Below are 57,671 nucleotides of genomic sequence, written 5' to 3' on the forward strand. Positions count from 1 at the left end.
TGTCCGGGGAATCTTACGCGATGATTTTGAGGAAATCAAAACCGATGTTTTTGGGGAAATCTACCCGATTTTTTTGAGGAATTAAATCCGATGTTGACAAGGATGAGTTGAACGTCGTTTTCGACTGCCGCCGCAACGACGTCCGGGGATGCCTCAAGGGCGACCCACACCCGTGTGACCGGCTTATCGAGACGGCCGACCTGGAGGCCAATCTTGTCGTTTGGCAACGCCAGTGCCGGTGGGGCAAGCTCGTCCAACAACCGAACCACATCGCCCGCAGTCAACGTTTCCTTCATGCGTAATCACCATTCCCTTCTCGCAACAGCATCTGCATATCTTCAATCTCCGCGCGCAACCGGGCGGCCCGCTCACCCGCAGCCTCGTTGTGGCTCTGGGCGACGTTGCCGAGTACCGCCTGTAATTTTTCAATTTCGCGCGTTAAGCGCAACTGATACAGGGGACTTTGCGCCTGCATCAGAAGTGGCCCATACGTGTATGCCTGGGCGAGGCGGTGCGGGTCGTGGCGGATGGCGGAATAAGCGGGATCCGGTGTTGATTGACCCGACGTCGGCTCCGCCACAATAATCTCGTACACGCGGTCATCTTCGAGCACCAGGCGCTCATCGACGAGTCGAAAGCCGAGCTGGTCAAGTGCCTGACGCAACCGATGTCCTGCGTTCATCGGCTGAAAAATGACGCGTGCGGCCCGCTGCACAACCGCGAGTCCGGAAGTCAACATCTCCGTGTGCACGTGACCGCCGATGCCGGCAGAGACGATGACGTCCGCCTCACCCGGCGCGAGCGGTGCGAGACCGTTGCCTAGCCGGAGATCGATCACGCCTGACAGCCCAAACTTCGCTACATTTTCCCGGGCCTTTTGGAGTGGGCCGGATCGCAAATCGGTCGCAATCGCCCGCTGTACGCGATTCAATTGCACGGCATGGATGGGGATAAAGGCATGATCTGTCCCAATATCAGCCAGCACCCCGGTCTTTGGTATGTATTCCACAATGGTGTGAAGGCGCTTGGACAGCGGAATTAACTGCATGACAAACCTCTTCTCAAAATAAGGGTTGGCGTCCCTTCAACGTGTATTGGATATGCGCAAACACTTCGCGGCGAGCCGCACGGCTTTCCTCGCCCGTAGAATATGCCGCAAAACCCGTCACATTCATCCCCAGTGTGCGAGCGACGGCCAAGGCGCGAGGCAAGTGATAATCACTGGTGACAATCACAGCCGTCGTGAACCCAAGTTGCTCCATCAAACGCTGACTGTTCTTTAAGTTCTCCCACGTATCCTTGGATTGTCTGTCCTCAAAAATGACATACGGCGGCACGCCGTTCATCATCAGAAACCGTTTCATCGATCTCGCCTCAGACACGGTCTCATCCTCCCCTTGCCCACCACTGACGATAAGGGTTTGGACGACGCCGTGTCGGTACAAGTGCAACGCCGCACGCAATCTCCCTTGCAGTGGCAGGCTTGGCCGAAATCCGTCCGTGTACGCGCCAAGGACGATACAAGTCTGACTGACGACAGGGCGCTCACGACGGCCACTTTCGCGAAGGTAAAGTGCGAATCTATGTACGAACATGGAGGTTCCTGTATAGGCGATGAACACGACAGCGGCCATCAGTAACAGACTGACAATCATACCCGGCACCACCCCACGTCGGCGCCAACCAGCACGCAGCGGGTTGGTCTATCCTACAATACGTGAGACCGGGCAAAAATAGACGCCAAATGCGGTGTCAAGCTTTCGCGATATAAAAACAGCCCACGTTTTTGCACGCAGGCTGTTTGAATCTATGCATATCCCGACGCCGCCGCGAGCAAAGCGAACCTTACTCGAGAAAGTCCTTCAAACGTTTGCTGCGACTCGGATGGCGAAGCTTGCGAAGCGCCTTGGCTTCGATTTGACGAATACGCTCACGCGTCACGCCAAACACCTTGCCGACTTCCTCCAGCGTACGCGTCCGTCCATCGTCCAGACCAAAGCGCAGACGCAGTACATTTTCCTCGCGCTCTGTCAGCGTGTCAAGCACGTCCTCGAGTTGTTCTTTCAACAGCTCGTATGCGGCTGCATCTGCCGGAGCAGGCGCCTCGTCGTCCGGAATGAAATCCCCGAGGTGCGAATCGTCCTCTTCGCCGATAGGCGTCTCGAGTGAAACTGGCTCCTGCGCAATCTTTTGGATTTCGCGAACCTTATCCGGCGTCAAGTCCATTTCCTGTGCAATTTCTTCAGCGGTCGGTTCGCGGCCGAGTTCCTGTAACAGCTGACGACTCACGCGAATCAGCTTGTTGATAGTTTCGACCATATGCACAGGGATTCGAATCGTGCGCGCTTGGTCGGCGATTGCCCGCGTAATGGCCTGGCGAATCCACCAAGTCGCGTACGTGCTGAATTTATAGCCCTTGCGGTAGTCAAACTTCTCAACCGCTTTAATCAGTCCGAGATTCCCCTCCTGAATAAGGTCGAGGAATAACATGCCGCGGCCGACATACCGCTTTGCAATACTGACGACCAAGCGCAAATTCGCTTCGGCGAGACGCCGTTTGGCTTCTTCATCGCCAGCTTCAATCCGTTTTGCCAGCTCAATTTCATCTTGCGCGGACAACAGTGGCACACGTCCGATTTCCTTCAGATACATCCGCACCGGGTCGCTAATCTTTACCCCTGGTGGCATGGACAAGTCGTTTAAATCGTACTCGTCATCGCTCGAATCGCTTTGCCCGCGGTTTTCGTCATCCCGCTCATTGACGACATCAATTCCTTGTTCCGCCAAGTGCTCAAAGAAGTCATCCAGCTGATCTGTGTCTTGGTCGAACGGGGCCAGGCGGTCTGTAATTTCTTCATACGTGAGTGAGCCTTGCTTCTTGCCCAACTCTACGAGTTGTTGTCTTGCTTGTTGTACTGTCAATCCTCGTTCTTCTTCGCGTACTTCGTCTTTTGCTTTAGACATTACATCCCCGCCTCCTTTACCCCTCCTGCATTTTGCTCTCGGGGTAGCTTCAATGTTGCAATCTGGTCCTGAAGTTGTTCCACTTGCAACTTTATCTCTCTAGCTCGTTCTGTATCGCCTGACGCTTCAACCTCAATCCAACGGCGAAGCAGCACTCGGTAGTCCTCCTCCAGATGATGGCGTTCCACCGTGCGGACATAGTCATCCAACAAGTCTTGGGAAAACTCAGGGATGTCGTCTCCAAAAAACAATGACGAAGCCAATTGCACTAGCGGCTCATCTTCCAATTCGTCGACAAATGTCGACGGATCACTCGTCGGATTGGCTAAGCGCCATGCGTACAACTGAGCCAACAACGCCGTCTGTAACGGCTCGGCGAGCTCAGTCAACCCCTTCTCCATTACATACGCCGCCGCTTGTTCGTCGAAAAGAACCGCTTTGAGTAACTCCGTGCTAGCACGCGATACGGCACGTTCCAACGGTTGCGCGGCAATCGCCTGTGCAGTGCGTTCAACCGATTGTTCGCGATGCCTCTTATTCTGTTTCGTGAAGACACGAAGTTCTTCCTTCAACGTTTCGACGGACAAGTTAAATTCCTGTGACAAATTTCGCAGCTCATATTCCTGTTCCACCGGTGTCGCGCGTTGCGCTAATAATTGTAGTGCTGAACGCACGAAATCGGTACGCCCAACCGAACTGACCAAATTTGCGGTCTGGCGCAAGTCATCTAACAGAAATTGAACGACGGACATTGTTTGCCGGCTCAAAAGGCGCGTAAATGCTTCACCACCATAGGTGCGAACGTACTCGTCGGGGTCAAGGCCATCTGGAATCGACAGCACGACAGGTTCTATCCCCGCCCCTTGCAAGATATCAATCGCCCGAATCGCGGCCTTCCTACCTGCAGCATCTCCGTCATAGGCAATAACGACCCTATCGGCGTCCGCTTTTAACAGCTTCGCCTGTTCCTCTGTCAGTGACGTGCCTAACGACGCGACACCCGACGAAATCCCCGCCTGTGTCAGCGAGATGACATCCATGTACCCTTCGAGCAGGATAGCCGTTCGCTGTTGACGAATAAATTTTCTTGCCACATGAAAGTTATACAACAGCCTGCTCTTGTGAAAGACATCATTCTCCGGCGAGTTCAGGTATTTAGGTTTCCCATCTGGCAACATCGTTCTTCCACCGAATGCGACAACTTCGCCTTTTTTGTCACAGATGGGAATCATAATTCGCCCACGAAACCGATCTACAATGCGGTTGCCCATCTCGACTGCCAACCCACAGGAGACCAGTTCCTCATCCTGAAACCCGCGCCGCCGTAACGCAGATACGAGAACATCCTGACTGTTAGGCGCAAACCCTAAGCGAAAATCCACGATGGTCTTCCGCGAGATTCCTCGCTTTTCTAAATAGGAAAGGGCTTGCACACCCGCAGACATATTCATTAAAATGTACCCATACAACTGTGCCGCAAGGTCATGTGCTTCTCGATGTCGCTGTTGCTTCGTGTTGGGTTGCGTCGCACCCGCACCAAGCCCTTCCGGAACTGTCAAACCTGCTCGCTCTGCGAGCACGATGACCGCTTCTTGGAATGACACCCCTTCTATGTCCATCACGAAATTAATCACTGTCCCACCTGCACCACAGCCAAAACAATGGTACATACCGCGGTCTTGGGACACTGAAAAGGACGGAGTGCGTTCATTGTGAAACGGACACAGTCCAGAGTACGAACGCCCGCTTCGGCGCAACTGAACGTAGTCAGATACGACGTCCACGATATCGACCTTTTGGCGCAGTTCCTGAAGAAACCACTCAGGTACTTTGCTCACAGGCCTCTCACCTCGTAGTCGAGGAGTTCCTCGTAGGTCGAATCGGCTTGCCATTCAACATATACACTGATATTCTACGAAGAAAGATACTTTCCTCCTTCTGAACGAAATTTGAGTCGAGGAACTTTGTCACGCATCGACATGTCGACACAGTTCACTGGCAATCGACGTCATCATTCGTCCACGTACATCAAGATACGACCTAGTATCGCCGCCTCAAGTTAAAATTATCCTCTTTTTATTCCTTCAATCCAGTGTATGGTTTGACAAACGTACATATGTGTGCTTTACGGTGAGAAACTTGTTACAAATTGAGTCTCAGGGTACATTCCTCTTATTCTAACATCTTCACGACTAACTTACAAAACGGTAAGTAGAGATAAAAGTTTACCAATTGAATGGCTTGAATGGCGCAGTTGAATGCAAACTACGACGGCGAATGCCCCGCTGTCCGGTCGGAGAAAATATCCAGAATGATACCTGCGGTCTCTTCCACAGCGCGGTCACTGACATCGACAACCGGACACCCCAGTGTATCCATGATTGTGCGAGCATATGCCAGTTCCTCGACAATTCTCGTTGAACTTGCGTACATGGACTCATCTTTCAGTCCCAGCGCACGCAAGCGCTCCTGGCGAATCAGGTTCAACTTATCTGGCCGAATGGTGAGCCCGATAATTTTATTTCTGACTTCTGGATCATCTAGTTGTTTTGGGGGGCGCGACTCAGGAACCAGTGGCACATTGGCGACTTTGATAGCTTTATGTGCCAAATACATACTTAGCGGTGTCTTTGACGTACGCGATACCCCGACTAAAATCACATCTGCCTGTAATAGCCCCCGCACGTCTTTGCCGTCATCATACTTGACAGCGAACTCTATGGCCTCCACACGGCGAAAATAATCCTCATCTAGCTGATGAACGAGGCCAGCCAGCAACCTTGGGCGTTCACCGACCACATCCTGAAGCATTTCTATCATCGGCCCCATAATATCGACATAGCGTACACCAAGTGCCCGGGCTCGGCGCACCAGTTGCGACTTTAGTTCTGGCACGATGAGGGTAAAGGCAATACACGCATCTTCCACGGCTGCCGCATTCACCGTTTCCTCAATGGTCTGTGTATCTTTGACATACGACACACGGCGCAAGATGACATGACCCCCGTCAAATTGACTCGCTGCTGCACGAACGACTGATTCGGCTGTCTCGCCAATCGAATCAGACACAACATAGATTACTGGAATTTGTCTCAACCGCTCTCGCCATCCTTTCGGTCAAACACATCCAACAACTGGTTTAAAACATCCCGGGATTTTAAATAGAGACCTCCGAAATCCGTTAGTTGATAGTATAGTGCTTGCGTGAGCGCGCGACTCGTCGCCGCAGAAATATCCAAACGCCCGAGTTTCTCAATGGACGTGCGCTCAAACAAGTAAAGTATCTTAGCGGTAGAACTAGGCACAGCATAGGACAAGTTGCCGTCACTTGTCGTCGTACAAGCGCTACAGACAAACCCGCCCTCGCCCATGTGGTAGCGATATCCGTTCACAAGCGGCGTGTGACAGCGAATACAAAAACGCCAATCGGGACTTACACCTAACCAATAACATATTTTCGTCTCAAACACACGAGCCAGCAGCGCACTATCTTTTGGACGTCCAATTAATGTGTCCAACAGCGCTGAAAACTGTCGATACATCGCGGGGTCGCCAACCGGTCGCTCAGGCGCCGCTGCAAACACGAGATCACAAAAATAGGCGGCATAAGCCGCCGACTCTAAATCTTCATGCAGGCGTCGGCGACTTGCTGTCACCTCTACCTGCTGAATATTACCAAGACCACTGCCCTGATAGATAAAATAAGTACCTTGTGCGCACAGACGTGCCCCGGCTGCCAGGCGACTCTGTGGTTTAAGGGCACTTTTAGCCATTGCCGACACCCGCCCTTCTGGCGTCAACAACGTCAGAATTGCGTGTGTCTCCCCATAGCGAACCGTTCGGATGACGATAGCGTCGGTGTTATACAGCACATTCCCACTCCCATGTGTGTCAGACAAGGCAAATCATCTACTGCGGCAAATTCCCCTCAACTTCCTCAGAACTCGCCTCATCAGGTGCATCTGTCTGTGACTCTGGACAATACCCGTCCGCTGCCCGATACAATAGATACGCGTCGATATCACCCGTCAGTTCGAACATTTGCCAAGTGTAGTCCCGCAACTCAAATCGTCTCCTTCAAGAGCGTATTGGTCGCACGTTGAGCTTGGCTATATTCTACCGCACCGGCCACCGACTATACGAAACGGGGCATGGTAACAATTTCAGGAATACAAAAGAATATTTCTAGTCATTCATCGCTCAAATCTATCATTCATTGTTAAAACCGAACTGCCGGAGAAGCGTGGGCCGATTGCGCCAATCCTTTTTGACCTTGACCCACAATTCCAAATAGATTTTCGAGCCCAACAGAGCCTCCAACTCCTTGCGCGCCAACTCACCCACACGTTTGAGCATTTGCCCTTGTTTGCCGATTAAGATGCCTTTTTGACTGTCGCGTTCTGTGTAAATCACCGCATGCACGTACAGCGTATCCTGATTGCGACGTTCCATCTGTTCGACCTCGACCATCACTGCGTGTGGCACTTCCTCTTGTGTCAACTGAAGCACCTTTTCACGCACGATTTCGGCGATGATAAACTGCTCAGGATAGTCGGTCACCATCTCGTCCGGATAAAACTTTGGTCCCTCTGGCAGCCTGTCCTCAATCAGTTTCGCAAGCGTCTCTGTCTGGTCATGCTTCAGTGCTGAAATAGGAACGTACTCGTCAAAGGCATGAATGTTTTGGTACGTCTCAATGTGCTCCAGCAAAATCGGCTTCTCGACTGCGTCCACCTTATTCAACACCAAAAAGATTGGCGTGCGGACCGCCTCAAACTGTTTGACTATCTCGCGCTCCGCAGGGTGCAAACCCGTCGTCGCGTCGACGACAAACAAAACGAGGTCTACCTCTTGTAAGGTCTGCGTCGCAATTTCCACCATGTACTCGCCCAATCGATGGTGCGGCGTATGAATGCCTGGCGTATCGATAAAAATGGTCTGTGACGAGTCAGTCGTGCGGACACCGCGAATGCGATTGCGCGTCGTTTGCGCACGCTTTGACATGATGGCGATTTTTTGCCCAATCATGGCGTTAAGCAACGTCGATTTTCCCACATTCGGGCGCCCTATAATAGCCACAAAGCCTGACTTATACCCCATCTTGTGTCTCCTTCTTCTCAGGATAACTGATTTCAATTGGCCGCACCGGCCAGAACCGGACGACCCACACGGCGACACAGGCGACTAACAACATCGCGGTCGCCAGCGGATGAATAGCGGTCAACAGACGAAAGCGCAGTGGAATCGTCCCCACAATAATCCACACGCCGACAAACAAACTGCCCAGTGCCAACATCGACGTGGCGCCAGCAGCGACGTCCTTGGCCAATCCGGCGATAGGGTGATGCCGCCAGCCAACCGCCAAGTCCACCACAAGTTCAATCGCGGTATTAAACAGCTCAGCGCAAAAGATACACATCGCGACGAACAGGCTCACCACGACGACGGTCAATGTCGGTCGCAATACCAACTCAAACGCCGTGAGCGCGTTGAACAGCCAGAAGTGCCGTCGCATGTTCGCCTCTTGGTGAAACGCGTATACAATGCCGTGAAAGGCATACTGAAGCGACTTGCGAAAAGACCTTGTTTTATATTTCGATGTGTAGTGCATAGATGGGTCGCCTCATTATCTCGGATTAGCGCGTGATCCCCAATGTGCCCAGGATTTCGTCCTGCAACCCAAACATTTCACGTTCACTCGCCTCATCCTGATGGTCATACCCGTTCAGATGCAAAAATCCGTGAACCAACAAGAAAGCCATCTCGCGCTCCAGCGAATGTCCGTAGTCCTCAGCCTGTTCGCGCGCTTTATCGACACTTACCACAATGTCCCCAAGCATCGCTGGCGCCTCAAAATCGGGGAAATCGTCCTCGCCTTCCAGCATGGCGAACGACAGTACATCCGTCGGGCGATCAACATTCCGATATGTGCGGTTCAACTCGTGAATCTCGGCGTCGTCCACGTATAACACGGATACTTCCCCAGCGACGTCAATCCGCTCCGCGCAGGCATTTAAAATCCTCTTGGTAAAAGATTCTATCTCAGTTCCTGGCAGTGGCCAATCAACGTGTGTATCAATCGCCACGTCCAAACGCTCGGCACTCATTTTGCGACTTCCTTCCGAAGTTTATCGATATCTGGATACTCAATACGCGAGTGGTAAACGCCCTTTAGTGTCTTCATAAAGGCGCCAATCATGACATCTAGATCTTGCAATGTCAAGTCACACTCGTCGAGCTGCCCATCCTGCAAACGGTCTCGAATAATTTTTCGAATGACGCCCTCGACACGGTTTGGCGTGGGCCGCGCCATACTGCGAACAGCCGCCTCAACCGCGTCGCAAATCATCAGAATAGCACACTCTCGCGTCTTTGGCTTTGGCCCTGGATAACGGAAATCGTCGACTTTGACGGTTCCGTTCTTATCCAACTCCTTGGCTTTGTTGTAGAAATACCACAAAATCGTTGTACCGTGATGCGTGGCGCAGATGTCTTGAATCGGCTTTGGTAAACCAGCGCGCTTTTGCATCTCCAAGCCATCGCTGACGTGCGAAGTGATAATCAAATGGCTCAAACTAGGCGCAATTTTATCATGCGGATTCTCCTTCGTCATTTGATTTTCCACGAAGAAAGCTGGCCGCTTAGTCTTGCCCACGTCGTGATAATACGCACCCACGCGACACAATAGCGGATCAGCCCCGACAATTTCAGCCGCAGCTTCCGCCAAGTTGCCGACAATCAAGCTGTGGTGATACGTGCCCGGCGCCTCCATGAGCACTTGGCGCAACAGTGGATTGTTTGGGTTTGATAACTCGAGTAACCGAATCGGTGTCAACAAGCCAAACGCCGTCTCGAAAAACGGCAAAACCCCCATCGCGAGGATAGCCGCGATAATTCCATTGAGGGCTCCGAGTCCAATATGTAATGAGAACGAATGAAAGTCTTCACTGCGGTTCGTCTGTAACAGGTGCAATACAATGACGGCCCCCATGTTCATCAACGACACGAAAAATCCGGCCCGCATGAACGTGCCGCGGCTGGTCACCTTTGCGACGCTATACGCCCCAACCAAGGAAGCGACAAATCCATAAAAGACAAAATCATAATTAAAACTCAGCGCAGCTCCCAGCAAAAATGAATAATAAAACGATGCCACCACCGCGAGCGAGCTGTCCATCATCACCGTAATCAACATCGCGCCAAGCGAAATCGGCAAAACATACGCTACCGACGAGGAACCGACCGTACTCGCTACCCATTTCGTCAAGACGATGAGCACCGACATGAGCACCGAGACGAGGCCCAGAATGCCCAACATCAAATTATCGAGACGCCGACCCGGGGGGCGCCGCTCGATATAGGCAGCGAGTAGACCCACCGACAGCGCGATAAATCCAGCAAACCCAACCGCCACGCTGTAGTTCGGATGTTTTGCATAGAGTCCGACATCCTGCAGTTTACTGAGCACACTGGATGTAATAATACCGTACTTTGAGACAATTAAATCGCCTTGGTGAATCATCACGTCAGGAACGGTCGCGGCCGCCTGTTGTTTGGCCCGCTCTGTCGCAGCCGCTTGATACACCATGTTCGGTTTGAGCACACTGACGACGACGTCGCGAACAATCAGTTGTGAGGTCTTGTCGAGATCGAAATTATTCAAGAGTTGCCGGTCGACCAATAAACCAGCTTGCTGCATCGACTCCTGATAAAACGGCGCACCGAGCAAATCGTTCACAATTCTATCCGCATCTTTTTGCAACGTACTAATTTGCGCCGGCGTCTGTGTCAGCAGCGCCTGCAACGTCGACTGCGACACCTTTTTAGGGGCCGCTGACGACAGCGTGTCGAGTTTTTGCGCAGACGAGAGCGACTTGTTGGAGACGACCTGCGCCGCTGTGGCGAACAGAGTATCGACCTGATTTACCGCATTCGTCTCGACTTGCGTCGATTGCTCATACTGTTTCGGCACCTTTTGCTCTGCGGCCTCTTTTGCCGCCTGCGTCGCGGCTGTGTCGACTGTCGTAATGGGTGACCGAATGGTGACTGGACTCGTCTGACCAATCGTCAGATGATATCTCGGCGGCAGGATGCTGCCGACGAGAATTGCATACATCACAACGCCGATGGCTAAGTAGATAATCAACCGAATTCGCCTGTTCCCGCGAAATCTGTCGTCATCTAAATATTCACGGATGGTTTGTCCCCATCGCGAAAAGACCATGATTCATTCTCCTTAAATTCCTGGCAACGAAAGCCACCTATATGGAAAGGCAGCCGCCCGCAGATTGTCAGACAATTGCGGACGGCTCTCCCTCGTCAGTTCGGTTATATGCGTCAATAATTTTTTGTACAAGATGGTGACGAACCACGTCAGATGCGGAAAACAGATGGAAGTGAATCCCTTCTACCTCTTTGAGCACCCTGTGCGCATGAACGAGACCAGATGTCTTGCCTGTCGGCAAGTCAATTTGAGTCACATCCCCTGTAATCACCATCTTCGAATGAAAGCCAAGGCGGGTCAAGAACATTTTCATCTGCTCCGCCGTCGTATTTTGAGCCTCGTCCAAAATCACGTAGCTGTCATCCAGCGTCCGCCCACGCATGTAAGCGAGTGGGGCTATCTCAATATTTCCGCGTTCCATCGCCCGCTGCACTTGCTCCAACCCATAGATGTCGTGCAACGCGTCATAGAGCGGCCGCAGATACGGGTCGACCTTTTCCTGCAAGTCCCCTGGCAAGAACCCCAACTTTTCGCCAGCTTCCACCGCCGGCCGCGTCAGGACAATGCGTTTGACTTCCCCGCGCTTGAGTGCCATAACCGCCATGGCCACCGCGAGATACGTTTTGCCGGTTCCAGCCGGCCCTACGCCAAAGACAATATCGTTTCGGCCAATTGCGTTGACGTAATGACGCTGGCCGAGCGTCTTGACGCGAATCGCCTTCCCTTTGTAGGTCGTTCCGATCTCCGTGGTGTAGATGTCAACAACGCTGTCTAAGTCGTCCGACTTGGACATTTGGATGACATAGCGATAATCGGCATCTCCGAGCTGAATGCCCTGCTTCGCGAGCGTCGTGAGCGTACTCACCACCGCGTACATCAGGTCAACTTCCGCCGCTTCGCCCGTGAATACGACCTCCGTGCCCCGCATCGTCACTTTCGCGGCAAACGACTGTTCCAGACGTGTGAGCAATGTATCATTTGGACCGAGGACGCGTACTGCCTCCTCGTTCGTCGCGAAAACCCACTTACGAACCGTTTGGTTATCCGTCAACCAGCAACCATCTCCCGAGTGATGTTGTCCATGATGCCTGAGCGTGACGCACCAGAAAGACGAGAGTCCTGCACGCCGAGAAACCTAGTGCGTTCCCTGAGGTTTCTTCGGTGTTTCCTTCGGTTCCTTTGGTGCGGGAATCGCGGCTGTGACACCGATGTTTTGTTCCACGCGCGTCAGCACTGTCTCGTATAGAGTACCATGTGAAACTTGCTGATGTAAAACAGATTGCCCGAGGACCTGAGCGGCTCCCTGAACTTTCGTCTGAACATCTGCTGACGCCAGTTCTTGCGCCTTTTGTTTTGCCGCAGCCACCGACAAGGCCTCTGCCCGCGAAGTCGCCTCGTACACTTGCACGTGTTGCATCTGAATCGGCAGGGCAAATTTGCCCACATGCCAATCGGTCGTCTTGTCCCGCTCATACGACGCGCGAAAATGGGGCTCTTTGAATCCCCAAACACGAATGCGCCAAGCACCAAATAAAAGATAATCCCGTGTAACAGATTCACCAGTCAAGCCATTCTTTATAACTTTTAACGGGACACTGACTTTAGATGTATACCAAACTTCCGCCAGGACGTCACCACTTGCAGGCACACTAGGACCGCCGTCGGTCAGCGCTCCAGATATCAAGACTTGACCAGGGGTTACATACTGGTTTTTCTTGACGACGACCCGTCCACGCGTCGCGGCCACCGTACGAATCACGGCAGGTACGCTTGCGACAATATTGTGCGGCTGGTTGGCCGTCTTCTCTGTGCCCTTCACCTTTTGCAGCGCTTGAATCGTCGCGACTGACCCGTTAGTACGCAATCCCACCCAAACAAAGTCGGAGGCTTTAGCCAAAATCTTTTGCTGCACCACAAAGGGATCCCCAAGCGTCGCGCGACGTTGCCCAACATAGAGCCCAGAGGCTTTGGCCGCTTCCCGAATCTGTGCGACACCATCCGGGTCTTCCACACCCAGAACGTCAATCCGCCAAATCATCGACGACATGCCATAAATGATGCAGACGAACAAGATAGCACCCAACGCGAACATTTTTCGTTTCCAAATGCGTTTTCGCAGAAACGGCAGCCCTTGTCGGTCAACGATTCGAAACCGCACGCGATGCGCGCGGCAGACGCGGTAGACGTCATCGAAATCCTTCAGACAAATAGTACACTGTCCAGCGTCGCCATAGACGCGCACCGAACGCAGTGGAATTCCCCGCTCGTGCAACTGCACGAGACAATCCCCCACGGCCCGTCCGCGCAAATGGAGTGTGACACTGCCATACATTGCATACATCCAGCGTGCGTACTTCATAGCGCACCCCGTCCATGTGCCGTATATTCCAGGCTCGCCACCTGCCCCGTGACGTGCACCTCTTTGTCCGTGACAAGAACGATTTCAAAGTCCTGGCCGTGAATGGTGAGGATTTGCTCCCCAAGGTCAAGGGTGACCTTTGTGTTTTCGACTTTGAGCAGTCGCCGAGCATTTTCCACCACCACGTTTTTGCCATCGACGCACGTGACGCGCGACACTTCCAGAAGTGCGTCGGGAGGCAACTTCAAGAATTCAGTCGCAGATTGTTTTAGGCGTGATTTCCATCCAGGCATGGCCACTCCTCCCCATAGTGTGATGCGTATGAGGATAATTGACAGGCTAGTACACCTATCCCACGCCAAAATAGAAAAACCGCCGCACAATAGCGACGGTTTGTCCATGGATTGATTCAGTTGAAATTATGACAGCAAAGACTGGACCATCTGCTGAACTGCCTTACCGTCTGCACGATTGCGCACCAGCGGTATGACTTGACCCATGACTTTTCCCATATCCGCCTTCGATGTTGCACCAACTTGCTCGATGACTTGGGTCACAATCTCGCGAAGTGCTTGCTCATCCAATTGCTGCGGCAAGTAGTCCTGCAAAATCCGAATTTCTTGCTCTGCGGTTTCAGCCAAATCCGTTCGATTCGCATCTTGGAACGCTTGGAGGGAATCTTTGCGTTGCTTCAACTCTTTCTGAATCACAGACTGAACGTCTTCATCAGAAAGAGGATGCCCGAGCTCAATCTCTCGGTTCTTCGTAGCGGATTTCACCATTCGGATAACGGACAAACGGACTTTGTCCTTATCCTTCATCGCCTGTTTCAAATCTTGATTCAGACGTTCCAGCAATTCCACGAAAGGTCCTCCTGCAAGTCGCGAAATCAGAAGCCGCGACGCTTATTTTTGCGAGCTGCCTCCGCTTTCTTCTTGCGCGCAACGCTTGGCTTTTCGTAGTGCGAACGCTTGCGAGCCTCGGCCAGCACCCCGTCCCTCGCGGTTTGCTTTTTAAACCGACGAAGTGCGCTGTCCAATGATTCGTTCTTACGTATCCGGATTTCCGACATCCTATTCCCTCCCTCCAATGATGCATCAAACGTATTATAGTACAGTCAAAAAAAACTAGTCAAACATCCCTGCGCACAAATGGGGCAAAATCCTTCGCAAATGACAGCCAATCCACGCCAAATCAACCTAAGTTCCCCATCATCGTCCACAACGAGCATGTTTTGCAGCTCGTCCGCATACCTTCAAAGCGGATAGGGGGGGCGGCACATGTGGGCAAACGTCGCAGCAGTGATACTGTCACTCGTGGCCTTCATCGGCGGACTCAAGGTCATGCGCCACGGACTCGAAGGCATGGCAGAAGGACGCTTGGCAATTTGGGTGCAGCGTTTGGCGAAGACGCCGACGCGCGGCATTCTCACGGGGACCGTCACGACAGCCATCCTTCAGAGCAGCGCGGCGCTCACCGCCATCACCGTAGGCTTGGTGGCCGGGAAGAGCCTCACCTTTCGCAGCGGGCTCGGTATTGTGCTCGGGGCAAACGTCGGATCAACCATCACGCCACAAGTACTCAACCTCAACTTATGGGGCATTGTCATCCCCAGTCTCGGCTTCGGCATTCTTGCAGTACTCACACGCAAGCCCGTACTCCGCCGGCCCGGCGAAGGGCTCATCGGCTTTGCCTGCATCTTTATCGCGCTGCAGGCACTCAAGGTGTCTCTGCACCCACTCACGACGAGCCACTGGTTCACCCACGCCCTGTCCGTAGCAGGTGGCCAGACGGTGCTCGCCATGGTCGCTGGCTGCCTCACGAGCGCCATCGTGCAGTCGTCGACAGCGGTGACGATTCTCACCATGACGCTCGGTAGTTCTGGCATCATTCCAATGACCGGCGCCGTGGCCATCGTGCTCGGAGCCAATGTGGGCACTTGCCTCACTTCCATCATCGCCGCCATCGGTGAATCTCGACAAGCGCAGCAAGTCGCGCTCGCGCACGTCATTCTCAACGTCATCGGCGCACTCGCGTTCTTGCCCATCATTGGCCCGTTTACCACAATGGTTGGCTGGCTCAGTCAAGACCCGGCGCAACTTATCGCCAACGCACACACCATCTTTAATATCGTCTGCACAGTTGTCGTGTGGCCATTCACGCGACAATTCGCAGCGCTCATCGAGCGGCTTTTACCGGACGAGTTGCACGCCTGAACTCGTACCGAGTCGGCTCGCGCCATACGCCAACAGATTATATGCTGCAGTGGGCGTGCGAACGCCACCGGCAGCTTTGACTTTGCTGACGGTGCCTGCAACCATCGCCATGGCGCTGACATCCGCCAACGTGGCGCCGCCCTTGTGGAAGCCAGTGGAAGTCTTGATATAATCCGCGCCTGCCGCGACGGTGAGAAAAGCACCTTTGATGACCTGGTCAAACGTCAGCGCGCTCGCCTCCAGAATCACCTTGATTGCCGGGCGCGGATGCAGATTTTGCGCCGTGCGAACCACGCGCGCCACATGGTGGTACACAGTCCACACATCGTCTTCTACAAGCGATCCGACCGGAATCACCATGTCAATTTCTCGCGCACCTTTCGCAGCGAGCTCGAGCACTTCCGCCGCCAGCGCATCCGGCGACGTGGCACCCAGCGGAAAGCCGACCACCGTACAGACCTCCGTCTCGCTCTCTGCCAAATGCAAAGCGGCGTGACTGACGTGCTGAGGATTCACACAGACGAGTGGAAAACGGTACTCCTTTGCCTCCCGGCAAAGATTTTCAATATCGACAACCGACGCTTCCGGTTTTAAGAGCGTGTGTTCAACCGCAAATCGAATATCATCGACGTCGAACGCAGCCCCCCGCGGCAGCGTCTCTGACGCGACCGGCGGCAATGTCAACTCAGGCATGACTGTCGTCAATTCGTCCCTACAGGCCGCAACCATCTGCTCGACAACTGGGCGTGCAGCCTTCCACGCCTCGTCGACGACAGCGCGCGCAGTATCGTTGGAAAGCTGCCGCCAGCGCCGTTCAAACTCTCCGTCTCGCCACGCCAAAAGCGCACGCGCCTTCGCAAAGACGAACGACCAGTTCGCATAGCCTTGTTCACGGTGTTTTGCCTCCGCCTCGGCCATCGGCAAGAAGTACGCCGCGCGCACTTCCTCGGCCTGGTGCGTCGGCGTCACGTCGGAATCGATTGCCTCCAGCAGATAAAAGCGCACTTGTTTGCGCACAGGCGCACCATCGCGCGTAATCGGGTATTCAACGCGACCAAGCGGCGCCAAAATGCGCGTCTCGATACCCGTCTCTTCGAGAATCTCGCGAATTGCGGCGTCTTCCCACGTCTCACCCGCTTCCAAATGCCCCTTGGGAAACGTGACACGTCCATACGCATCATCAATCAACAACACCTCGCGATGCGCGCCTTGCCCACGTACAACAATGCCGCCGGCAGCGCGTTCCACTCGCTTACTCATGATGTCATCCTCCTCGCACGCTCTGTGGTCACCTCTGGAATTGTCACCTGCGAGACGAACGACCCCATCTGCAACGTCGCACTCGTCTCTTCAATCCGAACCTTCGAGACCTCGCCGACCACCGACGTCAAGTCAATCCCTTCCGGTACCACGAACGCCACCTTCAAATAATTGTCCGCGTGACCGACCACAATTCGATTTGCCAACGGATGGTTTGCCACAAGCTCCTTCGTGCCATCGTCCGCCATCCGGCCCGGATGCTCGGCGATGACCTCAATCTCCTTGCCGACAAAAGATCTCGCGTACGCCGCAGTCAACTGTCTGGACAGTTCAAGCAAGCGTTCGACACGCCGGTGCTTGACGTTATCGGGAACCTGATCCGGGAATTTCGCCGCAGGTGTCCCCTTGCGCTGAGAGTATGGAAATACATGAAGTTCCGAAAAACGTTCACGCCGAATGAATTCGTACGTCTCTTCAAACTGCTCGTCAGTCTCGCCCGGAAAACCGACGATGACGTCGCTCGTTATCGCCAAGTTCGGCAACGCCTCACGCAACTTAGCCAGTTTTTCAGCGAACTGCGCAACCGTGTAGTGGCGGTTCATCTTCCTGAGTACCGCGTCACTCGCAGCCTGAATCGGCACGTGCAAGTGGTTCACCACTTGCGTGGAATGGCGCAAAACGTCGATTAACTCATCGTCGATTTCACTGGCCTCAATGGAACTGATGCGTACCCGGTAAAGCTCTGGCACCTGTTCGAGGTCTCGCAAGAGATGCGCTAATCGATAGCCATTGAGATCAGCTCCGTAGCCGCCTGTGTGAATGCCCGTCAGAACAATTTCACGATACCCTGCGCGCGCCAATTTCGTCGCTTGCGTGATAATTTTCTCCGGTGCGCGGCTGCGGATGAGCCCGCGCGCCCACGGGATAATGCAAAACGTACAAAAATTGTTACAGCCATCCTGGATTTTCAGATTGGCACGCGTGCGTTCCTCGAAAAATGGCACGTCAAGTTCCTCAAACTCGCGCGTCTTCAAAATGTTGTCGACGACTGTAAAGGGATGCTGCTCGCGCCGGACTTCCTCCACGTACTCGACAATCCGAGATTTTTTGTCGTTGCCGATGACGAGATCGACCCCTTCAATGCGGGCGATTTCCTCTGGCGCAATCTGCGCGTAGCAACCCGTGACGACGACCACTGATTCCGGGTTCGTGCGGATGGCGCGACGAATCATCTGTCGACTCTTTTTGTCGCCACTGTGCGTGACCGTACACGTATTGACGACGTACACGTCAGCGGGTTCCTCGAAAGGCACCTGCGTGTAGCCGTTGTGCTTAAATACTTGCCAAATACCTTCTGTATCATAAAAGTTAACCTTGCAGCCAAGCGTGTGAAACGCCACTGTAGGCACGAACCTTCAACCTCCCATATCGCCAAAATGCGCCAGTGCAATGGCGAGCGCGGCGACGCCAGCCGTCTCGGTGCGTAAAATGCGTGGGCCAAGCGTCACCAATACCGCCGCTTCGCACGCCTCAAAATAGGCACGTTCAGCGTCGCTCCAGCCACCTTCAGGACCAATAAAAATGGCCCGTTTGGGTCGAGTTGTCCCCTCGGACACACGATGGGACGCGTCGAAATGCGCCAGTGCGTTGACCAAACCCACGGCGCGCTCCGCCTCATCGAGTACGATAAACTGCTCAATCCCCGCCGCGAACAGTCCTTCGCACAACTGAGACAACCGCGTCTCGTAACGAACGGCCGGAATGGCATCCCGCTGTGACTGCATGGCCGCTTCTCGGGCGACCTTCTGCCAACGGGCGAGTTTGTTCTCCACTTTCCCGTCCAACTTTACAACAGACCGCTCGGCCTGGTACAGAACAAAAGAATGCGCACCAACCTCTGTACACTTTTGCACAATCGTCTCCATCTTATCACCTTTTGCCACACCTTGAACCATCACGATGTGGGCAGCCGGTTCACTCGAAGGATACTGTTCCAGTAGACGCGCTGTCACCGCGTCTTTCGACACTTGTACAATCTCAGCCAGCCAAGGGCCATGAAGGGTCACGACAACAAGTTGCTCTGCCGGTTTGACGCGCAACACGCGCGCAAAATGATGCGCATCGGCCTCGCCAAGCTGAATCTCGTGATGCCGCTGTGCCCCGGCATGAGGGACAAAGACACGCGGCAACATCAGTCTTTCACCGCCAAAATGGCCATCCAGTCGTCCTTTTGGTAGCGCTTGGCCACCTGAAAGCCTTCGGTCAAAAGCGCTGCTTCGACGGCTGGAGCCTGCGTGTCGATATATCCAGACGTGAGCAAGTAGCCACCCGGATTGAGTCGGCGCGCGACCTGTGGCAAGAGGAGAATGACGATATCGCGCAAGATGTTTGCCACCGCGACGTCGAATTTCGCATCCTGCGCATAACCAGAAAGCAAATTCCCCTCCTGCACCGTGATGACGTCTGACAGCGCGTTGTGTTCGACGTTTTGGTGTGCCGCGTCGACGGCTACCGGATCAATATCGATGGCCGTGACATGCGACGCACCTAACCGCGCGGCCGCAATTGCGAGAATGCCTGTCCCAGTTCCGACGTCAAGGACGTTGGCGCCGCTCAAATCCAGTTCGGCAAGCGCTTGCGTGCACAGGTGGGTGGTCTGGTGTGTCCCGGTGCCAAACGCCATGCCGGGTTCCACGATGATTGGCTTGCGGGACGCCAGATCCTCTGGCAAATCCGATAAATTCCAAATCGGCACAATCACCAGCTCATCGCCCACTGGAATCGGGTGATAATGCTCCTTCCACGCATTCAACCAGGTGCTGTCGTCGACCGAATCGATACGAATATCGCGCGCCTTTGCTCCGACGTCGAGACCCGATGCATGAACGCGCTCCACGACATCCAGCACACGGGCTCGAACGACTTGCGGCTCGTGTCCCTCTGGAAAATACACCGACACTTCGACCCCGTCAGTCGGAACAATCATTTCGTCGAACCACTCGCCGTACTCCGGGTGCGGAATGTGGACATTGCCAATCCCCTCCAATTGAACCCCTTGCAAGTCAGGAAATTCCTGCAACAATGCCGCAACTGCCTCCGCCGCCTCGTGCGTCACCTTGAATTGAACCTGCCACCAGTGCATAACCAACCTCCTCCGATTCGATGCGCACCTCAATTTCCGATGTGCACCCACCACTTGCAAAACAAAACGAAACGGCCCAGCGACCTGGACCGTACTCGTCGTCCGCCCCGACTCGTAATCAAGGGCGGCTCTTTCCCATTTTCCAATATCGCGTCATTAGGCGTTGCCGAGAAACGCGTCCTTCATCCGTTCCATAAACGATCTCGCCTGCTCGTGCGTCTGCACACCCAACTCCTTGCCGAGTTCGCGAAACAATTCCTTTTGCCGCTCAGTCAAATTGGTCGGCGTCAACACCTGCACGCGCACGTGCTGATCTCCTCGCACTGTCGACCCGAGTCGCGGAATCCCTTTTCCGCGCAACCGAAACATCGTTCCTGACTGCGTGCCTTCCGGAATCCGCAGTTTAACATCCCCGTCCAGCGTCGGCACGTCAATCTCGTCACCGAGCGCAGCTTGAACGAACGTCAGCGGCATATCGACATAGACGTTCGTGCCCTCACGCTCAAAGATCTCATGCGGGCGCACCCGGATGACAATATGCAAGTCGCCAGGCTGCCCACCGTTGGGGCTCGCCTCACCAGCGCCAGACACGCGCAAACGCGTGCCATTGTCGACGCCAGCTGGCACCTTGATTTGAACGGTTCGGCGCACGCGTTTGCGACCTTGCCCGCGACAATCAGGACAAGGCTGCTCAATTATCACGCCGCGCCCATGACAGTTCGAACAGATGCGGCGGTTGACCATCCTACCAAAGGGCGTCGACTGAACGGTTTGCTGCTCACCTGTACCGTTACACACCGTACACGTCCGCGGTTGCGTGCCTGGCTTGGCACCATTCCCGCCACAGGTCGAACAGGTCTCTGTGCGCGGAATCTGAATCTCTTCCTCGACGCCAAATGCGGCATCTTCAAAATCCACTTCCAGCTCGTACTCCAAGTCCTGTCCGCGTTGCGGCCCGCGCGAGCGCGCACCACTTCCGCCGAAGAACATATCAAAAATGTCGCCAAACCCGCCAAAGTCAAAATCGCCAAAGCCAGCGCCCTGGCCTCCGCCACCAAACCCACCTTGCGTCGGATCCTGATGGCCAAACTGGTCGTAGCGGGCGCGTTTCTGGCTATCCGAAAGCACGTCGTACGCCTCGGCAATCTCGGCAAACTTTTCCGGCGCGCTCGGATCATCCTTGTTGACGTCAGGGTGGTATTGACGAGCCAACTTGCGATAGGCTTTTTTGATTTCTTCCTGACTGGCTGACCGGCTGACACCGAGGACCTCATAATAATCTCGCTTGCTCACCGGCACACCTCCAGTTCCTTCATCATGACAACTTTGTATATCTTACAACGATGGGCAGGGATCCGTCATCCCTGCCTCATCCGAAAGCTTCATATTCAAAAGCTTACTTCTGATCTTTGTCAACTTCCGTAAACTCCGCATCGACGACGTTATCATCCGCCTTCGATCCGGCACCAGCATCACCAGCCTGACCCTGTTGCGCGGAAGCTGCCTGCTCATACAACTTGGTGGAAAGCTTGTGCAGGACCTCTGTCAGTTCGTCCTTGGCCTTCGTAATCGGCTCAGTTTCGGTACCGGCGAGCGCGTCGCGAAGCGCCTTTTGCTTCTCTTCAGCCTCTGCCTTCAGCGCCGAATCGAGTTTGTCGCCAAGGTCCTTCATGGTCTTCTCCGTCTGGTAGAGAAGTTGGTCGACTTCGTTGCGAATCTCGACCTGCTCGCGGCGCTTTTTATCCTCTTCCGCGTGCATCTGCGCCTCTTGCATCATGCGCTCAACTTCTTCCTTGGACAAGCCGCTCGACGCGGTGATGGTGATGCGCTGCGATTTGCCCGTACCGAGGTCTTTCGCCGCGACGTTAACGATACCGTTGGCATCGATGTCGAACGTCACTTCAATCTGCGGGACGCCACGCGGTGCCGGTGGAATGTCAGACAGCGTGAAGCGACCGAGCGTCTTGTTGTCGCGAGCCATCTCACGTTCCCCTTGCAGGACGTGAATTTCAACGGACGTCTGATTGTCCGCAGCCGTCGAGAAGACTTGGCTTTTCGACGTCGGAATCGTCGTGTTGCGGTCGATGAGGCGCGTGAATACGCCACCCATCGTCTCGATACCGAGCGACAACGGCGTCACGTCGAGCAATACCACGTCCTTGACTTCGCCCGTCAACACACCCGCCTGGATACCTGCGCCGATAGCGACGACTTCGTCCGGGTTGACGCCTTTCGATGGTTCACTGCCAATCAACCGCTTAATCGCTTCTTGCACAGCCGGGATACGCGTCGAACCACCGACGAGAATGACTTTGTGAATGTCGCTTGGCGACAAGCCCGCGTCTTGCAGCGCTTGGCGCGTCGGCGCCAGTGTCGCCTCAATCAAATCCGCCGAAATCTCTTCAAATTTCGCGCGCGTCAAGTTGACTTCAAGGTGCTTTGGCCCTGTTGCATCAGCCGAGATAAACGGCAACGAAATCGTCGTCGTCAGCGTCGAAGACAACTCTTTCTTCGCTTTTTCCGCTGCGTCTTTCAAACGCTGCATGGCCATTTTGTCTTGCCCTAAGTCAATGCCGGTATCCTTCTTAAACGTATCAATCAGATATTGCATGATACGGTTGTCAAAGTCGTCACCACCCAGGTGGTTGTTCCCGCTGGTCGCCTTCACCTCAAACACGCCATCGCCGAGTTCGAGAATGGATACGTCAAACGTACCGCCACCTAAGTCGAACACGAGAATCGTCTGGTCTTCGTCCTTCTCCAAACCGTAAGCAAGTGCCGCAGCGGTTGGCTCGTTGACGATACGCAAGACTTCGAGGCCAGCAATTTTCCCGGCGTCCTTCGTCGCCTGGCGTTGGCTGTCGCTGAAGTACGCCGGCACAGTAATGACCGCCTGCGTGACCGGTTCCCCAAGGTACGCTTCAGCGTCCGCTTTCAACTTTTGCAGAATCATTGCCGAAATTTCTGGAGGCGTGTAAGATTTGCCGTCAATCGTCACTTTGTGATCTGTACCCATGTGGCGCTTGATGGAGATAATCGTGCGGTCCGGGTTGGTGATAGCTTGCCGCTTCGCGACATCCCCTACCAGACGTTCGCCGTCTTTGGTGAATGCCACCACGGACGGGGTTGTGCGATTACCCTCTGCGTTTGGAATAACGACAGGCTCGCCGCCTTCCATCACAGCGACGCACGAGTTGGTTGTACCAAGGTCAATACCAATGACTTTTGCCACTGAAGGTTCCTCCTCCATCACACGATTTACAATTCAATTCTGGATGAGCGCAGACGGAACAACCCGTCACACGCTCACTTTCACCATGGCCGGGCGCAATACCTTGTCATGTAACAGATACCCACGTTGCAGCTCCTGCAGCACGACATTCGGCTCAACGCCCTCGGCTGCCTCCTGCATCACAGCTTCATGACGCGTCGGGTCAAACGTCTCACCTTCAGCGTTCATCGGCGTAACGCCGTATTGCGACAAGATGGCCTGAAACTGACGATGTACCATTTCGATGCCTGTCCGAATCTGCTCATCTGCGTCACTCACAGCTTGCATCGCGCGGTCAAAGTTATCGACCACCGGCAACAAGTCGGACAACAATTTCTTCGTGGCGAACTGGCTGAGTTCTTCCTTCTCGGCCCGCGTCCTCCGACGGAAGTTATCAAAATCAGCGCGCGTCCGAAGTAACTGCTGCTGCAGATCTGCAATTTCCTGATCTTTAGGATCCACTTGCGCCTCTTGCGCCTCGGACTGCGCCGCATCATCCGACGCAGTCTCCGTCTCCGCCTGCGCTTCCTTTGCTTCTACATCGGTTTCCGCTTCAGTTGCCGCCTCATTCTGTACTTGTTCATTTGCTTCTTCAGACAAGCGAAACACCCTTTCCTGAATCACAATGGTCGAAAGGCTACCGGCGCCTCGTGCAAATCAGTTTCCTTCCATCCGCTGCGTCAGCAGGTTTGTCATGGTTCTCGACGTGTACTCGAGAATTTTCATAATCCGACCGTAATCCATGCGAGTAGGTCCCAACACACCAATATGTCCCACAGGGCTGTCGGCCAAACTATAGGTCGCCGTAATGACCGCGCAATCCTGCAGCGGCCCCTCCGGATTTTCCTCACCAATGCGCACCTGAATCCCAAGTCCTTCAAGCGGCAGCCAACGCGTAACCGTATGTCCTGCCTCGAGAAGAGACAGAAGCGGTTGTGCCTTTTCGACATCGTGAAATTCCGGCTGCTTCAGCATATTGGCAGCACCGCCGATGTACACAGGCTCTTCTCGATGCCCCACTTGGCAGAGCTCCTCGACAATCGCAAGCACGTCTTCATATCGCTCGACGCGCTTTGTCAATTCCTCCGCCAACTGGCTGTACAAGCTGGAGCGCAACTTGGACACAGGGACGCCAACGAGCTTGTCGTTCAACACATTGACGATAAACTCCACGTCATCTACGCGGATGTCCTCCGAAAGATGAACCGTGCAATCCTCAACATGTCCCGTATCCGTTACGAGAATGGCGACTGCACGCCCCTTCGCCAGCGGAATGAGTTCAATCTTACGAACCTTATCTGTGTACATCTTTGGACCGAGAACTATCGCTGTCTGTTTCGTCAACGTCGACAGGACCGTCGACATCTCCCGAAACACCTGTTCCATTTCATCCATGCGCTGCGTGAAGAAAGCCCGCAATGCCTCGGCTGTCGAATCCAGTTCAACCGGGTCTTGAGGCATTAGGTGATCGACATAAAACCGATAGCCCTTTTGCGACGGAACACGTCCTGCAGACGTGTGTGGCTGTGCTAAATACCCCATTTCTTCGAGGTCAGCCATTTCATTTCGAATCGTTGCAGGGCTGAACTGTATCTGTTCATGTTTGGCGAGCGCCCGTGAGCCGACCGGTTCAGCCATGCGAACATAATCCTCTACAATTGCACTTAGAATTAGTTGCTGCCGATTTGTCAGCACTGTTCTCGCCTCCTTGTTAGCACTCTCGTTACATGAGTGCTAAACGCCCACGTCTTGACAATAGCAACGGTGGCGGCGGTTGTCAATCAGCACCACCAACCGACACGAACTTCTCAAAAATTGCATTGGCCACTGGCCAATACCGAGCCGGTATCCGTACCCGTGAGGCTGTCTCGACGAGCAAGCCTTGTTCCAGAAGCTGCGTGTAGACATCCCCATAGACGTCCTCGATAGTCACACCATAGCGCAAAACAAAATCTTCTTTTGACACGCCCTCGGCCAGTCGCAAACCGAGCATCATCGTATCTTCCGCAGCCTCAGCGTCAGTGACATCGTATGACGACAAAATCGGACGGTTACCTGCCTTCAACGTTCCAATATAGTCCGGCAGTTTCGGCATATTCTCATAGCGGACGCCTTTCACATAGCCGTGCGCCCCAGCGCCAGCCGCCAAGTAAGGCTGGTTGCGCCAATAGACGAGATTATGGCGCGCCTCGCCACCTGGCCTTGCGAAATTGCTGATTTCGTAATGAACAAAACCAGCCTGCTGCAGCCGGTCGCGGACTAAATCGTACATATCCGCCTCCAAATCTTCTCCCGGCAACGGCAATTGCCCGCTATCGCGCCACTTGGCAAACGGCGTGCCTTCTTCGACCTTCAGCCAATAAGCTGAAACATGGTCTATCGGCAAGGACAACACCTTGTCCAGCGCGTGCTCGACATCGGCCAAGGACTGTTCTGGCAGGCCAAACATCAAATCGACATTGATTTGCCGAAACCCAAGTTGATATGCGCGCTCTACACTATCGACGACCTTCTGCGCGTCGTGCGCGCGTCCGATGGTCATCAACAACCTATCCCGGAATGTCTGCGCGCCGAAACTCAGGCGGTTGACACCAAACGACCGCAGCAGCGCCAGTTTCTCTTCGTCCACCGAATCCGGATTCGATTCGAACGTAAACTCCGCGCCAGCCGCCAACGAAAAATGCGCATGCAATTGCTTCAGCATGCGCTCGAGCAACAGAGAACTCGGCAGCGTCGGCGTACCGCCGCCAAAAAACACCGTTTGCAGCGGCCCTGGTGCCGATTGTGAAAGCTTTTCAAACTCGGCGCCCAAGGCGTCCACGTAATCCACCATGACGGAATCAGGCGCGACATACGTGTTGAAATCACAGTAAAAGCAGCGACTCCTGCAAAATGGAATGTGTACATACAACGATGTGGGCGTCGCCAGCTTCTCCTCGTCTCTCACAGGTTGCGTCAATTGCCTCACTCCATTTTTAATACCGCCATAAACGCCTCCTGCGGTACCTCCACGTTGCCGACTTGCTTCATACGCTTTTTACCTTCTTTTTGCTTTTCGAGCAACTTGCGCTTACGCGAGATGTCGCCGCCGTAGCACTTGGCGAGGACGTTTTTGCGCATCGCGCGAATCGTCTCGCGCGCGACAACCCGGTTGCCAATGGCCGCTTGAATCGGCACCTCGAACATCTGCCGCGGAATCAGTTCCTTCAACTTCTCGCACAAGGCGCGCCCGCGCGGGTAAGCCTTGTCCCGGTGAACAATGAAGGACAGCGCGTCAACGACGTCGCCGTTGAGCAAGATATCCATCTTCACCAGCTTCGACTCGCGATAGCCAACCAGCTCGTAGTCAAACGAAGCATATCCCTTCGTCGATGACTTCAGCCTGTCGAAGAAGTCATAGACAATTTCCGATAGCGGCAAGTCGTAGATGATGGTCGTCCGAGCCTCATCGAGGTACTGCATATCGTGGAACTGGCCGCGCTTCTCCTGGCACAGTTCCATGACCGCGCCAACGTGATCCTTCGGCACGAAAATGGACGCCCGCACATATGGCTCTTCAATTCGCTCAATCCGATCCGGATCTGGCATCTCACTTGGGTTATCTATCGCCGACATGGTCCCGTCTGTACGATAGACGTTGTACACGACGCTCGGCGCCGTCGTGATGAGCGTCAGCCCGTACTCCCGCTCCAAGCGCTCTTGCACAATTTCCATGTGCAGCATGCCCAGGAAGCCGCAACGAAAACCAAAACCGAGCGCGCTCGACGTCTCTGGCTCATAGGTCAGTGCCGCGTCATTCAACTCCAGCTTCTCGAGCGCCTCGCGCAGATCCTGATAATCTGCGCTATCGACCGGATACAGTCCACAAAACACCATTGGGTTGGTCTTGCGATAACCAGGCAGCGGTTCAGCCGTGGGACGCTCTGCGTCGGTCACCGTATCGCCGACCCGCGTGTCGCGCACGTTCTTAATGCTCGCCGCCAAATAGCCGACGTCGCCGGCGTACAGCGCATCAATCGGCGTCATTCGCGGACTAAACACGCCCACTTCATCGACTTCAAACTCCTTGCCCGTCGCCATCATGCGCACGCGCATCCCCGGTTTGACGACCCCGTTAAAGACCCGCATGTAGACGATGACACCGCGATACGGGTCGTAGTGCGAATCGAAAATCAGCGCTTGCAGCGGCTCGTCCGAGTCCCCTTTTGGCGCAGGCACCTTAGCGACGATTTGCTCGAGAATGTCCTCGATGCCAATCCCCGATTTCGCAGACGCCAATACCGCTTCGCTCGCATCCAGGCCGATGACGTCCTCAATCTCCTGGCGCACGCGCTCTGGTTCCGCGCTCGGCAGGTCAATTTTGTTGATGACCGGCAAAATCTCCAGGTCGTTGTCCAACGCCAAGTAGACGTTCGCTAACGTCTGCGCCTCAATCCCCTGAGCCGCGTCGACGACCAACAGCGCGCCCTCGCAGGCCGCTAGACTGCGTGACACTTCGTACGTGAAGTCCACGTGTCCCGGTGTGTCAATCAGATTCAGTTCGTATTCTTCTCCGTCCTTTGCCTTGTAGGTCAGACGAACGGCTTGCAACTTAATCGTAATGCCGCGTTCCCGTTCCAAATCCATTTGGTCGAGCAACTGATCTTGCATCTCCCGCTCACTGACTGCACCGGTGAGTTGAAGAATGCGATCCGCCAGCGTCGACTTGCCGTGATCGATATGGGCAATAATGGAAAAGTTCCGGATACGCGACTGGCGAGTAGCGTTTGACACGGTAATCCTCCTTGTGTCGCACCACAAAATAAACCGCGCCAAGGCGCGGCTTGCACCCACCGATTATACCATTCGAACAAACCGCCCAACAAGCGGCAAAGGTCAGTGCCGGTGCACGCCGTGATCGTGAACATGTGGCTCGCCCGACTTGAAGCTATGCCAAGACTCCCACGCCTCTTGCAAAATAAAATAGAGAATGGCAAGCGCCGCCACGGAGTCGACCCACCACCAGTGAAATAGGCTGTTGAGCCCCATACCCAAGAGCAGCGTCCAAGACATGTACGCACAGGTGAAGCTACACATCGCGTCGCCAATCAGACTCGGACTGTGCAAAAGGCGACCATAGCGCAACTTTTGCAGCGCCAACCACGGCGTAAACAAACTGCTGGCCGCGGCGGTGACCAAGCCCAGAAGTGTCATCTGCGCCGCTTGGTGCCCATGCCACACCTGTCCACTGCGAAACGAGATGTAACCAGCCAAGGTGAACAAACAAAGGGCAATGACCCCACTTGTAAAGCGCTCTATTTTATGTCCGGAGGCCATCTCTTCCCCAGACTGGATCTCGACGTACAACCGCACCACCAACAACATACCGCTCCATAGCTCCACCGCGCTGTCGACACTGAAGGCGGACAGCGACAAACTGCCGGCGCGATACGCCGCGATGGCCGCGAGAATGGCCTCGGTCATAATCCAGCCGATGGAGAGCAGTTCTATCTCGACGGCCCCTTTTAATAATTTTTCGCGGTGTGTCTCGGATCCTCTCGCCAACCGCGCTACCCCCTGTCTGAGTGAATGGAGTCCTCCGATATATCAAGGCACGAATCGCACGGGAACCGCGCAAATCGCACACGATGTTCAATTGGTGTTAATAAACAGCGTATCGAGGACGCCCTTCAACATGGCGCCGAACGCATTCTGCAGATGTTCACCGAGATATACGCCCCCCGAGTCCATCGCCGCGGCCAGCGCGCTGTTCACACCGTCCTCATCCGGATTCGGATTGTCCCCATTCGAAGTCAGTCCCACGCTCGCACTGTCCCTTTGCGAAAGCTCTGTGTTGGAATACTCCATCACTGGCGGTTGATATGTATTGGAAGCCTCTGCGGGTGCGCTCGATTCCCCCGACGCCTGTTGTGTACCAGCACCACTTGCACCCGCTGCCGGGTTGTCCGCATTGTCCGCTGACTCGACTTGCACCGCAGTTTGCACATTCGCTCTTCCCAAGTGGCTCATCGCTTCGGCGAACACGGTGAATACAGTGCCGCCCGCTCCCACCAACAAACCAACAAAAAGGACACCGGCAACCACTTTTTTGATCCGCCGCCGCATTGCACCTAAGGCCTGTGCCATACCTCTCCACCCTTTCGCGCATCCACTATGCCATACGTCCTTGTCCTGGCTTCTAGTAAACGTTATGCACGGGGTTGCTAGATTAGCACTACCGTCAAAGTTTTCAGCAGAATTTATCCGGGAGAAGATTTCTATGGGACAGCCTTCGACCTACGCAGGAATGTGTTCTTTGCGCGGCGAATCATATCGAGTAGAAATCTAGCGGTGGGGGAAAAGCATCGATGAACGTGTCATCGGTTACTGGCACGACGACGGCGGCGAACACAACCGCCGCAACAGCTACAACGGCTGTGCCGACAGGCAACCAAATCGTTAGCCAGTGGCAATCTACTAATCAAGTTTTCGAAGAAATCCTGGAAGAGACGTTGGAAATGCTCGCCAGCGAAGAAAGTTCCACGCTGCCGCCAGCGGGTATTACGGAGCTTAACTCATCGTCCACCGCATCTTTGCAAGGACTCACTGGACTGTCTGGGGTAGATCTGAATGGTATCGACACGAGCGACAGTTTGCCGCCATTGCTCTTATCCTTGCTACCCAATTTCACGGGCACCACGTCGCAAACGCCGACGAGTGCAAATGGCACGGTAGTAGATACAGGTGCCACGGGCACGCTGGCGTCAACTAGTGCTATTGCGCCTACGCCTAGTGGAAGCCTTGCTTCCATCATCAACACAACGGCTGAAAAGTACAACTTACCACCGTCCCTGCTCAGTGCCGTGATTCAGCAAGAGTCCGGATTTAATCCCAACGCGGTGTCCAGCGCTGGCGCACAAGGCCTCATGCAATTGATGCCGAGCACGGCACAGTCGCTGGGTGTGTCGAACGCCTTTGACCCTGCGCAAAACGTCGACGCTGGCGCGAGCTACTTACGGCAGCTACTCAATCAGTTTGGCGGCAGTGTCCCGTTGGCCCTTGCAGCTTATAATGCTGGTCCAGGCGCCGTATCAAAGTACCAAGGCGTGCCACCCTATGCTGAGACACAAAACTACGTCCAAAGTATCCTAAATCACGCAGGTCTCGCAAACGCCTCTACTAGTTTATAAGAGTGAGCCACCATCCGTTGCACGCAGGTGCAGCCCGGATGGTGGCTTTTTTCGCGCACGTAGGCTTGGCGGCCGGTGGGCCAGGCGCGTGTCTTAATACGACACTGGCGCCACCGCAGGCGCGCGGGGCTGACAACCCATCCCACCTAGTCTAATACACGGTCGCCCGCCCAAGCCTGCGCCCCCACCCACGACACGCTCAATGCGTGACCAGGTCCGCGTCCTCCATCGTCATGGCCGGGTGCAGTGCGACGTTTAGGCCCTTTGCGACGACGTATGCGACGTCTTCCATGAAGTCGTCAACTTCCTTCGGGGTGACCACTAGGTTATTTTCCATCGGGTCGAGCACCTCGCGAACTAAGTGCCACTTTTCGCCGGTCGAGAGCTGGTCGAAGAGAGCAGTCGCGGCATTGCCAGGCACTTGTTCGCGGAGTTGGTTGAGCACCAACTCGATGGCATCGTTGGCGATAGTGGCTGCCTCGACGACGGTCGGCACCCCGACGGCGATGACGGGAATGCCGAGCGTCTCGCGGTCGAGGGATTTACGGTTGTTGCCGACGCCAGCGCCCGGTTGGATACCGCTGTCGGTCAACTGGATGGTGGCGTTGACGCGGGAGAGCGATCTCGACGCCAACGCATCAATGGCAATCACCGCATCCGGCTTGACGCGTTCGACGATACCGCGCACAATTTCGCTCGTTTCAATTCCAGTGAGGCCCAATACGCCTGGGGAGACAGCGGCAATGGAGCGATACCCTTGGCCGTTGCCAAGCACCTCCGGCATGTACTCCAACAAGTGGCGCGTCACAAATAGTTTTGTCACGACCATCGGGCCAAGCGCGTCGGCAGTAACGTGTTCGTTGCCCAAGCCAATGACCAACACGGAACCGTCTTCCGGGACATCCAGGAGCCGGTTGAGTTCGTCCGCGAAGACCCGGGTCACGCGCTCCTGCAGATCTGGATCCCGCCGGCGCAATCCGGGAATATCAAGCGTCACATACGTCCCCTTGCGCTTACCGAGCCGCCGCTCGGCGACTTTGGTGCGAACCTTCACCCGCGTGACTTCGATGCCGTCAAATGACTCCTTGTACTCGTCGACGCCGTTGACCGTGCGGCCACCTTGACGGGCGAGATCGTGTGCCTCCATCGCCAGGTCTGTGCGCGGGCTATAACTCGTTAGGGAACGATGGCGCTCCTGCAGCGGGATAAACTTCGGTTGCCCATGAATTTGAATTCTCGTCACTTTTTTTGTCATAACCCCACCCCGTTTCTGCTTGTCCATCTTGCTACGTTCCGTATGATGTGGTAAACTCTCTTTCGTCTGTAAAGATGCCGGTTTTGTGCAGTTGGAGGTGAACCGTTCATGCCAAACATTAAATCTGCAGAGAAACGCGTCCGTATCGCGGAGCGTCAAACGGCGCGGAACATGTCAATGAAATCCGCACTCCGTACGACCATTAAAAAGTATGAGACAACGCTCTCTGCTCACGACGTTGAACAAGCGCGTGCAGCTTTGTTGACGGCTACCCGCGCATTGGATAAAGCTGTCACCAAGGGGATCATCAAGAAGAATACCGCCTCGCGGAAAAAGTCCCGCTTGACCAAGCACTTCAACGAGCTTGTTGCCAGCAACAACGCGTGAGTCAAAATAAACGACCCATTCTTGGGTCGTTTATTTTTTTGTCGCCTCAATTAAAGAAGCCACATGCTGATTCGCTATCTCCTGGCGCGCCAACGCGACCAATTTCGATACCATCGGTCCACCTAAGTTGCCGCCGATGCGTCCAGCGTCCTTCGCGCGCAGTTCTCCATTGTCGGCATCATCCTCATATTTGACGTGCAGTTTATCTGCCACCATTTTTGCAGCCGACTGAGGTTTCGCGGGCGCACTCTGCTCGACTACGTGCAACTGTCCATCCGAGCCGATAATTCGGACTTGCTGCCTCCCCGGCTCATCCGCCGCCATCCGCAAGCACCCCCTCGCACTTACTTTGCCCGCCGTAGCGCACTCGTACTCCCAGCGGCCGCGAGCATTAACAATTCAATCGCCTGCTGCGCGTCGCGCCGACCGCGCTTGACCGCCAACTCATAATCCGCCGCTTGACAAATGAGCCGCTCAATCGCCGCCAATGTGAAATTTCGAGCCTGCTTATCCGCCACCTTCATCGCAAACGGATGCGCCTTCGCTTGCTTTGCGATATCCTCCATGCGCATCCCGCGCTGACCCAGTGCCTTCGCGAACCACATCAAGCGAAACTGACGAGCGAGCATTGCCAGCAGCGACAAGGCATCGTACCCTTGGCGCGCAACCTCCTGCAAATTCGCGAAGGCGTGAGCAATATGGCCTTGGGTGACGTGATCTACCCAGTCAAAAACCGTCTCCTCCAGCGTTTGTGCCACCAATGCGCGCACATCCTCCACCGTCACCGTTCGCCCCAGCGCATAGATAGACAACTTCTCGAGTTCGTTGCTCGCGTGCGTCACAGTCCCCGTGCGCCTCCACAGTTCCTCCAGCGCATCGTCTGTCAGGTGGACCTGCAGACGCTCACGCTCCGCTTTGAGTACCCGCATGGCAACCGCTGGTTTTGGTGTCCGACAGTCAATCACGATATGACGCTTCGCCGCCTTCGTCAGCTTTTTTCGTTCATCCAGCTTCTCTCCTGACACCGTCACCACCAGCGTGCGTTCACCCACGGGATTCTGAAGATACGCCTCCAGCGCCTCCCCCGGTGCCCCCGCCTTGCCTTGCGCCAGAAACGCCGTACAATTGCGAATCAACACCACAGGCTGCGCAAGAAACAGCGAGACACTTTGCAATTCAAACAATGCGTCTTCTACGCCATCTTCTTCAAAATCGTAACGCGCCAGCGCCTGTCCCTCCGACAACTCCACAAGTTTCTGCGTAAATCTATCCATAAATAATGCTTCCGTACCGTACAACACATATACGGGCGCAAGTTTGCCAGATGTCAGTTGTTCATATGCTGTCACAAAATCCAAAAAAGACGCCTCCCCAACACCAGTATACCTTGTCTGGTGTAGGAAGGCGCCTTTTCCAGGATATCTAGGCGCACAGCATTAGATGCGCATCATTTGCTTGGTACGGTTGCCCGCCAGACGCATGCCGCCCAGTTCCCACAAATACTTCGCCTTGCTGCCTTCTTTGGCGAGTGCAGCGGTCACACCCTTGATAGGCACGCCAAACGCGTCGCCGACGCCAACTTCCGAACCCAGTGAGCACAGCGTACCCCAGTTGCGCGGCTTGAAGCTCTTCATCGGTTGACGGTTGAGTTGTGCAAGCAGGTTGTGCGCAGCCAAAGCGCCCATCTGCTCCGCCATCTGAGCCGTCGGTGGGAACGGTTTGCCGTTTTCATCCTCAGCCCACGCACTGTCACCGACGATAAAGATGTGGTCGTCGTCTGCAGACTGCAAGAAGCTGTTCACCTTGCCGCGCCCACGACGATCCACGGTAAACCCAGCTTCCGTCAACAATGGGTTCGCGCGAACGCCACCGGTCCAAACAATCGTGCCAGCTTCGACAGTCTCTCCGCCATCGAGGTGAACGACACCCGGTGTAACTTCCATAATTTTTGTGTTGGTGCGCAACTTGCCGCCCTTTTTCGTCAATGTCTCAGCGACATACGGGCGCAGGTGTGGCGCGACCATCGGCAGAATCGTCGGCATCGCTTCGATGCACTGCACGTCGACTTCCGAGAACGGAATATCGAGAGACTTGCACAACTGTGGCAGGTATTCGAGCAATTCACCCATCAATTCAATTCCGGTTAAACCAGCGCCGCCAAGTGCAATGCGTAGGTGTCGCTTGTCCCCATCTTTGACGTATGCCTTAAACTCGTTTTCAATGTGCTCGCGAATCCCGACAGCCGAATCCAAATTGGTAATGCTCAAGCTGTTTTCTTTAAGGCCCTTGATACCGAAGTACTCCGATACCCAACCCAAGCCGTAAATCAAATAGTCGTAGGCGTACTCACCGGATTGCCCGACAACGACCTTCTTATTGCGGTCAATCCCCGTAATCTGGTCGACGACCAGCTCAGAAGAATCCTGGCGCAGCACTTCTTTGATGGGCACCTGATAGTTCGACCCAGGGCCACGTCCGCCTGCAGCTTCATGCAACAGCGTCGTCAAGTAGTGATAATCATGGTTGTTCACGATGGTGAAAGGCGTACCCGCTTTATCCAGGTGAGCAGCTGCTGCCATTCCCGCATAACCGGCACCGACAATCACAATTTTGGTCATTGCTCGTCCTCTCCAGTTCCATACCGCATATTTTATGATTCCAAGCATTGCTAGCGGCCTCTGCACGGCCATCAAGCTCTATCCAGTTTTTAATCATAGCACAACAACTTTTAATTTACACGATTTGATGCGCATTCATACGAGCAATCAGACGAACTAGAACGCGCAAAATCCCCGTCGGTCGCTGACACAGCAAAAGTAACCCGTAATAGGACAGCAACCACCCAGTCGAAAGCTGCGGCATGACGTCGAAACTGTGCGGAAGCGCTACAAATTTCTGTAGAGCGAAACACAAAACACGAACAAGTCCCACATCTGTCAGGCCGACGCCGTGTCCAACGTCTGCAAATGCTTGAGATAACGGAAGGCACTGACTAACTACAACGACCCCACACCACAATAGTGTCAACGGGAGAAGCAGGAGGAGCAACGGCTCGACAACGACCGTCGCAACGGCACCATACGGCGTCAATTGTCCAAATAGCCACCAAATTAACGGAATCATATAGGCGTCAATCAACAAACTGACGAGCATCAATGTCCCCCCGTGCGAGCACGCGCTACGCACCAAAGACACAAACCAACGCGGCCGTACCCTCTGTGCGCTGCGGCGCGGACAATGGCCTGGCAACAGCTGTGTCGCCTGGAAAATCGCAAACGCTGCCATTGTCGATAAGATTCCGCTGACCGTCGAGATTTCCTCCGGCGACCAAAGCGCAAACAGAAATGTTGAAATCGACAGCGCCGTAAACGGGTGCACCCGACGGCCGCACGCGCGCGCAAGGACAGTATACGACGCGAAGACGCCGGCTCGGACAATGGGGATTGCCCCGCCACAAAGCCAGACAAATCCCCAAATAACCGCAAGTTGGTACAAAATAGAAAGCATCTTGACTTGGATCCGCAACAGGCGCACAACGCCTTTCCAAACCCATCCACTGACGCGCAATACCAAAACCACATTGGCACCACTGGCCGCGAGCAGGTGCATGACCCCGGCGTCGAGAAATAACGTTTGCGTAGCAGTTGGCACCGCTGCCGCCCGCCCGACGACCATCGACAAAGCGACATTTGCAAACGCAGCGTCTGCACTTGGTACCGTCCTGTTCAACGCTCCCGACAGCCACTGCAAATCAGCGAGGGCACCTCGCGCCGGCTGAACACTGAGCAGTTGCCCTCGAAACGTGTAAAGCGGAGACAATAAATCAATCGCTCGTGCGGTATTTGCCGCCGTTGCCCCATCCGCTTCGACAAACATGCCGGATAACACCGCGCCTTCTCCCACGAAAAGGGGTTGGACAGCGTGGCTCGTAGGACGCCACGACACTGTGTAGTCACATCGTCGTTGGCCCGTCCCCGTACCCTCATGGCGCACGTTTATCTGATACAACGTCTCACTTCCATAGACCGCGGCACTTGTGACCGTGCCGCGGATGACAGTCGGTGCTCCGACGATGACAGTCGGGCGCGGCGCCACATCGGCACTGTGCAGCCATCCCAGTGCCAGCGCAGCGCCAAGCAAACAGAGGTAAGCCAATGCCACTCGCAGGAAGCGTCGACTGATAACCACCGCCAACACGGCCGCCGCAATGCTCCAGCCCAGTGCCACCTCGATAAACGTTTGAAGGTGCGATTGCGATATGAAGCTATGCGCAGAAAGCACGAGCGCACCGACAGCCACCCACGCGCCCACATTCACCAATCGGGCGTAGGATTTCACTGCCCGGTTCCGGTCTGGGCGTCCACGTACAAGTTAGGCGCCCATTCTGCGAGCGTTTTCGAACCAATCCCTTTGACATTGAGTAAATCGTCGACTGATTGAAAGAGTCCGTGCGCCGAGCGATAAGAGACAATTGCAGACGCTCGTTTCGGCCCCACGCCAGGCAATGATTCCAACGTCGTCGCATCGGCTGTATTCAAATCAATTCTCTGACTTGACGAAGAGGAACTCGACGCACCTGTGACATCTTCGCTGGACGCAACGTCTGGATGGTCATTTCCACCCATCGCAGGGTCCGCTGTAGCTGGCGCTGCGGATGCGGGTCCCCCGGCGCTACGCAAGGCTGTCCGTGTCGCTACAGGCACATCCAGTTCCTCACCATCCCACAGGAGTGCCGCCGCATTCACGCTCATTTTGTCGGCCGCATGCAGAAACCCACCAGCCGCTTGAATCGCATCTTTCACCCGCGAATTCGGCGGGATTTTGACAACACCTGGCCGGGCGACATCGCCGTGAACATCGACCTGAATGAATCCCTCGCTCACCTGACTATCGGAGAGCCCAGCCGGTACAGGCGAAGATGCGGAGGAATTTGCGAATGTTTTCGCAGATGTGCCCAGTCGCATCGTGGAACTTGGTGCCCCACTTCCCGTACCCGCTGTCGATTGGCCAGCGCCGATAAAGCATCCGGCCGTGACAAATCCCACGGCCAACACCATTGACAAAACGACCTTCAGCCACGCGGGAAACGGCCAGTACCCCTTCCCGAAAGTGCGCCGTTTGACCTTGCTCAACGTTTCGGCATCGTCTGCATCAACGAGCCAGAGATTGGATGACCTGCCCACGATTGCATCATCTCCCTTTCGAACGTGCACAACATGGAGAGGTATTCAATTTAGACACATTGAACGCCTGTTTGCTCCAAGTTAAACCATATGCAACTTTGCAAACGACAAATGGCGCGAATGAATACAATAACATGAAGACGACAAAAGATTGCGGGGCATTTCGATGGTCGTGTAAAATTGATGTAGAAGAAATTGGAGGTATCCGCGTGCTGACACCCAGTATGGAAGATTATTTGGAGAAAATTTACGAACTAATGAACGAAAAGGGGTACGCGCGCGTTTCTGACATTGCGAGTTCTCTCGCGGTTCAACCTAGTTCGGTGACAAAGATGCTTCAGAAGTTAGACGAAAACGAGTATGTCAGTTACGAAAAATATCGGGGCATTGTACTGACGCCGCGCGGTAAGAAAATGGGGAAACTCATGAAAGAACGCCACGCCATGCTCGCTGAGTTCCTGCGTATGCTCGGCGTGGCAGAAGAGACGATTCAACGCGACGTCGAAGGGATTGAACACCACGTCAGTCCACGCACGCTGGAATCGTTACAAGCACTAGTGGTCTTCTTTCACGCGAACCCAGCGGCACTCGAGGCCTTTATGGCGTTTCAGGCAACCGTTTCGCCCTCTGAATGAAGGCCACCGATGAACAACTTTGACTGAGCGTATCCATCGAATTCATACGCGCGTGATAAAGACGAGCCTATCTGCTGCGTCCGTTGGTTTGTGAGCGAAGTCTGCAAGTACTTCGCACACGTTGAATCCACAGTCTCGCAACGCAGCTGAAATATCTGCTTCGGAATGAAAGTATTGAAGATGTTGTTCTTCAACGCGCTCATACAACCCGTCATCAACTTGCACAAACGCGTGAACGTCATGTTCAATCGTCTGCCCAACCACGCGCGTCTCATGCAATAAGACAGCGTCCTCCTCAATTTGATGCCAATAACCATCCGCCAATGCAGCCAAACGAGCGGGACCGATGATGTCAAACGCAAATGTGCCACCCGGCACTAGCGCGTCATGCACTGCCTGAAACACTTGGCGCAAATCGGTTCCAGGAATGTAATTCACCACATCACAAGTCGAAACCGCAAGGTGAACGGGACGCGGCAGCCGCAAAGCCCGTACATCCTGACAAAGCAACTCCACGTGTACACGTGCGTCGTACGCCCGCTCCTGCGCCTGTGCCAACATCGCTTCCGACGCATCAACGCCGACGCACGTGCGTGCCTTCGCCGCCAGTGGCACGGTCAGTGTGCCCGTGCCACATCCTACATCGGCCACGTGAAAGTTTGTAATCTGCCAACGCGATTCAATCAAGTGAAGCCATGGTTGATATGGCGCGTCTGCCATAAAAATATCGTAAACACTTGCGAACTGTTCGTAAGCTGTCACGTGGACGACTCACCGACTGTGTAGACGTCAGCTTCTCCCCACAAACGCTCAATATGGTAAAACTCTCTATCCTCTGGTCGAAACACGTGTACCACGATGTCACCGAAGTCGAGCAGTACCCAGCGGGCTTCGTCCATTCCCTCAACGCCTCTGCAAGTCACGCCCAACTCGCTCAACTCATCGCGTACAGCCCGTGCCACCGATTCTACTTGTGGTCGAGAATTCGCCGAGCAAATCACAAAAAAATCTGCCATGGGCGTCAACGTTTGCACGTTCATCACGACGACATCCGTCGCCTTTTTGTCCTGTGCTGCGTTTGCAGCTGCCTGAGCAACGCGCTCTACTTCGTTTATTTGCATGTACACGCCTCCTTTAGTTCGCTACACGTTAACGCTTTAAAAGTTCATTCCGCGTGAGGACCGTCAGTGGAAACAGCGGTTTTCCCGCGTCCACCAAAAAGCGGATGGTATTATCAATACTGAGCCTCACCGCCGATTGCAAACTGTGCGCTGCGGCTGCCCGAATCTCCTCCACACCAGTATAATTGCGCCCTGGCTCAATCGCATCCGCCACAAACAAAACCATATCCAACGTCGTCATGTTTGGCCGACCCGTAGTATGGTAGCGAACGGCATCTAAAATCTGTTCATCCGTAATGCCGTACTGAACTTTGCCGAGGTGGGCGGCAATCGGTCCATGTAACAGCATCGGGATACTCGCGAACCCTGCTGGCACCTCAATCGTCTGTGACGCTTCAGTGAGTTTCTCCCACGGCCACTCCCGCGCGATATCGTGCAACCAAGCCGCGACCTCCGCCTGCTCCTCGGAAATGTGAACCTGTTTTGCCAATTCCACCGCCGTCGCGACAACGCCTTCCACATGCCGCAAGCGATGCAGGGTAAGACTGTTTTTCACATCGTTGACCAACTGGGACAAATCCATTACGTGCGCCTCCCATCCCGCCTTACGGGCCGGCATTCCACACGTCGAGTACCCGCGGCGGCACTAACCCAAACACATCAAGGCCATTTGCCAGGCGTTCCCGAAGCCACGTAGACGACACGTCGAGTAGCGGCATTTCTATCGGCGTGGCCCGCACGTCCGACAAAGCGGACTGGACGGTTGCAAGCGCGGCTGCAAACGGGTAACCACTACGGCCTGCTACATAGAATGCGATACGTTTCACAAGTTCCTGTGCACCATGCCACGTGGGCAACTGTGCCAGACTATCCGTACCTAACAAAAAGGAAAATTTCGTCTCTGTATACCAGGTCTGACACGCTCGGACGGTGTCTACGCTAAACGAAGGCCGTGGCAGGTACATCTCAATTGGCACGGCGCGCAATCCCGCACGTCCATCAATCAACGCCTCAACCATGCGAAGTCGCCAGGAGAATGTGTCGTCGCCAATTTGTGCCTTGTGCGGTGGACTCGGTGCCGGCAAAAACCAGACTTCATCGACACCTGTCTGTTCCCACGCAAGTTGTGCCATCGCCAAGTGGCCGATGTGCGGCGGGTCAAACGTCCCCCCAAACAACAGCACGCGCTCAGCTGATGTATCTGGTAAATCTCCTGGTCGCTGGAAAGTGGTTCCACTGTCCACAGTATAGCACACCCCTGCCACCTCACTCATGCACCAGTTGCTCGTGGGCAAGATGTTGGTTGACAGCCGCAAACATCACGTCTACCGGTGCTTGATGCCCTAACCACCACTCATAGGCATCCACACCCTGATAGATAAGCATGTCAGCTCCGTCCACTACCACTGCCCCGCGCGACTTCGCTAACCTGGCAAACATCGTTTCACGCGGTCGATACACAATATCTTGCACAATCTGCCCCGGCTGAAAGACGCCAGCGTCCGTCACCGGCGACTGATTGACCTCTGGCCACATCCCAATCGGCGTCGTCTGCACAATGACATTTGCCTCGGCCAGAACCGCATTTCGCTTCTCCCACGGTGCGTACTGAATGCTCAGTTCCGCATCAAAGCGACGCGCTAGTGCCGCCACCTGCGACGCCCGTCTCGCGATGACCGTCACATTGGCTTGCGGCCGATGCGTAGCCATCGCGGCCAAGATAGCCATCGCGGCCCCCCCCGCACCAATCACGGCAAAACTGGGAGACGCGCTTTGGACGTGATGCCCAATTGATCTCCACCAACCGGAAACATCTGTATTGTGCCCAATGGCGCCATCTTCCGTGAAACGAATCGTATTTACAGCGCCGATGCGCCGCGCTTCGTCGGTATGTGTCTTCACCCAGTGAAACGCCGCAACTTTGTGCGGAACCGTGACGTTGACGCCGACGGCGCCAAGCGCGGACAACCCCACAAGAGCTTCTTCAATTCGCTCTGGAGTGACGGCGAACGGTACATAGACGGCCGTTTCTCCATCCGCCGCAAATGCCGCATTCATCATCGCAGGCGAAGCCGAATGCCCGACCGGGTAACCGAGGAGACCAAATAGCTTCATGAGTACAACCCTTCCTTCAATCTCGTCAAATCCCCGACCAACCTCGGCCGCACCGCGACATCCAACCAGGCAGGCAACCACAAGCGACCGCGAAACGCCTCGCCGGAGAGCGTGACCCACCCGAGTCCAGGAATGACGATATCACGCCCGCGACCGGATACCGCGATGGTCCCTTGCGCCACCCGCTGCCCCCGCCGCGTCGATTGAATAGGGTGCGGCGTCAAATCGGTGAAGGACGACTGACATTCAGGCCCTGGCACCTGCAGAATGTCGTCGCGATGTTGTGCCCAAATCGCCTCTGCCCGCTCCAACTTCGTGCGATGCACCGGCAACTGATTGCTTATGTATAAAACGATGGATTGGCGAACGCCAGATTCGAAATCCAACCGCGCGAAGCCGCCGAGAAACAACGTCTGCTCCGGATTTAACTGGTACACGCGAGGACGCAGTCGAGCGTCTGGCACCGCACGCTTCAAGCAATCCGCGCACAGTTTATCGATCACGCGCGTACCATGAATCAACCCTGGCGTATCGACAAACGTCACCGTTCCGTTCGGGCCCGCGACTTGAAAACGCGACAGTGCCAAGGTTGTGCCCGGTCGACGCGAGACCGTATAGGGGTCATTGGGCACATCGAACTGCTTGGCCACTGCATTGAGCAACGTCGACTTGCCTGTGTTCGCCATCCCGACGACATAAACGGGCCTGTCCGTCTCGTCAAACACGCGCCGGTACAACGAATCAAGGCCCATCCCCGTCGCTGCGCTGACAAACAGCACCTCGTTCGCCTCCACGTGTGTCGCTCGCACCTGCTCCAAAATCCAGTCGGACAGCGCCTCAAAGCGCACGCCTTTCGGCAACAAATCCACCTTGTTCACCACAACCACCACGTCGCTGTTCATCACAAAGCGGGCGAGGTTCGGGACGAGGCTGCCGGCGAGATCGAATACGTCAATGACGTAAAGAACCAATCCCGGATTGTCAAAAATTTGAGCGACCTGTGCCTGATACTCGCGCTCACTCACTTGAACGGGCAGAAATTCCCCGTAGTTACGTATGCGAAAGCAGCGCCGGCACAACACGTTCTCCTTGCCCATCGCGCTAGACGGTACAAAGCCCGGCGCTTGCTCGTCTTGTGACTGCAACGGAGACCCACAACCGACACACACAACCGCCTTTACCGCTTCATCCATCCTCTCACCTCCGAAGTGAATTCGAATCGGGGCGCTTCAGCCCACGCACGCGCAACAGCGGCATCGCCATGCGCTCGACATTGCGGACAATGCGCGTGCCCCACCATTCTTTGCTCTCAATCGGGAGCACCAATATCGTGTAGATACCCAGGCGATTGCCGCCTCGAACATCCGTAAACAGTTGATCCCCCACCATGACCGCCTGTTCCGCCCGCATATCGAACCGCTGCAGCGCCTCGAGGAACCCAACCGGTTTCGGCTTTCTCGCGGCCCCGACCGCTGGCAAGCCGGACAATGCGGCAAATTCCTCGACACGGCCACTCGAATTGTTGGACACGATACAGACGTGGAACCCCCGTGCGTGCGCCTTATTCAGCCACGCCGCGAGGTCTTCCGGCACATCGGGATGATTCCAGGGAACCAACGTGTTGTCCAAATCCGTCAAAATCAGGCGAATCCCTTGGTTCCACAACCGTTCCAAATCGATTTCATAAATTGAAGAAACGTATTCATTCGGCATTAACGACTGCAGCCAACTCACGACATCACCCGTTCCATTTATCAGCTTGCTCGAAGTACCTGTTTCAAACACGCAATATCGCCAAGACGATGTCATGTACGCGGTAGACCATGATAGCACAGCCACACGGCCCATGCCTAGTGTACACAAAAGGAGCGGTCGATTCATGACCGCTCCATCCGAACACCTAACGATTTACGCAGTGACGTTCGATTGGATGAATGCCACTTGAACGCTACCTATGATTCATCCCTTTGCGAATTCGCGCGTGTCCCCCTGCCTACTGCGCGCTTGCGCACATTCCGACCGCCGCTCCCACGCATCGAGTCATACAGTTTGGTCAAAGCCCTGTGCTCAATGCGCGACACATACGATCTCGATATCCCCAATTCCGCCGCAATCTCCCGCTGCGTGCGCTCCTCCCCATTGGGCAGCCCAAACCGCTTGCAAAGCACTTCTCTCTCCCTATCTGCCAACACCGGCAAACTCTCATACATCTTCTGTTTTTCCCACGCGAAGTCGACGACATCGACGACTTCGTCGGGGTCAGACCCGAGTAAATCCGCAAGCGTCATCTCGTTGCCGTCTTTATCGGTGCCAATGGGATCCGACAGAAACGCATCCCGCCGATGTTTCTTGGTGCTGCGCAGATACATGAGAATCTCGTTTTCAATACAACGCGCCGCGTACGTCGCCAATTTCGTACCTTTGCCCTGCTTGTAACTCTCAACCGCCTTAATCAGCCCAATCGTGCCGATAGATATCAAATCCTCTGGGTCTTCGCCCGACATTTCATACTTCTTCACGAGGTGTGCCACGAGCCGCAGATTGTGCTCAATCAGCAAATTGCGCGCGCTCTCCCGCGCACTTTCGCTGCCGCTCATCAAATCCGCAATCGCCGCACGTTCCTCATCCGCAGACAGCGGCTTCGGAAACGCACCGTTCTTCACATAGGACACAAAAACGGAAACATCCTTGAGAACCAATGCGAGCAGTGCCAAAATGCTGGACAAATTACGCCACCTCCGTCATGCGTTTTGGCAGGGACTTCGGCCTAATTTATGCAGCGTGGACACTGAATCTGCCTCGCGGCGGAATTGGGGCGCGCTGGGGGTGCTAGGGGCGCCAGCCATTTTTTGGCCAGTGCGAACAGGTGGGCATGCGCTTGCGCACTCGGTTCATCAGCGACGCAGATGGCGAACGCCGAGATTGGCGTGCCGGACGCGTTGACTTGATAGCCGATGAGCCAGGCGTTGACGTGGCCGTTCGGCAACTCGGCCGTGCCCGTTTTGGCGGCAATCGGGTAGGTGTGAAGGGGATAGGCAGTGCCAGATGGATTGTGAACCGCTGCCCACATCCCCTCGCGCAGGACGGAGGCGGTATATGGGGAGCAGGCATCGCGGCCGGTCGCGTCGGCGCGGCGGCGGTAAAAGGGCGTGAAGCGACCCTGTGCGTCAGAGAAGCCGCGAACGAGCCGTGCGCGGTGATACCTGCCGTCCTCCGCGAGGGTGGCGGCCAACAAGGCGCCCTGCAGGGGCGTCATGCGGACGTCCTCCTGGCCGATGGCCGTGTTCGCAAGCAATCCTTCATCCTCGCCGCTGTGCCGGTAAACGACCCCTTTATCTGCGCCCGGAATCATGTCCTCGGCGCCATAGGGCACGAGGCCGGTCGTGTCAAGACCAAAGCGCTGTGCCTGTACGGCCAGCGCCGTTCGGCCCAATCGAATGCCCATCTCGGCGAATGCGACATCACAGGATTGAGCAATCGCCTCGCGCAGCGAAAGGCGTCCGTGCGTGCGCCAGCAGTGCAACCGCACACGCGGGATGCGAAGAAAGCCGCGGCAGACGAAGTGAGCGTCTGAGCGGTATGTATGAGACTCTAAAGCAGCGGCACCGGTGACCAATTTGAACACGGACCCGGGTGCGATAGCGCGTAGCGCGTCACTGAACTGGTGATTCGCCGAAGCCAAAACCGATATGTCGCCGTCTGGCAAGGCGATGGACACGATGCTCGCATGCGCGACACCCGCAGCGCGCAGAAGCTGTTCGGCAGCGCGCTGTTTGGACTCATCCATGGTCGTCACCACGTTTTTCCCTGAAATGGGCGTGAGCGTGAACGTTTCACTCGGTTTCATCGCAGGCGGCACCTCACTTGCCCCCGTCGGTGGTGCGATTTGCCCGATAAGCCCCGGTCTGCGCCCAGACAATAACGCGTCAAATGTGTATTCGAGGCCGGATCTCCCTTGTTCAGGCACCACCTTACCAGCCTTCGGCCAGACGTCCGGCAAGCCGATAGCGCCGACAATTTCCGGCGCCACCACCGACGCGCGCGCAGAATCCGAATGTGCAGAATCAAGCGCCTCAATCGCTTGCGGCGTGGCAGGTGAGCTCACATCAGCCTGCTGTCCACCCGACTGTTTAACGTTACCTGCCATCCCCGATGCCTGCCACAACCGACCGTCCGCAAACTCGATGTGCCCGCGAGCGTCGCTGGTCATTTCAAGGTCAAAATGCTCCGCGTCAAGCTTCCAACGCGGAACAGATACCCCGCCCGCGCCAGCGAGAAAACCGTGCGGAAACACCATCACGAGAAAAAGCCGTCCCAATAGGACGGCGCTCAAAATGATCCAAATCGCATAGAAACAAATTAACCGACGAACGCGCAGTTCTGACTTTCCCACCGCAACCAAACTCCTTGCATATAGATTGTCCAAGATTGGAATCCCTATGCAGAATGGGCGCGCGACCTAGTCGGACAAATCTACAGACCGAACAACAAACGAGCAACAATCGAGATAAATGTTACGGATTGTCGGCTTGTTTCTTCAAATTCTGCGTACGCAACTGCTCGTTGTGCAGTTGTTGTGCGTACGTTGTGGAGAAATAATGCTCGCCACTGCCGTCACCTTTGGCCACATAATAAAGGTAATCGGTCTTCGCGGGTTTCAATACAGCTTCGATGCTCTTAAGTCCCGGACTGCCAATCGGACCAGGCGGCAAGCCCGCGTGCAAATAGGTGTTGTATGGACCTTTGGCATTTTCGAGATCTGCGTCGGTAACCACGTCCACGTGGTGTCCAAGCGCATATTCCACCGTCGCATCGATTTGCAGTTTCATGCCTTTTTTGAGGCGATTCTGAATGACGCTAGCAATCAGCGGGCGCTCCTTGTCCACCTGTGCCTCGTTCTCCACCAACGAAGCTTCGGTGATGAGTTGGTTAAGCGTCAAGTGACTCGCTTTCATCTGCGCCACATTGGCCGGCGTCAACACGCGCTTCTGAAAGTCCTCAAGCATTTCGTCAATCACTTCGACCGGCGGCTCGTTCGGCTGAAACTGATACGTATCCGGGAACAAAAATCCCTCCAAGCGATAACGGACGTCCTTGCGATTTGCAAGTTGCGCTATAAATGGGGCCTTCACGGATGCCGTTTGCACCGCCTTGAGAAACGCCGCAGATTGGCAAATTCCGTGCTCCTGCAAGGTCGTTGCGATTTCTTGCACATCGTACCCCTCAGGGATGGTCACGCTGATGGCATCCGACACGACCTGCCCGTGCGTCAAAATGGACAGAATTTGCGCCGGTTTCATATTTGGCGCAAGCGCGTACGTCCCTGCCTGAATGCCAGACACGCCATGATGTCCGCGATAAAAGTACAAAAATGCCGTGCGGTTGCGAATAAGTCCTCTCTTGTAGAGATCTTCGGCGACATCCGTTGCCGATTCACCGCGCTCGATTTCCACTTCTTGGGTGGCCGAACTCGTGGAGACCGGCGCCAGCGCCCGCTGGTACCCTATGTAGACACCGATGATGGCCAACACAATACACGCCACCACGATAATTCCTACAATCACAAGCCTTCTGCGGAACACACTCTGGAAAATCCCCAGACAATCTCCTCCCTCAACGCGGCACAAGAACGCCACAAAGGTGATAGCACCTCGACACACAAAGGGTCGCACCAAGCGATGATACGCTCAGTGCGACTTGGCGTCGAGATAATGTTGTAGAAGAATCGTGGCCGCCACGGCGTCGACGACCTGTTTGCGCCGCTTGCGACTGACGTCCGCTTCAAGCAACACGCGCTTGGCGCTCACGGTCGTGAGGCGTTCATCAAACAACTCCACAGGAATGTCGACCACGTTCATCAACAGCGCGCGAAACTTCTCGACGTGTTGCGCCTTTTGCCCGACTTCCCCAGACATGGTGATGGGGTTGCCAAGCACAATCCGCTCTACCTCGTACTCGCGTACGACGTCGCCGATCTCAGCGGCCACTTGCTTGTCCGACTGCCGCTGAATCACTTTCAGCGCACTCGCAAGAAACCCCATCGGGTCAGAGAGCGCCAAACCAACTCGGCGCTCTCCATAATCAACCGCGAGAATCCGCATCGCCGTGTAGCGCAGCATATGCGCGCACGAGTTCTTCAATCAAATCGTCGCGCTCAATTCGCCGAATCGTATTGCGCGCGTCCAGATGGCTCGTGATATAAGCCGGATCTCCGGAAATCAAATATCCCGCGATTTGGTAAATCGGATTGTAGCCTTTTTCCTTGAGCGCGCGATACGCCACTTGAAATGCTTGGCGCGCCTCAGCATTCTCTGATCTCGTTTCAAACCGCATCGTCTTGTCAAAATCGCGGCTGGTCAAACTGCGCCACCTCGCTCGTGCGTCCAAGAACGCTATACTTCCGCGTATCCTTCTTCTCTTTAAGCCCGTGTGTTTCCTGCGACAGACGAGACAATCTCCTCAACTTTTTCGATGGCCGCTGGCAATTTATCGGGATCCTTGGCACCAGCTTGTGCCATATCCGGGCGTCCGCCACCGCCGCCACCGGCGACAGCAGCCACTTCCTTGACGATTTGCCCTGCATGAAAACCTTTCGCTTGCAAGTCTTTCGAAACGGCAGCTACAAATTGCACTCTTTCATTGTGTACGGATCCTAGTACAACAATGTACGAAGGCTTGTCCGATTTCAACTCGTCCGCCAACTGGCGCAATCCATCCATGTCGATGTCCGACAGCGCGGCCCGAATTACCGGCACACCGGCAATCGTCTCGACACGGTCTTTCAACTCTCCGACGCGCGCGTGATTGAGCCGAGCTTTTGCAGAGTCGAGTTCGCGCTCAAGTTGTTTCACCTCGTCCAGGGTCCGGCTAATCCTATCCACTAGGTTCGACTCGCCTGCCTTGAGCAACGATGCCGCCTGTTCGATAATCTGTTTGCGCGCTGTGGCAAGCGCATAGGCGTGGCGACCCGTCACGGCCTCAATGCGGCGCGTCCCCGACCCAATGCCTGTCTCCGAGACAATCAGGAATTGGCCAATCAAACCGGTCCGTTCAACGTGACAACCGCCACACAATTCGATACTATAATCACCTGCCTGAACGACGCGCACGCGATTGCCATACTTCTCGCCAAACAGCGCCATTGCGCCCATCGCCTTTGCCGCGTCGATGTCCATTTCCTCAATGACCACGGCGTCGTCGCGCCAAATCACGGCATTCACACGCGTCTCGACATCCCGCAACTCTTCCTCCGTCAGCGGTCCGAAGTGCGAGAAATCAAAACGCAACCGTTCTGGCTCAACCAACGATCCCGCCTGCGCCACGTGCGTCCCCAACACTTCTCGCAGCGCCTTGTGCAGCAGGTGTGTCGCCGTATGGTTTTTCACAGTGTCTTTGCGCAGTGAAGCATCGACAACTGCACGAACCGCGTCGCCCTGATGCAGCGTCCCATCGACCACGCGCACGGTATGCACATTTTGGCCATGCGGCGCCTTCTTGACATCAAGCACTTCCGCGCGCCCGGCGGGCCCAACCATTTCTCCTTTGTCCGCGACCTGACCGCCACTTTCCGCGTAAAACGGCGTCGTGTCGAGAATGACCTGAATCTCGTCACCGACACCCGCCCCGTCAATCCAGTCACCATCCCGGACGAGGCCGATAATTTCGGCGTCCACCGTGAGCTGTCCGTAGCCGACGAACGTCGACGGTGTGGTAAACGTCTCCAGAACACCGCGCTGACTGCTCATTCCCTCGTTCGTGTGACGAGCGGCGCGAGCGCGTTCCCGCTGTGCTTCGAGAGCCCGTTCGAATCCATCGCGATCAACCGTGAACCCAGACTCACTCGCAATTTCAACCGTCAAGTCGATAGGGAATCCGTAGGTATCGTACAACCGAAACGCGTCATCCCCGGAGATGACCGTCTGACCCGTCGCCTGCAAGGAGCCAATCACATCGGCCAAGAGCGCCTCCCCTTCAATCAGCGTCTCGTGGAACCGCTCTTCCTCGGTCTTCACCACGCGGGAAATCAACTGGCGCTTCTCGCGAATTTCGGGGTAATCCGCGCCCATAATCTCGTCCACCACATCGACGAGTTGATACATAAACGGCTTTTCAATGCCCAAGCGACGACCACTGCGAACGGCGCGGCGCAGAAGGCGGCGAATAATGTAGCTGCGCCCCTCATTGCCCGGCAACACGCCATCGCCAATCGCGAATGCGACCGTGCGAAGGTGGTCTGCTACGATTTTGAAGTGCACGTCGTCCTCTGAGCGCTGCCCGTACCTGCGGCCTGCCAATTCTCCAGTTTTGTCGATAATCGGGCGGAACAAATCCGTCTCAAAGTTATTAGGGACATCCTGTAGGACAGAAGCCAAGCGCTCCAACCCGCTGCCGGTGTCGATGTTCTTCTTCGGCAGCGGTGTGTACTCGCCATCCGCCCCCTTGTTGTATTGCGTGAACACAAGATTCCAGATTTCCAAGTACCGGTCGCAGTCGCAGCCAGGTTGACACGTGTCCAAGCCGCAGCCGAACTGCTCGCCGCGATCGTAAAAAATCTCCGAACACGGCCCGCACGGCCCTTCGCCAATCTCCCAAAAGTTATCTTCCTCGCCGCGGTAAATCCGCGCCTCAGGCAGCCCGACTTCGTTGTGCCAAATGTCAAAAGCCTCGTCATCGTTGACGTGAATGGTGACCGACAGGCGTTCCCCGTCCAGTTCCAATACCTCCGTCAAAAACGTCCACGCCCAGGTGATAGCCTCCCGCTTAAAGTAATCGCCAAACGAGAAGTTCCCCAACATCTCAAAGAACGTCTGGTGGCGCGCCGTGTGCCCGACCTCTTCAATGTCGTTGGTGCGAATACATTTTTGAGAATTGACAATCCGCGGATTTTCCGGGATCTCGCGCCCATCGAAATAAGGCTTCAAGGGCGCCATGCCAGCGTTGATCCAAAGTAGCGTCGGGTCATCATGCGGAACGAGGCTCGCGCTTGGAAAGATGCTGTGCCCGCGCTCGGCGTAAAATTCTTTAAACAGCCGCCGAATTTGTTGACCGGATAATGGCTTCATCTCAGGTATCCTCCTCATGCCGCTCTTACAAAAACCTCTGTGATTTGCCGATATTGCTTCGTCGATATATCGAAACTGCAATGTGACGTTTGCGCGCCTGTACCGACAGGCGCTTGAGGCTCACACGCGCGATAAACGCAAAAAAAGCCCTCATCCCAACAGGGACGAGAGCGCATTCTCTCGCGGTACCACCCTGGTTACAGCGCTTCGACGACTACGCCTTTACTCTTCCGTCCGTCGTATCTCGTCCCAGACGACGGTTCCATCCATCGCCTGACGCTGTCCCTCATCTCGCGGTAACGGGCGAACCCCGGCGTGGTTTCACACGCGCTTGGAAAGTAGCTTCGGCCGCCCCGCTTTGAGATGCCTTTCAGCCAAGGGCACCCTCTCTGCGCAAAGGGAAACGGCGTACTCGTTTTCCGCATCGCTTTCACATGTGCCTGTATTGTAGCGGTTGCGAGAGAAGCCTGTCAAATCGCTCAGTCGTCGTCCGCTCTGTCGCGCGCCGCCCGCAAGTGCGTCCACACGACTTTGAGGACAGCCAGGAGCGGAATGGCCACAACGAGGCCAAGCAACCCACCGAGTTCACCGCCAATAAGAAGGGCGGCGACGATGGCCATGGGGTGTAGCTTAAGGGTGCGTCCCATAATTTGCGGCGAAATCAAATTCCCCTCGCACTGCTGCACAATCACGTTGACAATCAGTACCTTGATGACCATCGCGGGGCTGACTGTAAACGCCAAAAGCACTGCCGGCGCCGCGCCAATAAACGGCCCGAGATACGGAATGATGTCGGCTACCGCCAGAAAAATGGCGAGGAGCAGCGCGTACGGCATGCCGACAATGAGATAACCGATGAGCGCCAAAATGCCCAGGGCCAACATCACCAAAAACTGCCCGCGAATGTAGCTGCCAAGGGTCTGATCAATACTTATCAACAAGTCGTGCACCTCGTGGCGACGCCCGCGCGGCACCAATCCGACGACGCCGCGGCCAATCGACCGGCCGTCTTTAAGCATATAGAACACGAGAAAGGGAACCAGCGCGACAATAAAAAGAATATTCACCGCACTGGAGATAAACGAAAACACATCAGACGCCCAGCCAACCAAGTTGCGTTCGACTTGATTCAAGGCGTTCTCGACGCCGACACGGACTGTGTCCGGGAGATATTGTTTTCGGCTGTTCACCATGTCTATCCAGTGATTGACCTGCTCAACCATTCCCGGCATGTTGGTCACCAATTGTGTGACTTGTCGCGTGATGATGGGAACCGTGTTAAGAACAGCCACGGTGACAATGAGCGCAAACGTGCAATAGATGAGCAACACCGCGACGCCGCGGGGCACCCGACGGCGATGCAGCAAATCAACCAAAGGCTGCAGGACGTAACTGACAATGAGCGATGCGACAAACGGGTAAATGACCGCGCTCAGCACACTCCAGATATCTGTGAAGAATCCACGTAAGAGACCTATCAAATACACGCACAATAACGTCAAAAAAATGGACAGTGTCGCCCGGAAATAACGGCTCGTGGGCCACATGGTGCGACCTCCTCCAGTGACGATGGTTCATTCGTGACGCCTGCTGCCTCTGTGGCGGACAGGCAGTACAAGTTCTTCACAGTATATGCAACAAAACGCCTCCTCATTTATCCAATTCCCAAAGACCCAGACACAAACGAGTCGGCGTAATGCGACGCGCTTGTCAGGTCATTTATAAGGTCTTTGGCTACCAAGCTTCAGTCATCTCCGTGCCAGCCAAGCGGGTCGGTCCACTTTACGCACCGCGTGGCACTTCTTTATACTTAGGGATACTTACTTCGGCGTCCTCGACCCGTCTGGAAATGGCTGTCGGACAAGTCCCGGATACCCGGATATCTAGGAAGGAGGTTTTGGGCAATGGCATATATCGCTGTGGCGATAGGTGGGTTTCTCGGGGCCATTCTTCGGTATGGCGTGAGCGAGTGGCTGGGGACCCTGAATGGCCTCAATATTGCTACGCTCATCAGCAACTGGTCAGGCTGCTTCGTTCTGGGGTGGCTCAACACGATATCGGGTCAGTTTCTGCCCCTGTCACCGAACGTCCGCCTAGGGATAGGGACAGGCTTCATTGGCGCGTTCACGACCTTTTCTACGTTTACCATTGACGCCTGGAAGCTGTATCAAAATGGACAAGTCCTCACGTCACTCGGGTACATCCTACTCTCTGTCGTCGGCGGCCTCATCTGGTCTTATTTTGGTTATCTACTCGCAAAGCTGCACATGCATTGGCTGGAACGCGGGCGCGGAGGTATGGCGCGATGAATTGGTTGCTTGTCGGAATTGGCGGCATGATTGGCGCGCTTCTTCGCTATCAGGTGACACGCTTTATCAACACCCGATTTGACATTCAGTTTCCGTATCCCACCCTCATCATCAACATTACCGGCTCATTTTTACTCGGCTGGTTTACGCGCGACTTACACGCCTATTTGCCAAGCCTCGGATCTGCCCCCATGCTGATACTTGGCATCGGCGTCTGCGGCGCATACACGACGTTTTCGACCTTTTCGTATGAAGCGGTGAGCCTCTTTCGCGAACAGCGCGAATGGACCGCCATCGCCTATATACTCATCTCCTGTATCGGGGGATTTGCAGCTTCGGCAATCGGATTATACGGTTTACCTGCGGCCCGGTGAACAAAACAAAATAGGCCACTGATCTTCACGCATCAGCAGCCAGAAAGAACGCAATATCACGTATACCGTTTATGCACCTGTACCGAACTCAAGCTCGTCCGCAACATTTTCACTGACGACGAGTGAACCATCTTCCGCCACATCGTACACTCGAACCTCTTCGCCCGCGACGTTAAATTCTTTAAAACAACTCCAACAGTAGTATTGGTTCGCGCCAATCTTGCCGATATCCCGACTTGTACAGTTTGGACACCTCATGTGGAATCCTCCCCTTCATCTATTCATTTGGACGTACTCGGTGACGACTGGTTCCTCGTTAAGAAGTATTACGAACACAGCATGCCCGAAGACTTCTCCTCACAAACCAAATAATGAGAAAAATACAACATTCCATTCACGAGCTCAATATTTTTGATCCCGAAATACAAACCAAAAACCTGCCCATCGTAATCGTAACCCTCCCGACAGACCATTGCAATGCAGAAACTGGATAAGTGAATGAAAGCCACTTACGAAACATCACAAACGAGACTGTACTCGCAGTTAAGGGAGAAGTGCCTCAACTGTACTGCACACGATATCTGCCGCCTGCAGAATGTCGTCGTCCGTCAAATCGTCACTGAAACTGAAGCGCACGACTTCGTTCAAGTGCTCCGTCTGGCCAATCGCCTCAATGACATGGCTAGGCTGTAGACTGCCAGCTGTACATGCTGATCCGGCCGACGCCGCCACCCCTGCCAAATCAAGCCGCATCAACAGCGTATCGTTTCGCACCCCGGGGAATGCCACAGACAGAATCGTCGGCGCGCCGTCACGCGGGCTGATTCTCACGACGCGACACCGCTTGGCGATGGCATCGAAAAAGAGCTGATACAAATGCTGCAAGTGGTCAACTCGACGCTCAAAATTCGTCGTCATTGCATCCACCGCAGCGCCAAAGCCGACAATCCCAGCCACGTTTTCCGTGCCGCCGCGGCGACGGGCCTCCTGTTGACCGCCGTACAACATCGGCCGCCAGGGGATGTCCTTGCGCAGATAGAGCGCTCCGATGCCCTTCGGGCCATGAATTTTATGCGCAGAGAAAGTCGCCATATCCACCGGCCACTGCGCAAGCGGCTGGGCAATCACCGGCAGTGCCTGAACCATGTCAGAATGGACGAGAACGGACGGATCTACTGCCTTAATTGCCTGAACGATCTCCGCAATCGGCTCAACGGTCCCAATCTCGTTATTCACCGCCATAACGCTCACGACACACGTATCCTCGCGCAGCGCGGCAACCACATCATCCACTCGAACGCGCCCGTCGCGATCGACAGGCAGCACCGTCACCTCAGCGCCAATCGACTGCAAAAAGTCGAGCGTGTGCAAGACAGCATGATGTTCCACTGCAGAGGTGATGATATGGCGCTTTGTCTCGCGACGAGCCAGATAGGCACCCGTGAGCGCACTGGCATCCGCCTCCGTCCCGCCACTCGTAAAGATGATGTCGCGCGGGCTGCATCCAAGCCAAGCGGCAATCCGGCGGCGGGCGCTATCCACAGCCTGGCGCGCTTGCCGACCGACCTGGTGAATACTCGACGGATTTCCGTACTGCCCCTCCAAAAACGGCACCATCGCCGCCCGAACACACTCCGACACCCGAGTCGTCGCCGCGTTGTCCAAATAAATCATGCGTTCTCGTCTCCATTCCTAACACGCGTGGGGCGGGCAGGCATCCAACCTTCCGTTGTCCTCCCCTTTGGCCCTCGGCGCACTGTCGCGCATCAAATATAAAACATAAACCCGTGCTCATCGCCCATTCGCATCTCAACCAAATCCTGAAGCGTGACGTCCTCAAGGACATCCGTGATGGCCTTGCGCAAACGTGCCCATAGCGCATCCAAGCCGTCATCAAAGTCCTCATCGACAATGGTGATAGGTCCTTCCAGTGTCAAGATGATATCTTTCACCACGATTTCTTGAGGATTCTTCGCCAACACATACCCACCATAAGCCCCGCGAATACTCCGTACAAATCCCGCATTGCGAAGTGGGGCAATCAATTGTTCCAGATAGTGCTCGGACAATTTCTGGCGTTCGGCAATCGATTTCAAGGAAATAGGGCTGTCCGAACCTTGCTGTGCAAGATCGACAAGCAGCATCAGGCCATAGCGGCCCTTCGTAGATATTTTCAAGCCGTTCCCCCGCAATCATGATTTAATCCCAGTCGTTTACTCAACATTATTATAACAAAAAGCTTGCACCCGAAAAGACGCGCTTCAAAACATGCGTGATGGCGTCCCAGAACCACCCTTAGTCCACAACTCCCCTGCGTATCGCGACCATATGTAAAAAGCGCGATATCCTGTCTGGATATCGCGCAACTCATTCATCTCAGCGGCGCCCCGCAATTGCCGTGCAACCCAAGGTTTTGATCCTGCTCGCGCAGGTGGGTGTCCTGCCCAAGGAGGTCTCGTGTCCTGACCAGCAGGCGTACGTTACAGTCCCCGGTGACGTCCGGACTCCCTATCAAAAAGGTGTTGGAACAAAACACTGCGGGCTGTCACCAACACCGCAGGGCGTCGTTTTGTTAGTCTTATGTTAACACGCTCACCCATCCGTTGACAAGGTGCGACGCACCAGCCACCAACAAACGAAGGGCAGGCGCCGGTTCGTCACTTTTTCTTGATGGACAAGTGTAACATATCGAGCTGCGTTTGCGAGACCGTGCTCGGCGCCTCCATCAACAAATCCGTGCCGCTCGACGTCTTCGGAAACGCGATGACGTCGCGCAGCGATTTGCCGTGGCCGAGCAACATCACAATGCGGTCAATGCCAAACGCAATGCCCCCGTGCGGCGGCGTGCCATACTCGAACGCGTCGAGCAAGAAGCCGAACTTGTCGTACGCTTCCTCCGGCGTAAAGCCTAGTGCTGCAAACATCTTCTCCTGGATGTCGCGACGGTAGATACGCATGGAGCCGCCGCCGATTTCAAAGCCGTTGAGCACCATGTCGTACGCCTGTGCTTTCACTTTTTCAGGGGATGTCGTGAGGAGATCGACATCCTCATAGCGCGGCATCGTAAACGGATGGTGTTCAGCCACATAGCGGCCTTCCTCTTCGTCGTAACTGAGCAGCGGGAAGTCCGTCACCCAGAGGAACTTATAGACATTCGGATCCGCCAGTCCCAACTCCTCAGCCAGATGCACGCGCAGCGCGCCGAGGGCTGCGTGCACTTCCTTGCGGCTCGCTGCGGCGATGAGAATCAAGTCGCCAGGCTTCGCCTCGCAGACCCGGACAATCTCCGCCAATTGCTCCTCGGTGAAAAACTTGCCAATGGACGACTTCATGCCACCGTCTTGCCCCACCGCGATGTAAGCGAGCCCCTTGAGCCCATACGGCTTCACGAAGGCCACCAAATCGTCCAGTTGCTTGCGGCTGTAGGATGCAATCCCAGGTGCCACCAAAGCCTTGACTGTGCCGCCCGATGCCAACGGATCAGCAAAGACTCGGAAATCCGTTCCCTTAAGCGTCTCCTCGAGATTGACAAACGCCATGTCGTAACGCAAATCCGGTTTATCTGAACCATACCGTTCCATCGCTTCGTGATACGGCAGGCGCATAAACGGAATGTCAATCTCGATACCGGCCACATCCCGCAGCACTTTCTGCACCATCATCTCCATCATTGACTGCAACGCCTCGGCCGAGAGGAACGACGTCTCGATGTCCAGCTGGGTGAACTCTGGCTGCCTGTCCGCCCGCAAATCCTCGTCCCGGAAGCACCGCGCCACTTGGTAGTAACGCTCCATTCCGGAAACCATCAACAACTGCTTAAAAATCTGCGGCGACTGCGGCAGGGCGTAAAACTCACCTGCCTGCAAGCGGCTCGGCACGAGGTAGTCTCGCGCACCTTCTGGCGTGCTCTTGGTAAGAATCGGCGTCTCCATCTCGATGAACCCGTTGTCGTCGAGAAACGCCCGGAAGGCCTTGATGACCTGATGGCGAAGCATGAGCATGCGCTGCATCTCCGGTCGCCGCAAGTCGAGATAGCGATACCGCAAGCGGACCGTCTCATCGACCTCGACGCCATCCTGAATGTAAAACGGAGGATTCTTCGCCGTGTTCTCGACCACGACGTCGTGAACGACAACCTCGATATGCCCCGTCGCCAACTTCGGGTTGATGGCCGCCTCGTCACGCGCCGCTACCATGCCACGCGCGACGATGACGAATTCGTTGCGCAACTTGTCGGCTACAGCCATCGCAGATTCGCTCGTGCCGCGGGCGCGGTCGAACACGAGTTGAACCAAGCCGGAACGGTCGCGCAAATCGACGAAGATGACACTGCCGAAATCGCGGCGCCGCTGCACCCAGCCGCCCAATGTCACAACTTGTCCAATCGGCGTCGTAAGGGTCTGTTCAATTTGATGTTCCCGAATCAGCCGTTCTGATGCACTCATGCCTCATGTCCTCCCACTGCGGCGCCTTTAACCCGCTCTTCAATCCAGCTCGCAAGCTCTGCAAACGGCACTTCTTCCTGCTGCCCCGTCGCCAAGTCCTTCACCGTCGCCTTACCGGAGGCCAGCTCCGCTTCGCCAAGAATCACCACGAACTTGGCATTCATCCGATCCGCCAACTTA

General features: G+C 55.1%; 60 protein-coding genes and 1 other RNA gene (1 of these 61 running past the window's edge). 6 read left to right on the plus strand and 55 right to left on the minus strand.

Annotation, left to right across the window (positions count from 1 at the left end; all coding sequences use genetic code 11):
• Window positions 1-35: 35 nt before the first annotated feature.
• The 17 genes from J3482_RS02420 to rpsU all read right to left on the minus strand — a co-directional run bounded on the left by J3482_RS02420 (window position 36) and on the right by rpsU (window position 14,619).
• A complete protein-coding gene (locus tag J3482_RS02420; RefSeq protein WP_206921999.1) occupies window positions 36-296 on the minus strand; it encodes a Nif3-like dinuclear metal center hexameric protein in 261 nt (86 codons plus the stop codon).
• Entirely contained in the window at window positions 293-1,048 is a 756-nt protein-coding gene (locus tag J3482_RS02425) for a tRNA (adenine(22)-N(1))-methyltransferase (protein ID WP_206917424.1), read from the minus strand. The genes J3482_RS02420 and J3482_RS02425 overlap by 4 nt, the downstream gene beginning before the upstream one ends.
• A 13-nt stretch (window positions 1,049-1,061) precedes the next feature.
• Window positions 1,062-1,655 (minus strand): YdcF family protein, encoded by a 594-nt coding sequence (locus J3482_RS02430; RefSeq protein ID WP_236017816.1) that lies wholly within the window; start codon window positions 1,653-1,655, stop codon window positions 1,062-1,064.
• Window positions 1,656-1,845: 190 nt separating this feature from the next.
• Window positions 1,846-2,964, minus strand: a complete 1,119-nt coding sequence (gene rpoD / locus J3482_RS02435; RefSeq protein ID WP_021295275.1) for an RNA polymerase sigma factor RpoD — start codon at window positions 2,962-2,964, stop codon at window positions 1,846-1,848.
• The gene (gene dnaG, locus J3482_RS02440; protein WP_223204228.1) at window positions 2,964-4,802 is read right to left on the minus strand and encodes a DNA primase; all 1,839 of its coding nucleotides are present in this window, start codon (window positions 4,800-4,802) and stop codon (window positions 2,964-2,966) included. Before dnaG ends, rpoD begins: the two co-directional genes overlap by 1 nt.
• A gap of 427 nt (window positions 4,803-5,229) precedes the next feature.
• The gene (locus J3482_RS02445) at window positions 5,230-6,060 is read right to left on the minus strand and encodes a pyruvate, water dikinase regulatory protein (RefSeq protein ID WP_206917423.1); all 831 of its coding nucleotides are present in this window, start codon (window positions 6,058-6,060) and stop codon (window positions 5,230-5,232) included.
• Window positions 6,057-6,836 carry a DNA repair protein RecO gene (recO, locus tag J3482_RS02450; protein WP_206922000.1) on the minus strand — a complete coding sequence of 260 codons (780 nt, stop codon included), beginning with the start codon at window positions 6,834-6,836 and terminating at the stop codon, window positions 6,057-6,059. The genes J3482_RS02445 and recO overlap by 4 nt, the downstream gene beginning before the upstream one ends.
• A gap of 37 nt (window positions 6,837-6,873) precedes the next feature.
• Window positions 6,874-7,026 (minus strand): YqzL family protein, encoded by a 153-nt coding sequence (locus J3482_RS02455; RefSeq protein WP_206917421.1) that lies wholly within the window; start codon window positions 7,024-7,026, stop codon window positions 6,874-6,876.
• 147 nt (window positions 7,027-7,173) lie between these two features.
• Window positions 7,174-8,064, minus strand: a complete 891-nt coding sequence (gene era, locus J3482_RS02460; protein WP_206917420.1) for a GTPase Era — start codon at window positions 8,062-8,064, stop codon at window positions 7,174-7,176.
• Window positions 8,054-8,575, minus strand: a complete 522-nt coding sequence (locus tag J3482_RS02465; RefSeq protein WP_206917419.1) for a diacylglycerol kinase — start codon at window positions 8,573-8,575, stop codon at window positions 8,054-8,056. The genes era and J3482_RS02465 overlap by 11 nt, the downstream gene beginning before the upstream one ends.
• A gap of 25 nt (window positions 8,576-8,600) precedes the next feature.
• A complete protein-coding gene (gene ybeY / locus J3482_RS02470; protein ID WP_206917418.1) occupies window positions 8,601-9,071 on the minus strand; it encodes an rRNA maturation RNase YbeY in 471 nt (156 codons plus the stop codon).
• Entirely contained in the window at window positions 9,068-11,188 is a 2,121-nt protein-coding gene (locus J3482_RS02475) for an HD family phosphohydrolase (RefSeq protein WP_206922001.1), read from the minus strand. Before J3482_RS02475 ends, ybeY begins: the two co-directional genes overlap by 4 nt.
• A 67-nt stretch (window positions 11,189-11,255) precedes the next feature.
• Window positions 11,256-12,239 carry a PhoH family protein gene (locus tag J3482_RS02480; RefSeq protein ID WP_206917416.1) on the minus strand — a complete coding sequence of 328 codons (984 nt, stop codon included), beginning with the start codon at window positions 12,237-12,239 and terminating at the stop codon, window positions 11,256-11,258.
• 84 nt (window positions 12,240-12,323) lie between these two features.
• The gene (locus J3482_RS02485; protein WP_236017817.1) at window positions 12,324-13,547 is read right to left on the minus strand and encodes a sporulation protein YqfD; all 1,224 of its coding nucleotides are present in this window, start codon (window positions 13,545-13,547) and stop codon (window positions 12,324-12,326) included.
• Window positions 13,544-13,840 (minus strand): YabP/YqfC family sporulation protein, encoded by a 297-nt coding sequence (locus tag J3482_RS02490; RefSeq protein ID WP_206922002.1) that lies wholly within the window; start codon window positions 13,838-13,840, stop codon window positions 13,544-13,546. The genes J3482_RS02485 and J3482_RS02490 overlap by 4 nt, the downstream gene beginning before the upstream one ends.
• A 126-nt stretch (window positions 13,841-13,966) precedes the next feature.
• Window positions 13,967-14,410, minus strand: a complete 444-nt coding sequence (locus J3482_RS02495) for a GatB/YqeY domain-containing protein (RefSeq protein WP_206917411.1) — start codon at window positions 14,408-14,410, stop codon at window positions 13,967-13,969.
• A gap of 26 nt (window positions 14,411-14,436) precedes the next feature.
• Window positions 14,437-14,619 (minus strand): 30S ribosomal protein S21, encoded by a 183-nt coding sequence (gene rpsU / locus J3482_RS02500; protein ID WP_021295262.1) that lies wholly within the window; start codon window positions 14,617-14,619, stop codon window positions 14,437-14,439.
• A 208-nt stretch (window positions 14,620-14,827) separates the two neighbouring features.
• Between rpsU and J3482_RS02505 the strand changes: the two genes are divergently transcribed.
• Complete coding sequence (locus J3482_RS02505) at window positions 14,828-15,763, plus strand: Na/Pi cotransporter family protein (RefSeq protein ID WP_206917410.1); 936 nt, start codon at window positions 14,828-14,830, stop codon at window positions 15,761-15,763.
• Here the strand turns inward: J3482_RS02505 and deoC are convergent.
• From deoC to J3482_RS02565, 12 genes are all read right to left on the minus strand, one after another.
• Complete coding sequence (gene deoC, locus J3482_RS02510; protein ID WP_206917409.1) at window positions 15,740-17,023, minus strand: deoxyribose-phosphate aldolase; 1,284 nt, start codon at window positions 17,021-17,023, stop codon at window positions 15,740-15,742. The two genes, J3482_RS02505 and deoC, sit on opposite strands and share 24 nt — an antisense overlap.
• Window positions 17,020-18,432, minus strand: a complete 1,413-nt coding sequence (gene mtaB, locus J3482_RS02515) for a tRNA (N(6)-L-threonylcarbamoyladenosine(37)-C(2))-methylthiotransferase MtaB (RefSeq protein WP_206922003.1) — start codon at window positions 18,430-18,432, stop codon at window positions 17,020-17,022. The genes deoC and mtaB overlap by 4 nt, the downstream gene beginning before the upstream one ends.
• 6 nt (window positions 18,433-18,438) lie before the next feature.
• Entirely contained in the window at window positions 18,439-19,215 is a 777-nt protein-coding gene (locus tag J3482_RS02520; RefSeq protein ID WP_206917396.1) for an RsmE family RNA methyltransferase, read from the minus strand.
• Window positions 19,215-20,165 (minus strand): 50S ribosomal protein L11 methyltransferase, encoded by a 951-nt coding sequence (gene prmA / locus J3482_RS02525; RefSeq protein WP_206917394.1) that lies wholly within the window; start codon window positions 20,163-20,165, stop codon window positions 19,215-19,217. The genes J3482_RS02520 and prmA overlap by 1 nt, the downstream gene beginning before the upstream one ends.
• 156 nt (window positions 20,166-20,321) lie before the next feature.
• A complete protein-coding gene (dnaJ, locus tag J3482_RS02530; RefSeq protein ID WP_206922004.1) occupies window positions 20,322-21,458 on the minus strand; it encodes a molecular chaperone DnaJ in 1,137 nt (378 codons plus the stop codon).
• A 103-nt stretch (window positions 21,459-21,561) separates the two neighbouring features.
• Window positions 21,562-23,397, minus strand: a complete 1,836-nt coding sequence (gene dnaK, locus J3482_RS02535) for a molecular chaperone DnaK (RefSeq protein WP_206922005.1) — start codon at window positions 23,395-23,397, stop codon at window positions 21,562-21,564.
• 66 nt (window positions 23,398-23,463) lie between these two features.
• Entirely contained in the window at window positions 23,464-24,045 is a 582-nt protein-coding gene (gene grpE / locus J3482_RS02540; protein ID WP_438938604.1) for a nucleotide exchange factor GrpE, read from the minus strand.
• Between the two features lie 48 nt (window positions 24,046-24,093).
• Window positions 24,094-25,131: a heat-inducible transcriptional repressor HrcA gene (gene hrcA / locus J3482_RS02545; RefSeq protein WP_206922006.1), complete on the minus strand. Its 1,038-nt coding sequence runs from the start codon at window positions 25,129-25,131 to the stop codon at window positions 24,094-24,096.
• A gap of 82 nt (window positions 25,132-25,213) precedes the next feature.
• Complete coding sequence (hemW, locus tag J3482_RS02550) at window positions 25,214-26,395, minus strand: radical SAM family heme chaperone HemW (protein WP_236017819.1); 1,182 nt, start codon at window positions 26,393-26,395, stop codon at window positions 25,214-25,216.
• Between the two features lie 5 nt (window positions 26,396-26,400).
• Window positions 26,401-28,209, minus strand: a complete 1,809-nt coding sequence (gene lepA, locus J3482_RS02555; protein WP_328702258.1) for a translation elongation factor 4 — start codon at window positions 28,207-28,209, stop codon at window positions 26,401-26,403.
• Between the two features lie 102 nt (window positions 28,210-28,311).
• A complete protein-coding gene (locus J3482_RS02560; protein WP_236017820.1) occupies window positions 28,312-28,980 on the minus strand; it encodes a cation efflux transmembrane domain-containing protein in 669 nt (222 codons plus the stop codon).
• Between the two features lie 87 nt (window positions 28,981-29,067).
• Entirely contained in the window at window positions 29,068-29,562 is a 495-nt protein-coding gene (locus J3482_RS02565; protein WP_146824015.1) for a hypothetical protein, read from the minus strand.
• A 221-nt stretch (window positions 29,563-29,783) separates the two neighbouring features.
• On the opposite strand from J3482_RS02565, the gene J3482_RS02570 reads away from it, so the two are divergent.
• Entirely contained in the window at window positions 29,784-30,605 is an 822-nt protein-coding gene (locus J3482_RS02570; protein ID WP_223204225.1) for a lytic transglycosylase domain-containing protein, read from the plus strand.
• A gap of 199 nt (window positions 30,606-30,804) precedes the next feature.
• On the opposite strand, the gene gpr is transcribed toward J3482_RS02570, so the two are convergent.
• Window positions 30,805-31,860 carry a GPR endopeptidase gene (gene gpr / locus J3482_RS02575; RefSeq protein WP_206922007.1) on the minus strand — a complete coding sequence of 352 codons (1,056 nt, stop codon included), beginning with the start codon at window positions 31,858-31,860 and terminating at the stop codon, window positions 30,805-30,807.
• Between the two features lie 108 nt (window positions 31,861-31,968).
• Between gpr and rpsT the strand changes: the two genes are divergently transcribed.
• Entirely contained in the window at window positions 31,969-32,247 is a 279-nt protein-coding gene (gene rpsT, locus J3482_RS02580; protein ID WP_021297269.1) for a 30S ribosomal protein S20, read from the plus strand.
• 30 nt (window positions 32,248-32,277) lie between these two features.
• On the opposite strand, the gene J3482_RS02585 is transcribed toward rpsT, so the two are convergent.
• The 5 genes from J3482_RS02585 to J3482_RS02605 all read right to left on the minus strand — a co-directional run bounded on the left by J3482_RS02585 (window position 32,278) and on the right by J3482_RS02605 (window position 37,430).
• Window positions 32,278-32,571, minus strand: coding sequence for a small, acid-soluble spore protein, alpha/beta type (locus J3482_RS02585; protein ID WP_188332314.1), 294 nt, complete (start codon window positions 32,569-32,571; stop codon window positions 32,278-32,280).
• 20 nt (window positions 32,572-32,591) lie between these two features.
• On the minus strand, window positions 32,592-33,596 hold the full coding sequence (gene holA / locus J3482_RS02590) for a DNA polymerase III subunit delta (protein WP_328702260.1): 1,005 nt from the start codon (window positions 33,594-33,596) through the stop codon (window positions 32,592-32,594).
• 87 nt (window positions 33,597-33,683) lie between these two features.
• The gene (locus J3482_RS02595; protein ID WP_146824012.1) at window positions 33,684-34,865 is read right to left on the minus strand and encodes an NAD(P)/FAD-dependent oxidoreductase; all 1,182 of its coding nucleotides are present in this window, start codon (window positions 34,863-34,865) and stop codon (window positions 33,684-33,686) included.
• Window positions 34,866-34,980: 115 nt separating this feature from the next.
• Window positions 34,981-36,546 (minus strand): ComEC/Rec2 family competence protein, encoded by a 1,566-nt coding sequence (locus tag J3482_RS21470; RefSeq protein WP_206922008.1) that lies wholly within the window; start codon window positions 36,544-36,546, stop codon window positions 34,981-34,983.
• Between the two features lie 35 nt (window positions 36,547-36,581).
• Window positions 36,582-37,430 (minus strand): ComEA family DNA-binding protein, encoded by an 849-nt coding sequence (locus J3482_RS02605; RefSeq protein WP_206922009.1) that lies wholly within the window; start codon window positions 37,428-37,430, stop codon window positions 36,582-36,584.
• A gap of 224 nt (window positions 37,431-37,654) precedes the next feature.
• On the opposite strand from J3482_RS02605, the gene mntR reads away from it, so the two are divergent.
• A complete protein-coding gene (gene mntR / locus J3482_RS02610) occupies window positions 37,655-38,065 on the plus strand; it encodes a transcriptional regulator MntR (protein ID WP_081654158.1) in 411 nt (136 codons plus the stop codon).
• Window positions 38,066-38,107: 42 nt separating this feature from the next.
• Here the strand turns inward: mntR and J3482_RS02615 are convergent, their stop codons facing one another.
• The 14 genes from J3482_RS02615 to J3482_RS02680 form a co-directional block, all read right to left on the minus strand.
• Window positions 38,108-38,827, minus strand: a complete 720-nt coding sequence (locus J3482_RS02615; protein ID WP_146824009.1) for a class I SAM-dependent DNA methyltransferase — start codon at window positions 38,825-38,827, stop codon at window positions 38,108-38,110.
• Window positions 38,824-39,186, minus strand: a complete 363-nt coding sequence (gene rsfS, locus J3482_RS02620) for a ribosome silencing factor (RefSeq protein ID WP_021297277.1) — start codon at window positions 39,184-39,186, stop codon at window positions 38,824-38,826. The genes J3482_RS02615 and rsfS overlap by 4 nt, the downstream gene beginning before the upstream one ends.
• Window positions 39,187-39,214: 28 nt before the next feature.
• Window positions 39,215-39,769, minus strand: a complete 555-nt coding sequence (gene yqeK, locus J3482_RS02625) for a bis(5'-nucleosyl)-tetraphosphatase (symmetrical) YqeK (RefSeq protein ID WP_188332313.1) — start codon at window positions 39,767-39,769, stop codon at window positions 39,215-39,217.
• 22 nt (window positions 39,770-39,791) lie between these two features.
• Entirely contained in the window at window positions 39,792-40,460 is a 669-nt protein-coding gene (gene nadD, locus J3482_RS02630; RefSeq protein WP_146824008.1) for a nicotinate (nicotinamide) nucleotide adenylyltransferase, read from the minus strand.
• On the minus strand, window positions 40,453-41,301 hold the full coding sequence (gene aroE / locus J3482_RS02635) for a shikimate dehydrogenase (protein WP_146824007.1): 849 nt from the start codon (window positions 41,299-41,301) through the stop codon (window positions 40,453-40,455). Before aroE ends, nadD begins: the two co-directional genes overlap by 8 nt.
• Window positions 41,298-42,494, minus strand: coding sequence for a ribosome biogenesis GTPase YqeH (gene yqeH, locus J3482_RS02640; protein WP_146824006.1), 1,197 nt, complete (start codon window positions 42,492-42,494; stop codon window positions 41,298-41,300). Before yqeH ends, aroE begins: the two co-directional genes overlap by 4 nt.
• 4 nt (window positions 42,495-42,498) lie before the next feature.
• Window positions 42,499-43,182, minus strand: coding sequence for a YqeG family HAD IIIA-type phosphatase (locus tag J3482_RS02645; protein WP_236017821.1), 684 nt, complete (start codon window positions 43,180-43,182; stop codon window positions 42,499-42,501).
• Window positions 43,183-43,253: 71 nt separating this feature from the next.
• The gene (sigK, locus tag J3482_RS02650; protein ID WP_146824005.1) at window positions 43,254-44,027 is read right to left on the minus strand and encodes an RNA polymerase sporulation sigma factor SigK; all 774 of its coding nucleotides are present in this window, start codon (window positions 44,025-44,027) and stop codon (window positions 43,254-43,256) included.
• A gap of 41 nt (window positions 44,028-44,068) precedes the next feature.
• On the minus strand, window positions 44,069-45,694 hold the full coding sequence (locus tag J3482_RS21475) for a penicillin-binding transpeptidase domain-containing protein (protein ID WP_206922010.1): 1,626 nt from the start codon (window positions 45,692-45,694) through the stop codon (window positions 44,069-44,071).
• Between the two features lie 121 nt (window positions 45,695-45,815).
• Complete coding sequence (gene mltG, locus J3482_RS02660) at window positions 45,816-46,937, minus strand: endolytic transglycosylase MltG (RefSeq protein WP_328702636.1); 1,122 nt, start codon at window positions 46,935-46,937, stop codon at window positions 45,816-45,818.
• 51 nt (window positions 46,938-46,988) lie between these two features.
• Complete coding sequence (ruvX, locus tag J3482_RS02665) at window positions 46,989-47,420, minus strand: Holliday junction resolvase RuvX (protein WP_223204223.1); 432 nt, start codon at window positions 47,418-47,420, stop codon at window positions 46,989-46,991.
• Window positions 47,383-47,661 (minus strand): IreB family regulatory phosphoprotein, encoded by a 279-nt coding sequence (locus J3482_RS02670; protein ID WP_021298580.1) that lies wholly within the window; start codon window positions 47,659-47,661, stop codon window positions 47,383-47,385. The genes ruvX and J3482_RS02670 overlap by 38 nt, the downstream gene beginning before the upstream one ends.
• 59 nt (window positions 47,662-47,720) lie before the next feature.
• Complete coding sequence (alaS, locus tag J3482_RS02675; protein WP_206917344.1) at window positions 47,721-50,363, minus strand: alanine--tRNA ligase; 2,643 nt, start codon at window positions 50,361-50,363, stop codon at window positions 47,721-47,723.
• A gap of 479 nt (window positions 50,364-50,842) precedes the next feature.
• Complete coding sequence (locus tag J3482_RS02680; protein WP_146824002.1) at window positions 50,843-51,910, minus strand: AI-2E family transporter; 1,068 nt, start codon at window positions 51,908-51,910, stop codon at window positions 50,843-50,845.
• A gap of 357 nt (window positions 51,911-52,267) precedes the next feature.
• On the opposite strand from J3482_RS02680, the gene crcB (J3482_RS02685) reads away from it, so the two are divergent.
• Together crcB (J3482_RS02685) and crcB (J3482_RS02690) are read left to right on the plus strand one after the other, a co-directional pair.
• Entirely contained in the window at window positions 52,268-52,672 is a 405-nt protein-coding gene (crcB, locus tag J3482_RS02685) for a fluoride efflux transporter CrcB (RefSeq protein ID WP_146824001.1), read from the plus strand.
• On the plus strand, window positions 52,669-53,046 hold the full coding sequence (crcB, locus tag J3482_RS02690) for a fluoride efflux transporter CrcB (RefSeq protein ID WP_146824000.1): 378 nt from the start codon (window positions 52,669-52,671) through the stop codon (window positions 53,044-53,046). Before crcB (J3482_RS02685) ends, crcB (J3482_RS02690) begins: the two co-directional genes overlap by 4 nt.
• A 69-nt stretch (window positions 53,047-53,115) precedes the next feature.
• Here crcB (J3482_RS02690) and J3482_RS02695 read toward each other — a convergent pair whose 3' ends face one another.
• The 6 genes from J3482_RS02695 to hisS form a co-directional block, all read right to left on the minus strand.
• Window positions 53,116-53,304 (minus strand): YrzR-like zinc ribbon domain, encoded by a 189-nt coding sequence (locus J3482_RS02695; protein WP_146823999.1) that lies wholly within the window; start codon window positions 53,302-53,304, stop codon window positions 53,116-53,118.
• Between the two features lie 285 nt (window positions 53,305-53,589).
• Window positions 53,590-54,720, minus strand: a complete 1,131-nt coding sequence (locus tag J3482_RS02700; RefSeq protein WP_206917341.1) for a cysteine desulfurase family protein — start codon at window positions 54,718-54,720, stop codon at window positions 53,590-53,592.
• A gap of 92 nt (window positions 54,721-54,812) precedes the next feature.
• Complete coding sequence (gene cymR / locus J3482_RS02705) at window positions 54,813-55,223, minus strand: cysteine metabolism transcriptional regulator CymR (protein WP_146823997.1); 411 nt, start codon at window positions 55,221-55,223, stop codon at window positions 54,813-54,815.
• A gap of 203 nt (window positions 55,224-55,426) precedes the next feature.
• Window positions 55,427-55,612: non-coding RNA, 6S RNA (gene ssrS, locus J3482_RS02710), on the minus strand.
• A 91-nt stretch (window positions 55,613-55,703) separates the two neighbouring features.
• A complete protein-coding gene (aspS, locus tag J3482_RS02715; protein WP_206922011.1) occupies window positions 55,704-57,491 on the minus strand; it encodes an aspartate--tRNA ligase in 1,788 nt (595 codons plus the stop codon).
• Window positions 57,488-57,671 carry the 3' portion of a histidine--tRNA ligase gene (hisS, locus tag J3482_RS02720; protein ID WP_146823995.1) on the minus strand. Its footprint extends 1,103 nt past the window's final position, so only the last 184 of its 1,287 coding nucleotides appear in the window; its start codon lies off the right edge, out of view — the gene reads right to left on this strand; the stop codon is at window positions 57,488-57,490. Before hisS ends, aspS begins: the two co-directional genes overlap by 4 nt.

The sequence above is a fragment of the Alicyclobacillus suci genome (genome assembly GCF_017329615.1).
Lineage (GTDB): Bacteria > Bacillota > Bacilli > Alicyclobacillales > Alicyclobacillaceae > Alicyclobacillus > Alicyclobacillus suci.

Bases quoted from the DNA above. Each gene is read 5' to 3' on its own strand.
- J3482_RS02420 (WP_206921999.1), bottom strand. From the start codon at position 296: ATGAAGGAAACGTTGACTGCGGGCGATGTGGTTCGGTTGTTGGACGAG.
- J3482_RS02425 (WP_206917424.1), bottom strand. From the start codon at position 1,048: ATGCAGTTAATTCCGCTGTCCAAGCGCCTTCACACCATTGTGGAATAC.
- J3482_RS02430 (WP_236017816.1), bottom strand. From the start codon at position 1,655: ATGATTGTCAGTCTGTTACTGATGGCCGCTGTCGTGTTCATCGCCTAT.
- rpoD (WP_021295275.1), bottom strand. From the start codon at position 2,964: ATGTCTAAAGCAAAAGACGAAGTACGCGAAGAAGAACGAGGATTGACA.
- era (WP_206917420.1), bottom strand. From the start codon at position 8,064: ATGGGGTATAAGTCAGGCTTTGTGGCTATTATAGGGCGCCCGAATGTG.
- J3482_RS02465 (WP_206917419.1), bottom strand. From the start codon at position 8,575: ATGCACTACACATCGAAATATAAAACAAGGTCTTTTCGCAAGTCGCTT.
- ybeY (WP_206917418.1), bottom strand. From the start codon at position 9,071: ATGAGTGCCGAGCGTTTGGACGTGGCGATTGATACACACGTTGATTGG.
- J3482_RS02475 (WP_206922001.1), bottom strand. From the start codon at position 11,188: ATGGTCTTTTCGCGATGGGGACAAACCATCCGTGAATATTTAGATGAC.
- J3482_RS02485 (WP_236017817.1), bottom strand. From the start codon at position 13,547: ATGAAGTACGCACGCTGGATGTATGCAATGTATGGCAGTGTCACACTC.
- J3482_RS02490 (WP_206922002.1), bottom strand. From the start codon at position 13,840: ATGCCTGGATGGAAATCACGCCTAAAACAATCTGCGACTGAATTCTTG.
- rpsU (WP_021295262.1), bottom strand. From the start codon at position 14,619: ATGTCGGAAATCCGGATACGTAAGAACGAATCATTGGACAGCGCACTT.
- J3482_RS02505 (WP_206917410.1), top strand. From the start codon at position 14,828: ATGTGGGCAAACGTCGCAGCAGTGATACTGTCACTCGTGGCCTTCATC.
- deoC (WP_206917409.1), bottom strand. From the start codon at position 17,023: ATGAGTAAGCGAGTGGAACGCGCTGCCGGCGGCATTGTTGTACGTGGG.
- J3482_RS02520 (WP_206917396.1), bottom strand. From the start codon at position 19,215: ATGTTGCCGCGTGTCTTTGTCCCTCATGCCGGGGCACAGCGGCATCAC.
- prmA (WP_206917394.1), bottom strand. From the start codon at position 20,165: ATGCACTGGTGGCAGGTTCAATTCAAGGTGACGCACGAGGCGGCGGAG.
- J3482_RS02565 (WP_146824015.1), bottom strand. From the start codon at position 29,562: ATGGCACAGGCCTTAGGTGCAATGCGGCGGCGGATCAAAAAAGTGGTT.
- J3482_RS02570 (WP_223204225.1), top strand. From the start codon at position 29,784: ATGAACGTGTCATCGGTTACTGGCACGACGACGGCGGCGAACACAACC.
- gpr (WP_206922007.1), bottom strand. From the start codon at position 31,860: ATGACAAAAAAAGTGACGAGAATTCAAATTCATGGGCAACCGAAGTTT.
- rpsT (WP_021297269.1), top strand. From the start codon at position 31,969: ATGCCAAACATTAAATCTGCAGAGAAACGCGTCCGTATCGCGGAGCGT.
- J3482_RS02585 (WP_188332314.1), bottom strand. From the start codon at position 32,571: ATGGCGGCGGATGAGCCGGGGAGGCAGCAAGTCCGAATTATCGGCTCG.
- J3482_RS02595 (WP_146824012.1), bottom strand. From the start codon at position 34,865: ATGACCAAAATTGTGATTGTCGGTGCCGGTTATGCGGGAATGGCAGCA.
- mntR (WP_081654158.1), top strand. From the start codon at position 37,655: ATGGAAGATTATTTGGAGAAAATTTACGAACTAATGAACGAAAAGGGG.
- rsfS (WP_021297277.1), bottom strand. From the start codon at position 39,186: ATGCAAATAAACGAAGTAGAGCGCGTTGCTCAGGCAGCTGCAAACGCA.
- yqeK (WP_188332313.1), bottom strand. From the start codon at position 39,769: ATGGATTTGTCCCAGTTGGTCAACGATGTGAAAAACAGTCTTACCCTG.
- nadD (WP_146824008.1), bottom strand. From the start codon at position 40,460: ATGAGTGAGGTGGCAGGGGTGTGCTATACTGTGGACAGTGGAACCACT.
- aroE (WP_146824007.1), bottom strand. From the start codon at position 41,301: ATGAAGCTATTTGGTCTCCTCGGTTACCCGGTCGGGCATTCGGCTTCG.
- yqeH (WP_146824006.1), bottom strand. From the start codon at position 42,494: ATGGATGAAGCGGTAAAGGCGGTTGTGTGTGTCGGTTGTGGGTCTCCG.
- J3482_RS02645 (WP_236017821.1), bottom strand. From the start codon at position 43,182: ATGAATCGACCGCTCCTTTTGTGTACACTAGGCATGGGCCGTGTGGCT.
- ruvX (WP_223204223.1), bottom strand. From the start codon at position 47,420: ATGCTGCGCTACACGGCGATGCGGATTCTCGCGGTTGATTATGGAGAG.
- alaS (WP_206917344.1), bottom strand. From the start codon at position 50,363: ATGAAGCCATTATCCGGTCAACAAATTCGGCGGCTGTTTAAAGAATTT.
- J3482_RS02680 (WP_146824002.1), bottom strand. From the start codon at position 51,910: ATGTGGCCCACGAGCCGTTATTTCCGGGCGACACTGTCCATTTTTTTG.
- crcB (WP_146824001.1), top strand. From the start codon at position 52,268: ATGGCATATATCGCTGTGGCGATAGGTGGGTTTCTCGGGGCCATTCTT.
- crcB (WP_146824000.1), top strand. From the start codon at position 52,669: ATGAATTGGTTGCTTGTCGGAATTGGCGGCATGATTGGCGCGCTTCTT.
- J3482_RS02695 (WP_146823999.1), bottom strand. From the start codon at position 53,304: ATGAGGTGTCCAAACTGTACAAGTCGGGATATCGGCAAGATTGGCGCG.
- J3482_RS02700 (WP_206917341.1), bottom strand. From the start codon at position 54,720: ATGATTTATTTGGACAACGCGGCGACGACTCGGGTGTCGGAGTGTGTT.
- aspS (WP_206922011.1), bottom strand. From the start codon at position 57,491: ATGAGTGCATCAGAACGGCTGATTCGGGAACATCAAATTGAACAGACC.